Raw genomic sequence first — 47,936 nt, 5'->3', positions numbered from 1 at the left:
TAACTTACCCTCGGCAACTCCTTCCAGTTCGTCGTGTATCTCGGACTCAGGTGGGCCTGACGCATAACCCAGCGCTTTCCCGTGCCTTCCGATCCGAGTCGCATTGTCATTGAGCCCCATTTGGCATTGATCCGGTCCATGGTGTCCATCACCGCCTTGTTCCGTGCGCGTTCTTCTTGGGGCGGGTCAAACAGGTGCAGTCGACGGCCCTGTTCGCGTTCGATGCCAAAAACCATCACCCCAGCTTTGCGGTATTCGTAGCCCGGCTTGAAAATCTGCTCCAAGGCTCTCAGGGACGCCCGGATAATGTCCGGCGTGTAGCATGAGGACACGGCCAAGGAGACGGTGGCTGCGTTGCTGTACTGGGGCTTGTCCAAACGAAAGCGATCCGTCAGCACAAAAACCTGGACCTGTCCAGCTACGCATTCCTGAGCGCGAAGGCGCTCCCCTACTCTAGCCGCATACCCGGAAAGAATTTGCTCAAGCTGCTCCTTGTCCGTGACGGCTTTGGCGAAGGTCCGTGAGCAGACGATGCTCTTGGGTGTAGCCACTGTCTGTTCAAGTGGGATGCATGGGATGCCCTGAAGTTCCAGCAGAGTGTGCATTCCGCAGACGGTCATCCGTTTTCTCACCCAGTCCTTGTCCAGCTTGCTGAATTGCAAGGCATTACGAATGCCAAACTCTCGTAGCTTCTTGCTGTATCGCCGCCCGATGCCCCAGATGTCTTCAATGTCGATGCCGGCCAGAATGCGGTCCTGATCAGGATAATCCACAAGGCTGAAAGCCCCGCCATGCTCCGGCTGCTTTTTGGCCACCCGGTTGGCAACCTTGGCCAGAGTCTTGGTCGGGCCGATGCCGATGGACACCGGGATGCCAGTCCATTGCAGAACAGTAGCCCTGATCTTGCGAGCCAGTTCCAGGGGGTGGTCGTGCATCAGGTCCAGGTGCAGGAATGCTTCGTCAATGGAATAGATTTCCATGTCCGGCGTGAACCGGGAAACCGTATCCATGACCCGCCGGGACATGTCCCCGTACAGGGCGAAGTTGGAGGAAAACACGTAAACGCCGTGCTTCCTGAACAAGGGTTGGAACTTGAAGGCCGGCGCGCCCATGGGGATGCCCAAGGCTTTTGCTTCGTTGGACCTGGCAATGACGCATCCATCATTATTAGACAGGACCACGATGGGCTTGCCCCGCAGCTTGGGGTTGAACGCCCGCTCGCAGGAAGCGTAGAAATTATTGCAGTCCATCAGGGCGAAGATCTTCGAAGGTGGCATGTTCAGCCTTGAGTGGCATTCTGTTGCAGAACCGGAGCGATGCATTCCGGATCGTTGTTTTTCGGGCTGTTTATCCTGGGGCTAATCGGCATCATCAAGGTGTGCATGGCGTTGAAGGGTTGAAGTAGAGCGTCGATCTGAACCCGAGGATTATCAAGCCATGCTTGATAATCCTCGGGTCTGATGATCACCGGCATTCGGTCATGGATGACCGCCACAGTCTCGTTGGCATTGGTGGTCAGGATGGCGCAGGAGTCGAAAACCTCACCCGTCGCCGGGTTCTTCCAGGACTCCCAGATTCCGGCCATGGAGAATAGTTCCAGGTTCTCGAAGCCAATCAAGTATGGCTGCTTTTTGGTTCCTGACTTCTTCCACTCCAGGAACCCGTTGGCCGGGATTAGGCAACGTCTGTGCTGTATGGCGGAACGAAAAGACGGCTTGTCCCAAACCGTCTCGGACCGGGCATTGATGCACTTCGTAGCTTTGGCCAGATCGCGGGTCCAGGATGGAATCAAGCCCCACTTAAAGCGGGCGAGTCTGCGGCCAGAAGCATCTTGGTGCACCCCCATAACTTCCTGCCCCGGCGCAATGTTGTAGCTTGGCAGGATTGGCTCTCCGAGCGTGGAAAGGCCGTAGTGTTCATGGATGATCAAGGTGACCCACAGGCCAAATCGTCCGCACATATTGCAAGCTGTCTCTTCCAGTGCTTTAGGGCATCTAACTAACCATAATCAAAATATTTTTTTACTTCGCTGAGACTGCGTTTCCCAAACTTTGGCAATCAAAATCCAAGTATGCTCCCAGGACCGCGAACAAAAATCTACAAAGGCATCAAAAGTTTCGGAGTTGAATGCAAACGATTTTCCGGGCGTGATTTGTCCGACAAAATGATGAAAAGGGTGGCTATTTTTAACTTTGCTCATCCAAAAACCCTTTTGCCTGTCAAAACAGCTGAATCAGGGCCTTCTATTGTTGCGTCTGAAGTCTAACCGCCCTTGATAGTCTCATTTATTGTCTGCGTGAAGCGGATGATGGCGATGCCCCACACTGGACTGTGTGGCTTCAAATGGCGTGATTCACCATACCGCAGGGCAGAGCTAAATGATCAACCCTTGACCCGCTCTTGAATAACCAAATGGATATTGTCTCCGCCTGTTTGAAAGGCGGTGATGTTTTCAAGAGTGGTTTCAGCGATGTTGCGCAGGGCCTCTTCGGTGAAGAAACCCTGATGTCCGGTGATCAGGACGTTGGGAAAGGTCAAGAGCCGAGCAAACACATCATCCTGGATCACCTCGTCAGATAGATCCTCGAAAAAGAGGTCTGCTTCCTCTTCATAGACATCCAGGCCCACGCTGCCGATTTTGCCGCTTTTCAGGCCGTTAATAAGCGCCCGGGTATCAACGATGGCTCCCCTGCTGGTATTGATGATCATCACCCCTTTGCGCATTTTGGAAATGGCCTCACCGTTGATCAGATGACGTGTTTGAGGAGTCAGCGGGCAGTGCAGGCTGATAATGTGGGAGCGTTCAAACAACTCATCAAGCTGGACGTATTTCATGCCGAGTGCTTGGCATTCTTCCCTGGGATGGGGAGAATATCCAAGCAGATCACATCCGAAGCCGGACATCAGCCTAGTAAAGATCGACCCAATCTGTCCGGTGCCGATGACGCCCACTGTTTTCCCGTGAATATCAAATCCCAAAAGCCCATCCAGGGCGAAGTTTCTTTCGCGGACGCGGTTATAGGCCTTGTGAATATGCCGGTTCAAAGACAGCACAAGGGCCAATGTATGTTCTGCCACGGCATGAGGTGAATAGGCAGGCACCCTGGCAACTGTAATATTGAATTCCTTCGCCGCCTTCAGGTCGACATGGTTGAATCCGGCGGAACGAAGCGCCAGGAGCTTTACTCCACCTTCAGCCATGCACTGCAGGACGGTTCTGTCCACCGAATCATTGACAAACACGCAGACCGCGTCGAACCCACGGACCAGAGAACAGGTTTCCGAGGTCAGCCGTGTCTCAAAATAGCGCAGTTCATGGCCAGCCTGCTTGTTTGCATCGTCCAGAAATACCTGGTCATACTTTTTGGTGCTGAATACGGCGACGCGCATCACGTACCTCCCGTTTTAGATTCACCGAACGCGGGTGCTTGTATTTTATTCCCAGAGAATGACTTGACACCTTGTTTGTTGAATTTGCTGATGAAGAGGAACTAACCGGCCGGAAGATTTCCGTATCTTGTGCATTCCCAATGGCATCTTTTTGTATCTCGCGCGATCCGGAAAATGCCACGAAAATCATGGCATATCCCGCATAATCCCCAGAAGAAAATCGCTTGTTTCATTGGTGAAATGATCAAGATGCTCCTGGGTCAGCAGCTTGTTCTGGCAAAGGTTGATCAGTGTCATATGCATGGACGACCGTCGCCAGTCGTCGAAACATTTGCTGATTGCCTGATCTGCATTTTTGATTTGCTTGAAGGCCTTGAGATACCGCTCATGCTCCGTCAGTCCCTGTTCCCGCAGAATGCCCATGGTCTCGGCATTGATCCTTCGGCATAATGTCTGAAGAAGGTCATCACGTATCGCAAAGAGATACTTCCAGTCCTGTTCCGGGATTTTCCTTGTCATCTGCATTCAAGCCTTCCCTTTGAATATTCATTAAAACTACCTGTACTGCAAGACATTCAGGCTGCCCTGGATGTTTCTGTCCGGTGACCACTGCGACGACAACCTGGAATAGACCGCAACGCAGACCTCAATGTCCATCATGTAGTTATCGATGGCCGACAACTGGGTCAATATTGACGATCCCCGGAAAACGGACAGAACCAGTTTGGGCAACGCGACGGCGCGGCATTTCTCGTAAAGCATCTTCCGCTGGGCTTCATCGAAACTGTCATACATCTCCAACCGGTCGGATGTCGCGGAATTGTTGAGCGATTTAATCAAATCCACAACTTCCTGATCCTTGACCACATGCACGGCGATCATCAACAGGGCGTCTTCAAGCATGTCTTCTACCGTGGGAATCCAGACAATCTTCCTGTTCCTGGCGCACTGGAAAAGGTTCTGTTCCACCAGCAACCAGGCCGGCCTGCTGTTTTCTGAAAGAAAAAGGTAGTGACTCGGCCCGATGCCGTCGTGATTGGGATGCCCGGAACCGATCAGGATTTGTGCGGTCATTGCGCCCATGAAGAGTTCTCCTGTTTCGACGTCTGATTGTGGACCTGCTACTCGCTTCCCTGTTCCGCCAACGGATATAAGGCATACATTCGCGCGACTTCCTTCATGATATCCTCTTTCACGTCCTTCGGCCTGATCAATTCCGCATGACCGCCGAAGCCCAGTACCCAGGAGACCACCTCGGGTCTGCTCTGGGCGGTGAATTCCAGCACCACTGACCCGTTCTTGCGTTGGGTGCACTTCTGATCCTCGCTCCAGGTGCGTTCCAGAACATAGTTTGCCACCTCGGGGCTGAACCTGACTGTCACGCGGAAAGGGGTTTCGCGCTGGAATCCGAAGTATCCGTCGTTGGCCTGATCCGCATGGTGATCATGTACCCTGATGGTCGGAACGACATCCTTGATCCGATGCACGCACAGGGTCATGGGGTTGACGATTTCCGGCCTGCCCTCGTGTGGTACCTTGAACCCGCTGACATACAAGGCTTCGCGATAGGAAACCATGCGCAAAGGCGCGAAGCTGTGGCATTTCTCCGGTGAAGCTGGTGAGGCCTGGTAAACGACGGTGCAGACAACCTTCTCCCGAATGCACAGGAAGAGCTTTTCAATGGTTTCCTGATGCGGCGTATAATCGATGGAGCCCTTGACCATGGAACGGGCCATGGAGATCAAGGCTTCAGATCGTTCCTGCATGTCCGGCAGCAGAACCGTGGACCGGGCAATGGTGCCCTCGATCTCGTCGCGCAACCCCTTGGGCAAGAGGTGCATGACCATGTCCCGGCACAGCACCAGATGCTGGATCTGTTCCGGCGAAAAGGACACGCAGGGTTTTGTTCGAGGGGCTTTGGCCCGGTACCAGCGCTGCCCGTCGGAGGCGAGCCTGCTTTCAATTTTGACCTCCCTGCTGCGCTCGATGCTTTCCATCATCCGCAGAACGGTCTGCTTGGAGCAATTGAGCATCGTGGCCAACCCGGTCAAGGAATATTCCCTCCCAGTGAACAGCAAGGCCCCGAAGAGGCCAAGAAGCTTCTGGGCCGGCTTTGCGAACTGATCGTGTTTCGGCGGCATGATCCCCCCTTTGTGGTGGCGTGAACATGACCGCTAATCACCCTCAAGTGCAAGCATTTTTTGAGGGTCCAAATCTCTTTTTTTGACCCTCATGCAACATCTTGTCGTTCTGGAATAAAATAATTTTGGTTCCGTTCCTGATTATGGAACAGGGGCAGTGTAAATTTTATCTTCCTCGGAAGTATGGATTCCGTTGATGAACAGAGCCAAAGGGAGAGGGAGATGGAAACGATCAAGAAAAAATTGTCGTCGTTTGAGCTGGGAGATGTTGTTGCATTTCAAGGATTGGCAATGGTTCCGCTCTTCGGCGAATCAACCGACCCTGACTACCTGCTTCTGGAAGAGGCCCTGAAGTCCGGCTGCGCCCATGTGGACGAGGTTTCGGAGTCGGGCAACGTCAACCAACTGCTGTTCGTCAACCACTGCGAACGTCCTGTGCTACTCCTGGATGGTGAGGAGATCCGAGGGGCAAAACAAAACCGCGTGATGAACCTGACCATCCTCGCATCTGCCAAAAGTGAAATGAAAATTCCCGTATCCTGCGTTGAAGCCGGAAGATGGCGACATGACGGGATGGACTTCGCTCCGACCAGACAAATGCATTTTGCCGAAGGCCGCGCGGCCAGAATGTCTCAGGTGTCCGAGAACATCAGGACCAGCCGGTCCAGGCAGGCGGATCAGCGAGATGTGTGGGACAACATCTCCCGAAAGATGGAGCGCATGTCCTTGCATTCCCCTTCCGCGGCCATGGCTGATGCCTATGCGCAATCCGAGGATCTTCTAGAAGGCTATGTGTCAGCGTTGCCTGCAGTTGAAAACCAGGTGGGCGCGGTTTTCGGGATGCATGGCAAGGCAGTCGGTTTGGAATCTTTCGACAGTGCCCAGACCTACGCAAGACTTCATGTAAAGATCGTACGCAGCTTTGCCATTGACGCCCTGGAACGTGGGGCCAAGGACCAAGAGCAGTTTGCCAACGACCAAGCTGCAGCCTTTATCAAGGAGATCATTGAATCGTCCATGGAGGCATTCGATGCCCTGGGGCTTGGTCAGGATGTCCGGATTACAGCCAAGACCGTTAGAGGCGGTATTCTTGTGGCAAATGATCGTGTCCTGCACCTTTGCGCCTTCAGAGCGACTGACGGTGCACGAGGTAATGGCCGCGGCTCCAGGCTGGTCAGGAGTTCCCAAAGAGGTCAAAGGCATTGAGCAAAGGAGGGTTTATGCAACAGCGGCTGGAGAAGAATATTGATGCGGCGCAATGCGTGCCGTCCGTCTGGACGGCTTTTGCCGAAAACCTGGCCCAGGTGCTCGCGGGATTGCAGGAGGACCAGTACCTGATTCTTGAAGCCAAGCGATCCAACCGGTACATCCAGTTCGCCGGCCAAGGCGCGTACGGGCTGCGGATGGAAACTACGAGCAATCACTACCTTTTGAAGTCCGATCAGCTTACGGAACAGCAGATTGCCCTGCTCACGGAAAATGGCTGGAACAGCCCGACAAGGACCCCGGAGGCATTGCCGGAAGATGATCCCGGAGGCTCGCCGAATTTTTTCATCGATCACCCGCTGCCCGTGGCGTACAATACAGTAGCGGACCTGACGGTCAGGACATTTGATGCGATTCTTGCGGGTGACCCATCCCGGCTGGCTTGAATATGATGCCCTTGATGCAGACAGCAATTCCTTCTCCTTCCCCTCTCTGGGTATAAAACGCAGGATACGTTTAGCGGGCAAGGACCCAAACCAGGTGCGCCAACGATTGCTGGCCTCGGTCCAGGAGTTCACGAATCTCAACGATCTGGCCTTTGATCAGGACGGGGATATCGCCATACGTGTCGGCACCGCCATCGTCTTTATCCGCTACCAGACCGACCCGCCTTTGGTGCGGATGCATTCGCCGTTGGTTCTCGGCGTCGAAGCCAGTCCAGCCCTGTTAGCCCGCCTCAACGAGTTGAACAAACGCGGGTACCTGCACTTCTTTTTGGACCAAGGCAGAGTCGTCGCGGCAGCGGATGTATATGCAGCCCCGTTCGTAGTCGAACATGTCGGCTTGGACATTGAAGACATTCTTCAACATCGTTGATGATGTCGACGACCTTCTTGTCTGCGAGTTTGGAGGGGAAACCGCTTTCAAGGAAAAAACTGGTGAGCGTGCTCACGCATTGAGGTGTTTCGCAATTGGCAAGACTGGCTATCTATTCAGCACTTTTGATTGCAAGGCATGAAGTGGCCCGGCTTGTCTCGTTTTTCGGCATCGCCTGCCTGACTGTTTCAGGATGCGTATCATTGAACCCAAGGCTGGCACTCGGCCTCATTCAACGGGATACCAACCTGCTCCCGTTCAGGACCGGCATCCAGCGGATCAAATCTTTGCATGTGGTTTCCGGCACGGAGTCACGCCATTGACTTTGATTCGTCTTTTTCCGCCTCCAGCCTTGGAATGGCTTCCAACTCGCCATGATACGTCGCTTCCAAATCCCAAAGATCGACGGCCTGCTGGGCGTTGAGCCAGAACCGGGGAGAATTGCCGAAAAGCCTGGAAAGGCGCAGGGCCATCAACGGCGTGATCGCACGACGACAGCGAATCAGTTCGTTGACTGTTTGGCGAGTGACCCCGAGGGATGCAGCCAAGGCGGTAGTGTTCAGTCCGTAATCGGGCATAAAGTCTTCCCGGAGCATCTCGCCGGGATGAGTTGGGGCAATGGTGCGGGGAGTGGTATTCCGAAAGGGCATGAAAAGGCTCCTTGTTCAATGATAGTCCACGATCTCAACGTCATAGGCATCTCCGTCCTGAAAACGAAAGCAGATGCGCCACTGGTCATTGATGGCAATGGCATGCTGACCAGCCCTGTCTTCCTTGAGGGCATGAAGGCGGTTGCCCGGTGGTGTTTTGAGATCGTTCAGGCTCGTGGCAAGGTTGATATATTCCAAGCGCCTGACGGCCCTCCGGATCAGGTCCGGAGGTATTTTTTTCGACTTGCCGTCCACATAAAGCGCCTGCGTTTCCTTGTCACCAAATGTGATGATCATGTTTGATTTGTAAACTGTCACGTGACAAAGGTCAACTTCTGACCCGCAAATGTTTGAGAGATGCTTGCAACAATCACAATAAACATGCGATCAAACCCTATTGCCGCACCCAGGTAACTTTTCAAAAGGTCGGGCACAGCCTGCCGACTACCTGCAACGGGGTTCCCTTTTCGCGGGAATGACTTCAATGAGACGTAGAAGCTGTACTTAATGAGTCGACAATAACCACCTTGATTCTATAACGAAACAAAGGTAGCAAGATTTTAAAAAATTATCTCATGATAGTTTATCATTTTCCAGGAGAACGAACATGGCTGGCACGCTGAACAAGGTTATCCTGATCGGCAGGTTGGGAGTTACCCCGGAACTCAAGTACACGGCTCAGGGTACTCCCGTTACTTCTTTTTCCCTTGCCACTGACGAATCCTATACCGACAAGACCGGCAACAAGGTCGAGCAGACGGAGTGGCATCGCATCGTGGTCTGGCAGCGCCAAGCCGAGAATGTGTGCAAGTTTCTGCAGAAAGGCTCACAGGCACTGATCGAAGGCCGGCTCCAGACCAGAAAATGGCAGGACCAGCAGGGACAGGATCGTTACACTACCGAGATTGTTGCCCAGAACGTCACGTTCATGGACTCCAAGCAGGATTCGGAGCGACTGCGTGAGGGGCAAGGTGGTGATGACCAGCAGGTTTATCCGAAGCAGCGTCAGCAAGGAAGTGAAATGCCACCGGACGATGGCCCTCCGTTTTAACTTGCCATGGCCTTCCGCTTCTTCCGCCGTTTTCGTGTTGCCCCCGGCATTACGCTAAACCTGAGCAAGTCCGGTCCCTCGCTGTCCTTTGGTCCGCGAGGGGCAAAGATGACCCTTGGTTCAAGGGGCGTTCGTCGGACTCTGGGGCTGCCGGGAACCGGCTTCTATTATACCGAACATTCGTCCTGGAATTCCTCTTCCGGGCGAGCACTGAGCAATGGATCGCGAGGTGGGCAGGGATATGCTTCCACCGAGGACCGACTGACTCTGGGATTTTTCAAGCGCCTGATCACGCCCAAAGACGAACGGGCGTTCGTGGACGGACTCAAAGCTTTTGTCCAGGGACGTGAAAACTGTGCTCTGGAGCAGTTCACATCCTCTCTGAATCTGGCGGATTCCGCATTCATGGCCGGGTTCCTGGCCTTGAAGAAATTGCGATTCCAGGAGGCCGTGGAAGCCTTGCAACAGGCGAATCGACGCCATGGATCGCTGGGAAGCTTGTTTGCCAAGTACGGAGTGCATGTCGAACTGGTCTTGCCTATCAGCAGGGAATTGCAAGCCCACATCGGCCCGCGGCGGCGCGGGCTGCTCCTGGGCATGGCCGAAGCCTACCAGGCCATGGATGAGCATCTTTTGGCTGCCGAGGCGCTCATGGAACTGCGGGACATGCTGCCTGAAGATGTCGTGGTCAAGGCATCCCTGGCCGAACTGCTCCTGGACGCCCGCCCCGATGATCCCAAGACACATCATGAAATCGTGCGCATGGCCGGGAACGTGAGCAATGATTCTCCGGCTCATGGTGCCTTAATGCTCTACAAGGCCAAGGCGCTGCGTGCCCAGGGTCTGCATACCGCCGCCAGGGACACGCTGACAGCGGCCCTGCGCCGGACCAAGGAACGGAGCAAGGATTTGCTCTTGGCTCTGCGCTTTGAGCGGGCATTGGTTTACGCGGAGATGAACCAGCACCAGCGGTCGCGTACGGAATTGGAGAAGGTCTATGCTCAAAATCCGGAATATGAGGATGTGGGCCAAAGGTTGGGAGTGTCGGCAGGTTGATCTTTTCTTTTTTTTCGACTCAGGAGAAACAGCAACACGGCATCAGGTTCACGAACAACAATACCTGATTCCTCCGTCAACATTCTTACATTCACAATGGGTGACCTATGAAAGAGGAACATCTCAAACATATAGCCATATTACGAGCCGTGATCGGTTATCTTGGAGAGCAGACGACTCCGCCCTGGTGGGCCAGCGCTTTTTTTTCATCGTATGCCAAAAGTTTTTTGACGCCGATTTTTCCACGGACATTGTTTCAAGCCCAGTATCACGGTGTTTGCAGAGCGGCCATGCTGGTGCATGATGAACATATCGGCGTGGGATCGGTCCATCACTTGTTTCGATTGCCGGAGGATATGGAGCAGGCTGTTCATCAACTTGGTCAGACTTCCATGTTCACGGAGGAATGCAACGCTCTGCTGTCCAACAAGGAAACGGCACTGGACTATCTGACCCGGAACGCCTCCGGAATTGACTCGCAAAACGTGGCGTCAACATTTCAAGGGCCGATACGGATAGCCGATGTAGCCGCCATGCGCACTTCGGATACATGGCCCGGCCTCAGTGCCTGCTATGCTCAGGCTTTTGCCACGGATGCTCCGACCTATCCCTATTGGTATCAGCCAACATGACCAAAGCCGTGTACACCACACGACTCCAGGCCGGCTTGGGCATGGTTCAGGAAACCAGAACCCTTCTTGATCTTTGGGAGCCGGGCATGGATGCTTCGGCCCTGTTGCGGATTGCTTTGGAGAACGGGCAACTTCCTGGTATTTCGGCCCGCCGTCTGCGTAACCTGGTCATGGAAGGTTTCGCCCCCCGCCTGCTGGTCAACGACACCCGTCCGGCCCAGCTTGCCAGAAACCTGATGCCCCTCTTCTCCCAATCCGAATTTGAACAACTGCTGTTTGTTTTCGCCTGCCGGGCCAATCCAATCCTGGCCGATTTCACACGCACCATGTATTGGCCCGCCTATTCCTCCGGGCATGGAACGCTGTCCAACGAGCAGGCCAGGGAATTCGTCACCGAGGCCAATCGCAGCGGCAAAACAGCCAAGCCATGGTCAGACTCCACCATCATGCGGATGGCCGGATATCTCACGGGATGTCTTGCTGATTTCGGTCTGTTGGAGCCTGGGCGACGGAGTGAACGCCGCTTTGTCCCTTTTCACGGCCAACCAAGATCCCTGACCGCCCTGGTTTATGAAATGCATTTCGCGGGACTGGGCGATAATCAAATTTTAAGCCATCCGGACTGGGGGCTTTTTGGACTGGAAAGGGCGGACATGCTTGACCAGTTCAAGCGTTTCGCCTTGAAGGGCTGGATTATTCTGCAAAGCGCCGGGGGCGTTACCCGGATCGGTTGGCCCTGTAAAAACCTGGAGGAGTTGCAACGTGTCCTTGCTTGACGCCCATTTCGACGAACTCATGGCCCGCATCCGTCATGGCCGCGATTTAAGCCATGCCAGCTTTGAGCCTGTTTACTATTTAATCTTCCCACCAGCCAAAATTCTGGAAGTGAAGCGTGTCCAGCCTGCCTGGATCGCTCGGTTGCGCAATGCCGGATGGCAGGTCCACACATTTTCCCTGGGGCGGGAAATTTTAAAGATCTTGTCGGAAGCCCCCCAGCGCGCTCTCTGGCTGAAGGCGGACGCCAAAAACCCCCTGGCCTGGGATAAAACCAACCAATCCCTGGCCAACCTGATCATCGATACATTGCCCGAGCGCCTCGGTACGTTTCTGGATGGCATTCAGGAGACCAAAAGCAGCATCGTCCTGATCACGGATCTGGAGGCCCTGCATCCCTACATGCGCATCGGCGCCATTGAGGGAAAGCTTGCCGGGAGATTCAAGACCACCACGGTCATTTTCTATCCCGGGGAACGTGCCGGAACAAAATTGCAGTTTTTTGGCTTTTATCACCCCGACGGAAATTATCGTTCCGTACATGTCGGGGGGTGAACGTGCAAACCAACCGTCAATATTCAAAGGCGTCGATGCCGTAGGGGCGAGAAACTTTTCGCCCCTTTTCAGGGTCAAACCATAACACCATCAGTCGCCACAACCGGAGCAATTCATGCGTATACGAGACCTGTTCGACCCGTCGCGGGATATTCATCGGGCCATTGAGAAGGTGATTTCCTATGGGGCGTCTCAGGAAATTCGCCTCAAGTCCGAGATTAGTGAATACATCGTCACTGAAAGCATTGAGGAGCAGATGGAAAAGCTGCTTCGCCTGATGCAGACCGCCATGGAACAAGGTGGAGAGAACGAAATCGGGGTCTGGGTTTCCGGTTTTTACGGATCGGGAAAAAGTTCCTTCACCAAATATCTTGGTCTGGCCTTGGACGAAAACGTATCCGTGGAAGGAGTGCCGTTCCTGAAGCACTTGCAGAATCGTCTGCATAAGCCCCAGACCAAGGCCCTGCTGTCCACCGTGGCCACCCGCTTTCCGGCAGCGGTGGTCCTGCTGGATCTGGCGTCGTCCATGCTGGCTGGAGCGACCATGGAGGAGGTGTCCACGGTCCTTTACTACAAGGTGCTGCAATGGGCTGGGTATTCGCGCAATTTGAAAGTGGCCGCCCTGGAACGACGAATGCAGAAGGATGGCCGGTACACGGAATTTCTGGACCGCATCCAGGGCGAGCTGGGCGTGCCCTGGAAATCCGTACAAAACGATCCCTTGGTGGTGGACAGTTTGCTTCCGGAAATCGCCCACGCCATGTACCCCGTGCTGTTCAAGACACCCACGGCCTTTTCCACGGAGACTTCGGAGGTAGTGGTCTTTGAAAACGACCGGGTCAAGGAAATGATCGACATTGTCCGGGAAACGTCGGGCAAGCAGTGCGTGATCTTTATCATCGACGAGGTGGGCCAGTATGTTGGACCGCGCCACAATCTGATCCTGAACCTGGACGGACTGGCCAAGAACTTGAAGGCCATCGGCGAAGGCAAGGTCTGGATTGTGGGAACGGCCCAGCAGACCCTGACTGAAGACGACCCCCGCGTGGCCTTGAACTCTCCGGAACTCTACAAGCTCGGAGCGCGTTTTCCGATTCAGATCGATCTGGAATCCAGCGACATCAAGGAAATCTGTACCCGTCGCCTGCTGGGCAAATCTCCCAAAGGCCAGAGCATTCTTGAAGATGCCTTCGAAAAACAGGGTCAGTCTCTGCGCCATAGCACCAAACTGCAGGACGCCAAATATTATGCAGCGGATTTTGACAGGGCCACTTTTGTCAATCTCTATCCTTTTCTTCCGGCCCATTTCGACATTTTGCTGCACCTCTTGGGAGCGCTGGCCAAATCCACCGGCGGGGTTGGACTTCGCTCGGCCATCAAGGTGATCCAGGACATTCTGGTGGAAGGCCCGGCCCGTGGCGATATGCCCGTGGCCGATGCTCCCGTGGGCTGGCTGGCCACAACGGTCACCCTCTACGACGCCCTGCACCGGGACATCCACCGCGCTTTTCCCTCGTTGCACAAGGCCATGGAAAAGGTGCAAATCCGCTTTCCCGGTCCCTCCCTGCATCAGGACGTGGCCAAGACCGTGGCCGTTCTCCAGGTGCTGGGCAACATGCCCGTGACCAGGGGCAATGTGGCCGCGCTGATGCATCCGGGGCTGGACAGCTCGTCCCGGCGGGATCAGGTAGAGTTGGCCATTGCCGATTTGATCACCGATTCCATCGTGCCCTTTGGCGAGAAGGACGGCAATCTGTGCTTTTTCAGTGAAAAATTGAATGACATCGACCAGGAGCGCGCCCAGATCCCTCTGCGTTCCATTGAAGTGCGCCGGATCGAGAACGAGGCCCTGCGCGAGGTTTTTCAACCCCAGCCCAAGGTCACCCTGCACGGTTCCCTGACCGTGACCAGCGGACTGAAGGCCGTGCATGGACCCAACATTTCCAGCCTGTCCGGGGAGAAAGAGATCATCCAGACCCATGTGGAGTTCGTCGACCCTCTTGAACGCGATGCGGTTCGTGACCGCATGCTGGATGAATCCCGGCAACGCAGTTTCGAAAACGTGATCTTTTTGCTGGGTTACGCGGACCCGGCCATACGGGAGCAGGCCGGGGAAATCTATCGGTGCAACGAGATTGTGCTGCGCCATCGCAGCGATCCGGACCAGGAGGTCAAGGATTACTGCACGGCCCAGCTCGACCGCGCCGCCAGACTGGTCCTGGACCTGCAGCAGACCCTGCGGCGCAACCTTCTCCAGGGATCGTTCATCTTCCGGGGCAGTACCACCGCATTGAACAGCCTGGGGCAGGATGTGCTGGAAGCGGCCAAAAAACACCTCAATGACGTGGCGGCCCAGGTCTTTCATCGCTATGGCGACGCCCCTGTACGGGCCGATACCAATCTTGCTGAAAAGTTTTTGCGCCTGGGCAACCTCATGGCCGTAACCGCGGCCTTGGACCCGCTGCACCTGGTCCAGATCAGCGGCGGTTCGCCACAAATCAACACCGGGCACAAGGCTGTGATCAGTATCCGTGATTATGTGGAACGCACCGGAAGCGTCGAGGGGAAACGACTCTCGGACCATTTCTCCGGAGATCCCTACGGCTGGTCTCCGGACACTCTGCGGTATCTGGTGGCGGGAATGCTTCTGGCCGGAATGATCAAGTTGAAAATTTCCAGCAGGGACGTATTGGTCAACGGACAACAGGCCGTTGACGCTTTGCGCACCAATGCCTCCTTCAAAAACGTGGGCATCTCCCTGCGCGACGCCCCTGTGCCGATGGAGGTTCTGGCCAGGGCCGCGGAACGGCTCACGGACCTGGTGGGTGAAACCGTGATGGCCTATCCCGAGGACGAGGTCAGCAAGGCCGCAGTCAAGCACTTCCCCCGCTTTCAGCATCAGTTTGGCCCCCTGGCCGAAAAACTGGAAAATCTCGGCCAGCCCGGCGCTGAAATCGTCCGCACCCTGAACCAGGAACTGGCAGACGTCCTGCTGACGGACGCCTCAGACCTGCCGCATCGCCTGGGCAGCGAGGAATCGCCGCTTTACGACGGACTGAAATGGGCAGCCCAGGTGGATCTGGCGCTGAAGAACGGCCTGGAATCCGTTGTCCGCGATCTGCAGAACTACCGCCGTGAAATTGCCGATCTACCCGATTCCGGAGCGCCCGGAGATCTGCGCAAGAATCTGTCCGAGGACCTGGAACTGCTGGGTCAGCGCCTGGAAAGCACGGATTTTCACCACCATCTGACGGACTACAACACGTTGCTGACAAACATCCGTGCCAGAATTGAGGAAACCATAAAGCGCGTCGCGCAAGACCAAGACAAAAGTATCAAGATGGCCGGTCAAAGTCTGAGCTACTTGCCGGATTGGAAAGAGCTGACCCAGGAAGAAAAGACCAACACGCTGGCTCAGCTCGATGCCCTCATCCTTGAACCTGGCCAGGGAATTGCCGGTCTCAAGGAACTTCTCTCCCAAGAATACGTGATTTCCACCACGATGAGTCGTCTCACGGAGTATGTTGCCAAACGTGGCCATGAGCACCGGATAGAACGGATGAAGCAAAAAAAGGAAGACAACTTTCGCGAAGGGCGCACGAAACTGACCCGAAATTTTGCCATTCCATCCATGGTCAGTGATCCTGCCCAGATCGAATCCTTGATTCATAAATTGCAAAACCTGAAAGAGGAACTGACCTCCTACAGTGAGATTGAAGTAACCATATCTCTCGAATGAGGCAGTAGGCAGATAGCCACAGAACTCAGCAACTACCTACAGCCTTCTATAAAAGGAATCATCATGGCTTTCGATCAACCTACCCGTAACCGCTTGGCCAAATTCGTCGGTGAGGCGCGTGCGTTGTTGTCCGCGGAATTCACCCAGCAGTTGCAGCAGACGCATGGTCTTGACCCGAACACAGGACGTGTAGCCGGGATGGATCGGCTGGCCCATCTGGACGACACCAGTCGGGAGACGGCCAGGCTGTTGCGGGAGACCATGGACCATTACCTGGCCGGTTCCACGCAAACCGCCAAAGCCGTGCAGGTTGTTCTGGACCGGATCATGCGTGAACAGGCCTTCACCGTACTCAACCGCCTCTGCGCCCTGCGCATGGCCGAAGCCCGCAATCTGATCATCGAATCCATTGCCAAGGGCGCTCAGTCCAAAGGTTTCCAGCCTTATGCCAAGCTGGCCGGGACAGCCCTGGGCCAGACCGGGGACGCCTACAAGTGCTATTTGTTCAGCCTGTTCGACGAATTCGCCCTGGACCTGCCCGTGCTCTTCGACCGCTTCAGCTCCCAGGGACGGCTGTTCCCCCGTGAGACAGCCCTGGAAAATCTGCTGAGCCTGATCAACGCCCCGGAACTGGAACAGCTCTGGGCCGAGGATGAAACCATCGGCTGGATCTATCAGTATTTCAACTCCGTGGAAGAGCGCAAAGAAATGCGTGCCCAGTCCGCGGCCCCGCGCAACAGCCGGGAACTCGCCGTTCGCAACCAGTTCTTCACTCCGCGCTATGTGGTAGAATTTCTCACGGACAACACCCTGGGCCGGATCTGGTACGAAATGACCAAGGGCGAGACGGACTTGACAACGACATGCCGCTACCTGGTCCGTCGGCCACGCGAAGTATTCCTGGAGCAACCAGGCCACTTTATTTCCGAGGTTCGCCACCCTGGAATCGAGGCCGCCTTGAGCGGCGACTTTTCTCAACTGCCTGAGCCTGATGAAATCACCTGGAACCAACTCCAAAAGCTTGCCCTGGGCATTGAAGGCTACAAACTCGCCCCGGCGCTGGGGTTGGGCGATTGCCTTGAGTTTGCAAGCCAGCGCATCAACGAATTTAAGCAAACCGATCAATGGCGTGGCGATGCCGCTGAACTCTGGATCTGCTTGTTCTACGAACAACGCGCTTCCAGGCACGCCATGGAAGATCCGCATGGCGAACATTTGGCGGCCATCAAATCCCTCTACGCCGCACTTCGGCAGCAGCTCACCATGGACACCAGCGAGCTGTCCCAGCAAGAACTGCTGAACCTCCCGGTATTCATCCCCCACCGCCCCCTGAAAGACCCCCGCGACATCCTCATGCTCGACCCGGCTTGCGGCTCCATGCACTTCGGGCTGTACGCCTTCGACCTCTACGAGCGCATCTACGAAGAAGCCTGGAAACTCAGGGACACTCTGCCATCCCAGTCCACAGGCCAAACCCTTCAAAAGGATTACCCCTCCCTGGATGATCTGCTCCTTGCCCTGCCCAAACTGATCATCGAACACAACATCCACGGCATCGACATCGACCCCCGCGCCGTGCAGATCGCCGGCCTGTCCTTGTGGCTGCGCGCCCAAAAATCCTGGAAAGCCCGGAACATCCAACCCCAAGCCCGCCCTCGGATCACCAAATCCCACATCGTCTGCGCCGAACCCATGCCCGGTGACGAGACCCTGCGCCATGAATTCATCGAAGGACTCAGACCACGTGTTCTGGGCCAGCTTGTGAACGAGGTCTTCGAGAAAATGAAACTGGCCGGAGAAGCCGGTTCCTTGCTGAAGATCGAGGAAGAGATCAAGGACGCCGTGGCCGCGGCCAAGCAGCAATTCAAGGCCACCACGCCCAAAGAGCAAAAAGTCATGCTCCCCGGCATCAAGCTGCCCCAGAAACCAACCCAACTCCGCTTCGACCTCTCGGACGTCAGTGACAAGGACTTCTGGCGAAACACGGAACAGCGCATTCTTGATGCGTTGAAAAAGTACGCGGAGCAGGCTGAGAACGGAAATACCGTGCGCAGGCGGTTATTCGCCGAGGACGCAGCGCGGGGGTTTGCGTTTATTGATCTGTGTCGGAAGCGGTATGATGTTGTGTTGATGAATCCGCCGTTTGGTGAATCAGCTGCCAATTCTCATTACTACATCGATCATGCATTTCCAGAGTCAAAAAATGACATATTCGGTGGATTTATTACAAGATGTCTTTCAGTCCTTACGAAATTTGGAAGATTGGGAGCAATAACTAACCGTGTCGGATTTTTTAATTCTCAATTTGAGAAGTGGAGAAACATAGCTCTGATTGGAGAAGGCAAGTTGGATACTGCGGCTGATCTTGGATATGGAGTCCTTGATGCGATGGTAGAAACTGCAGCCTACATTGTTACGATTGGGAAAAAAAATAATTCTGCGACAATATGTGGACTTCTAAAGGCTGAAGATAAAGGAAAAACTCTTCTTTCGTCAATAGAGTCAATTTTGTCAGACCGACCATCTAATTTATATTATTTGGTTAATTTAGATGTTTTTCGCCTCTTGGCTGGACACCCAATTTGTTATTGGGTTCCTGAACATACCTTACGGAAGCTCGCTGCACACCCCAGATTTGAAAACGAAAAAAGAACAGCGAAACAAGGCCTCGCAACAGCTGATGATTTCCGGTTTATCTCTGCTGCATGGGAGGTTTTTCCATGTTCGCTCGGCAGTCACTTTTTTTTCTTTGCCAAAGGCGGGGAATACCGTCCATTCTGGGACGACATTCACCTTGTGATTAACTGGGAAAATGATGGAGAAGAAGCCAAAGCATTTGCTGGGACCCTCTACAATAATTCTCACTGGAGCAGAATACTTAAAAATGTAGATTTCTACTTCAAACCGGGGCTGACATATCCAGAACGGACCACAAGCGATTTTGCTCCACGTATATTTCCTAGTGGCTGTATTTTCAGCGCAACTGGCCAAGCCATATTCTTTGAGTCACTCATTGAAGCCGAAGCGTTTCTTGGCGTTTATATATCCCGATCATTTCGCCTTCTTTTTGAGCTATTCATAGGTTCAGGTGATGCTGTTGTCTCCGGTAGTGCAGCTAGACATTACAAATCAGGAGTTATCAATGCAGCACCTGTTCCAGAATTAAAATATGAAATTAAAAATGTTATTTCTGATTCCGTCAGGCAATGTACAAATATTGTTATTCAAAATTTTCAGTTTAATGAAACTACGAGGCACTACTTTATATCTATTTTAATCAATGAAGATAATCGTGCGTCTATAAAAAAACTTGCAGTAAATCATCGTATAAATATTAATCTAAATGCTCTTAAAATATTAGAGAATACTTGGAAAATTGACAAAACTGTTTCGACTGCATATCAATTATACGATGACGATTTTGTTGTACTACGAGATGAATATGGTATGCATCCATGCGAATACTCGAAAAATAAATTACAATTATCAAAAGATGAATGCCTGAATTTGTGGAACTTAAGTGATGAATCTTTGGTTGACTTGGTAGCGAAGAGAAAGGGGAGCACACGCCAAATTACAAAGAAATCATTCTATGCCGACAGAAAGATTGAACTGATATGCCATTATTATGAAGTACACCCCCAGTCGATCATTTCATTTTTAAATCAATGGTCTGTAATTTCCAAAGATGACCTATTGTCTGAAGTAGAGAGAAATCTTAGTTATTGGATTGGGTGCATCTTCTGCCGCTGGGACATCCGCTTAGCCCTCGACTCCACTCTCGCCCCCCCTCTCCCCGACCCCTTCGATCCCCTCCCAATCTGCCCCCCAGGCATGCTCATCGGCCCGGACAGCTTGCCCGCAACTCCGGGCAACATCGTCAGCGAGGAATGGCTTCGCAGGCGGCGGTGTGTTGATGGGCGGTGGGTTGTTGAGAGGGCGGAAACTGATGACTGGCCGCTGACCACTGACAGATATCCCTTGAACATCCCTTGGAACGGCATCATCGTGGATGACGAGAACCATCCGGATGACATCATCCGCCGGGTGCGGGAGGTGTTGGATGTGATCTGGAAGGACAAGGCTGGGGATATTGAGCAGGAGGCTTGCCATATTCTCGAAATTGACGGGTTGCGGGAGTATTTTCGGAAGCCGTCCGGATTTTTCGCCGATCATCTCAAACGCTACTCCAAGAGCCGCCGCCAGGCTCCCATCTATTGGCCTTTATCCACCCCTTCCGGGTCGTATACACTCTGGATCTACTACCACCGCCTTACGGACCAGACCCTGTACATCTGCGTGAACGACTTCGTGGAACCCCGCTTGAAGCAGATCGCCGAGCGGTTGGACGTGTTGCGCGGTACGGAGCGCAAAGGTTCTGCGGAAAAGGAATACGAGGAACAGGTTCGACTGGAGCAGGAGCTGCGGGAGTTCCGTGATGAGCTGCTGCGCATTGCCGCGTTCTGGAAACCCAACCTCAACGACGGGGTGCAGATCACAGCGGCCCCGCTCTGGCAGCTCTTCCGTCTGAAACCCTGGCAGAAGAAACTCAAGGAAACCTGGGACAAGCTGGAAGCCGGGGACTACGACTGGGCGCACCTGGCCTACAGCATCTGGCCGGACCGGGTCCGCGAAGTCTGCAAAACAGACCGCTCCATCGCCATCGCCCACGGACTGGAGGAATTGTGCGAGGTGGAAGTGGCCAAGAAGGGCAAGAAACGGGGGAGAAAGAAGGCGATTGATGATTCAACGGAGCAGGTATGATTATTCCACGAGTTGTCCTGGATACAAACATCCTGGTTGCGGCATCGCGAAGCCGCAAGGGGGCGTCTTATGCAATTCTGCAAGCTTTGCGGGCAGGTCGCATCAAGGCCTTGGGCTCCGTGCCGTTGATGGTTGAATACGAAGCGGTTTTGAAACGCCCGGATCATCTCCAAATTGGCGGCAGGACGGAAGAAATGGTGGATGCATTCCTGGATGCTTTGTGTTTGCTCATGGACTATGTACACTTGCATTACCTGTGGCGGCCACAAACCTTTGATCCGGCGGATGAGATGGTCCTGGAGACCGCCTTGAACGGGAGAGCTGCAGCATTGATTACCCTGAACATTAAGGATTTTGACGCAGCCAAAAAATTTCGATTGCCTGTTTTACATCCTGGTGTTTTCATCCAGAAATTGAACAAAGGAGGGATCTGATGCCCCAATTCGCATTGCAGTTGCCAGAGTCCTTGCTTGCTTTTGCTCATAAGGTCGCGGAGGAGGAGCAGGTTCCCATGAATCAATTTTTCATCATGGCCATTGCGGAAAAAGTCTCCGCGCTCAAAACCGAGGCCTATTTTAGAGAACGGTTGGCACGAGGGGATCTTGAGGCATTTGATGCCTGGATGAAGGCCAGTCCGGACGTCCCCCCCATGGAGGGTGATGAATTTCCAGAAGAAAACGTCGAGCGGTAGGGACTGAAGGCGAGAAGCGTCATGAGTTGTTATTGCGTATCCATGGCAATGACATTTCTCCAAACTGCAAGGAGCGCATTCTCCATCTGTTAACTGCAAAGGTATGCCATGAGAATTGAATCAATTCGCTTGCAAAACTTCAAGGTCTTTCAGGATGTTGATCTGCGGGATATCCCTCCATTTTGCGTCGTTGTCGGGGCCAATGGGACGGGCAAGTCCACGCTTTTCGAGGTGTTTGGCTTTTTGAAAGACTGCCTGACGTTCAATGTCGGTTCCGCCATTCAAAGCCGGGGCGGGTATCATGAGTTGGTGAGTCGGGGCCATGAGCAGGAAAACATCGTTATCGAGCTGCAATTTCGTATGGAAATCAGTAGAGTGCAGCGCCTGGTGACGTATTATCTTGAGATCACCAATGCGAACAAAAGACCGGAAGTTGCGCGTGAGATTTTGCGATACAAAAGAGGCAGCGCCGGGTCGCCGTATCATTTTCTGGATTTCAGCTTTGGCCGGGGCAAGGCCGTGGTCAATGAGGATGACTTCAACAAGATCGACGAAGAACTGACCAAAGAACCCCAGGAACTGGACAAGGCCGACATTCTAGCCATCAAGGGGCTGGGACAATTTCAGAAGTTCAAGGCAGCCAATGCCTTCCGGCAACTGATTGAAAACTGGCACGTCTCCGACTTCCACATCAACCTGGCTCGCGGCAGCAAGGATGCTGCAGGGTATGCCGAACACCTTTCCGTGACCGGGGACAATTTACAATTGGTGGCGAACCGCCTGTTTGAAGAACATCCGACGATCTTCGGCAAAATTATCGAGCAGATGAAGACCCGTGTGCCGGGAATCGCTTCGGTTGAGCCGGAACCGACCAAGGACGGAAGGTTGTTGCTCAAATTCCAGGACGGATCGTTCAAGGACCCGTTCATTGATAAGTACGTCTCCGACGGAACCATCAAGATGTTTGCCTATCTTGTGCTGCTCTACGACCCCTCTCCCCATCCCCTCCTGTGCGTCGAAGAGCCGGAAAACCAGCTTTACCCCCGCCTGCTCTGGGAACTTGCCGAGGAATTTCGCACCTATTCCCTGCGGGGCGGCCAGGTTTTCGTGTCCACGCATTCCCCTGATTTCTTGAATGCGACGCAAATCGAAGAAGTTTTTTGGTTGATCAAAAACACCGGTTTTTCCCAGGTACGTCGGGCCAAAGACGATGAGCAAATCATCGCCATGATGCAGGATGGCGCTCAAATGGGCTATCTCTGGAAACAGGGCTTCTTTCCGGGAGTGGACCCGCAATGATGACTCTGGTGTTTTTGTTGGAAGAGCCATCCGCCGAAGCCATGCTGAAAGGGTTGCTGCCAAATGTTCTGCCGTCGGGTTTGGCTGTTGAATACAAGATTTACGAAGGGAAATACGATCTGGATGCAAACTTGCCTCGTGTTCTCCGCACATGGAAACGTCCAGACTCCTTCTTTGTCGTGCTCAGGGATCAGGATGCCAGTGATTGCCGAAAGCTGAAAAAGAATTTGCTGGAACTTTGCGGAAGGACCGGCAGTCCCAACGTCTTGATCCGCATTGCTTGCCGCGAACTGGAAAGTTTCTATCTCGGGGATCTGAACGCGGTGGAGAAAGGCCTTGACATTCGAGGCCTTGGCGCGATGCAGCAAAAGCGGAAATTTCGCAATCCAGACCAAATAGTCAAGCCCTCTCTTGAATTGTTCAAGCTCACCAAGGGTAGGTATCAAAAGGTTTCCGGCTCAGTTGCGATAGGCAAGCATTTGCAGCCGCAACATAATCATTCCAAGAGCTTCAACGTACTCATTGCCGGGTTGAACCGCATTTCCGGCGATGCACGCGAAACTGCAGGGAAATCATGAAAGCCATTAAATCCTTCATTCAGCAGGACGTGCTCCTGCCCCGTGTGACCCGCTCCGAAGTTCTGGTGGTCTACGATCCGGAGGAGCGGTATCGGGAATTGTGCCTGGAACTGGCCGGCGAGAAATTGCTGGTGATCGATGCCGGTCTGGGCAGCATCCAGGCCAGGGAAACGGCGTTGCAGGCGCTGATGGACATGGACGAAGCCGGAGCGACGACCAAAGGCCTGCTTATCCATGTTCCGGCCAAGCCGCCAATGTCCGACGAAGATAAACAGCGGGATCCGTTCAGCGTGTACTCCGCCGCGGGTGAGATATTCCCGCAAAGCGACGGGGATTCCTTCCAAAGCTTGTGCATGCGGGCCAAGGCTGATCATGTGGCTGATATCCGGCGCATTTTTGCCAATGACCCCAACCCGGAGTTCGAGGTCATCGACGCCGTGGGCCTGGGCATGAACTGGCCCAATCTGCGAGCCATTCTAGAGGTGGAATCCGCCAGGGACATCCTGTTTGCCCTGCTTGCGCCGGACAAAAAGCAGATTGGCAGTCTGAAGAACCGGGACTCCTGGAACCCGGAGATTGCCGGTCTGCTTCAAAGCAGTCTGGGCATGGACCTCAAGACGCGCAGCAAAAGCTGGGAGACCATTGCCGAGGAGATGTGGCGCTTTCTGTTGTTCAGTGAATTCGTCTTCGACCTCCCGGCCCCCTTGCCGAGCAGTCTGGAAAACGTTCCTCACGCCGCTGATGAGGCCAGACCTCTGGTGCTGGATCTGTGCGAACGGCTGCGCAATGACCTGCGCACCCGGGAGACGTACATCCAACGCGCCAATGCCGTGGAACGGGACCTGAACCTGGCTGATACATGTGCTGATTTGACGGACCTGGGTGCTTTGGACACCTTTGCCTTTGAAGAAAAGACCATTTTTATCCAGTGCATGGAGGCCATGCAACGCGACAACCTGGACAGGGCCCGGTCCATTCTTAAAGTCCGATCTCACAGCATCTGGGCCGGTCAGGGCGAAAGCCGAAGCAAATGGTTTTTCCTGGAAAATGCCGTCAATCTCCTGGAAGCCTGCGCAGACGCCCAGGCCAGTCTCTCTGACCATGTCCGGACCCAGGAAGCCCTGCTGGATGCCTATACCTGCAGCTTGCGCGAGGTGGACCGCCACCATCGCCAAATGGAAGAGTCCGCCGCGGAACTTTTCGAGATGGTGGATCAGCTCAAGCCGGCCCTGCGACATGCCCAAAAAGCCTATGCCCGAGTGGCCGGCGCTCTGCAGGGGCATTTTCTGCGACATCTGGAACAGAACGGGTGGCCGCCGCGGAACGCCCTGGCCAATGCCGACGTGTTCGACCGCTTTGTCGCCCCCAGACTGCGGCAAAGCGGCCAGAAAACAGCCATGCTGCTGATCGACGCCCTGCGGTATGAATTGGGTGTAGCCCTGGAGATGCAGCTTGCCGGAGAAGGTCAGGTGAAACTGCATACATCCTGCGCGCAACTTCCGACCATCACCCTGGTGGGCATGGCCAGCTTGTTGCCCGAGGCGGGTCGCGATCTCCGGTTGATCCAAAAGGATCAGACCACCATGCTGCCTGCTCTGGGCGAGACGATCCTCTCCTCTGTGGCCCAGCGCATGGATATCCTCCGCAAACGGTACGGGCAGCGCTTCGCGGAAACCACCCTGAACGAATTCGGATCTGGTCGGTACACCGTGGAGCCCGGCGTGGAACTGCTGGTCCTGCGCAGTGCATCCATTGACAGCGCCCTGGAAAATTCCGTGTCCATGGGGTTGCGCATGCTCCAGGACGTGCTCAAAACCATCAGGGTTTGTGTCCACAAGCTGAAAACACTGGGTTTTCAGGAGGTGATCATTGCCACGGATCATGGCTTTTTCCTGAACACCAATGCCCAGGCCGGGGATGTCTGCGCCAAACCCCAGGGCAAATGGCTGAACATCCACGAGCGGTGCCTGCTCGGAGATGGCGCAAGCGACAGTGCCAACTTCGTTCTTCCGGCGGAGCACCTGGGCATCCGGGGGGATTTCACCCAGATTGCCGGGCCTAAAAGCATGGCCACCTACGCCAAATCCGTCACCTATTTTCATGGCGGGGCATCGTTGCAGGAGGCGGTGGTGCCATTGCTCACCATTCGCCTGAAGGACGACCAGGAAAAAACATGGACACGTCCGGAAGTCACCCTGACCTACAAACGCGGCGCCAAACGGATCACCACCCGCCTGCCCGTGATCGACGTGCACATTGGCCGCGGAGATCTCTTGTCCAGCGGGAAAACTACGGAATTCCTGTTGGAGGCCCACGACAAAAAAGGCAACGTGGTCGGCGAAGCCCGCCCGGGCGGCCACGTCCACCCCAGCACGCGCACGATCACCCTGAGCAGTAGTCAGGCCGTTTCCGTCGTCATGCGCATGGACATGGACTTCGAAGGCAAATTCACCATCAAAGCCCTGGATCCCACGACCTTGGCGGTTTTCGGCAAGCTGGAACTGGAGACGGATTATACGGTGTGATGGGGTAATCCTACCTACTGCTCCTACTCCATAAAGGGAGATACCATCATGCTCGAACAGCACAATTCACATCCACAATCATCAACTGACCTCTTAGCACGGAAAAAACTTTTGGACCATGAATTGTCACGCTGTCTCGATGTGCTGATCGCAAAAGGTAACCCGAAAAAGGTGATCCTGTTTGGAACCATGGCTAAGGGCGGGGTGAATGAATGGTCCGATATAGACCTGGTCGTGGTTGAAGAAACAAAACTTCCTTTTTATCAGCGCCTGCGAAAAATCAGAGGAATGCTTCGTCCTCAAGTAGGAATGGACATTGTTGTCTATACGCCTGAAGAGTTTGAAAAAATGAGTTCAGAGCGCGCCTTCGTCAAAGATGAGGTTATTCAAAATGGAAAAGTGCTTTACGAACGAAGCGCGTAGCCGCTGGCAGTATTTTGCACATCAAGATCTGCAGATGGCGGAACTTGCATTGAATGAAGGCATCTTCAATCAGGTCTGTTTTCACAGTCAGCAGTGTGTTGAAAGTGCCTCAAAGGTCTGCTTGCGGGGTTGAACCTAAAAGTTCCCCGTACCCACTCCATTGTCGATTTATTGAGGGCTTTGCCTTCTGACTGCAGCAACAAACTCATCGGCAATTTGCGGGAGACCCTCGAACTGATGGACATCTATTATATTCCCACTCGCTATCCGGAAGCCTTGCCGGGCAGTCTGGCGGAAGGGTTGCCGGAGCGTGAAGATGCAATCACGGCCATCACCACGGCACGTGAATGCTGGCAAAAACTGGGCTGAAAGAGGACAAAAGCCAATGGATGCGCTGGATACCAAGCTAAACGAAATCTTTTCCGGAAAAGTGGTGCGCAAGGATCTGTTGCACCACATCAAGAAAGGCACGAACGTGCCGACATTCGTGCTGGAATTTTTGTTGGCCCGATATTGTGCCAGCGACGAGCAGGAGGAGATTCAGGCTGGGATCGAGGCAGTCCTTGCCACGTTGCAAGACAACTACGTCCGGCCCGACGAGGCCAATGCGGCCCAGTCCAAGGTGGCGACCAAGGGCAAGCACCGTTTCATCGACAAGGTCCATGTTCGATACGTGGAAAAGGAAAAACGGCATTGGGCGAGCATGGAGAACTTCAACTCCCAGCGCATCGCCATCCCGGAACGTTTCTACAAGGACAACGATCGGCTGCTGGAAGGCGGCATCTGGAGCGAGGCCACCATTGCCTACAACGAGGTGGATGACGATGACTATGCGTTCTATATTGAAGACTTGCGACCCATCCAGCTCAGTCGCTTCGATTTTGAGCATTATTGCGAAGGACGCAAAGCCTTTACCACGGAAGAATGGCTCAGCGCCATCCTGCGCTCTGTGGGCCTTGAACCGAACCGGTTGTCCCACCGCCTCAAGCTGCACTATGTAGCCCGTCTGGCGTCCCTGGTAGAAGCCAATTTCTGCTTCATCGAACTCGGTCCTCGGGGTACGGGCAAGTCGTACTTTTTCAGCGAATTTTCCCCATATTCCACCCTTATCAGCGGTGGTCAGGCCACCAAGTCCACCCTTTTCTACAACAATGCCCGCAAGCGCATCGGCCTGGTAGGTTACTGGGATACCGTGGCCTTTGACGAGGTGGCCGGCATCAAGATCAAGGATCAGGACACGATCCAGATCATGAAAGACTTCATGGCCAACGGACGCTTTTCCCGGGGCGTTGAAGTCATTGCCGACGCCAGCCTGGCATTCGTGGGCAATATCGACCACTCCATCGAACAGGTGGTGAATTCCACGGACTACGACCTGTTCATGCCCCTGCCCAAAGAATTCGACCTGGCCGTAATGGACCGCTTCGCCCTGTATCTGCCGGGCTGGGAAATGCCCAAGAACGCATCAGATTATCTGACCCTTAATTACGGGTTCATCACCGACTATCTGGCCGAAGCATTTCACCACCAATTTGCCCGGACCAACCGCTATGAAAGCGTGTCCAAGCGCATCCGGTTGGGCACATCCGTGGAAGGTCGGGACGAGAAAGGAATCAAAAAAACGGTCTGCGCGTTTGTAAAGATTCTGCATCCGGACGGACAGCCCACGGACGCCGAGTTCGAATCCTACGTGGCTTACGCCGTGGAGGCCCGGCGCAGGATCAAGGAGCAGATGAACAAGCGTAAGCCGGATGATGAATTTGCCATGATCGACCTGTCCTACTTCAACGCGGATGGCCAAGAAATCGTCGTCCGCTGCCCGGAGTCCCAGGATGCCCCGGCCACTCAGCGCCCGGTACGCAAAACCCTGAGTGGATTAGGCAGGTCGGAAGGCGCTGTGGCGCATCGTCCCGCCCCGACAAAAAAAGGCTCTGAACAATCAAAGAGCCAGCCGCCACTGGATCTGCAGCCCACCCCTACCGAAATCCTCCCGCTCACTCCCACCCAGACTGATTCGAAACCTCGGGAACAGCATTTCACCATTCTCTATGGGGACACCGGCCACAGCTATGAATCCATCCTGGCTCCGTATTTGGCCGATGCAAAGGAGGTTGTCGTCGAAGACCCTTACATTCGGATGACCCACCAGGTTCAGAACTTCGTGCGTTTTTGCGAGGCAGTGCTCAAGAACTCGACTGTCAGAAAAATTCAACTCATCACTGGTTTTGACGATAATCAACAAGTGGCGGAAACCAAGGATAAACTCGACGACCTGCAACAAAGCCTGCTGGACATGGACGTCGCGCTGGAAGTGCGGTTCAGGGAAGGCATCCATGACCGGGAAATCCGTCTGGACAACGGCTGGGTCATCAAGATTGGCAGAGGCCTGGACTTTTACCAGAGACCAGGCACGTGGTTCGATATCGGCGCCAGTGACCTTTCATTGCGCAAATGCCTGGAGACGAAAGTGGATATTTACAGGAATGAGAAATGATTCAAAGCATGTCTAACGCTTGGAGACAAGTTTATGCCTCAATCAGTTCATGCAAGTCCTGTCAGTTTGGCCGTTAACCATGAATTACAAGAAAAAACTGCTCGCGATTCCAAGAATGCGATTCTTGCCAAACAACTTGCAAAACAGAAAAGAATTGAGAGTCCTCAGGTCGTAATTCCGCAAAACTTTACGGGCAACGTTACGCGCGACGAAACAGATCGGAGAGAATATAAACTACGTGAGTTGGCTGCTTTCCATGAAATAAGCGAGCATCCCTTTCAAGCCATGGTGGAAGTTATCACCGAAACTGAGGACGAAAGGGACAATGTCCATGTAAAAAAGCAACTCTGGTATGCCAATGAAAAATTGAACTGCAATATAGTACTGGGAACTGACGGCAACAGCATCAATATTCTCTCCTGGACTCACCCCGGCCTTCAAGCGGCCATTTCTCGGCCGTTAAATTCAGAACATGATCTAGACGATGACGGATTGACACTTTTAAGTGTGAAACCTTTGGTCAGGGCGCGTTATGACCAGGTGATCCCAGAGGTTATCGGCATCTATGAACCTCTTGGCCGAACCAGGATGGAAGAACGCCCTGAACCAAAGACTGGGCTTAAAGCAGTCAAACTGAACATGACCCCAGATCAAATAAGTGCGTTCATCAGTAAAATGGATGGGCTGTTGTTCGTCACTGGCGCACCGGGAAGCGGAAAAACGACAGTCGCATTCCAGCGAGCTCGTTTTCTGATCAACGAATATTTGGATCCACAGCGACAAAAGAAACCAAACAGAATACCTTATACTCCCGAACATACACGGATATTCCTGGGAAACCAGAACCTCGTCGAATACTCCCGGTCTTTGCTTACGGAAGGACTTGATCTTCCAGCACAACTTGTCGAGTTGGTGCCAAAGTTCATCAATGCATATCTAGGAGATATTTGGCAGTACAAGCATGATGCCCGAGCTCGACCGAGAAGGCTGCCACCCCTCGAGACACGAGCCAGGATGGCTTTTTTCGGACTCGGCACGCCTGCTGATCTGAAGGGCATTTGGAATGTTTATGAATTGCAGATCATAGAACGCTTGAAGCAGGCGATGGATGCGGCGTGGGTTGTAAAATTGCAAAAAGATTCAACCAAAAAAACATCCAGCGAGACTTTGGCTACGGCGCTCTCCATTTGTGCGAATATTTCCCCTGGCAATAACCCCATTGGGTCAAGGCTGAGACTGGATGACATATATCAGCGTGTGAGCGGTCAATATGAGGAGCATAGAAATACACTTAAAGGCACTGCTCGAGAGAACTTTGACAATCTTTTCAAGCAATGGATCTATCATGTGTATGACCCGTTTGATGCTTTGAAAATCTATTGGTCAGATCATTTCTTAACTGGCAAGGAGAGGATGAAAGCAGGCACTGCCTCTCGCATTGAAACCAATGAGATTTTGCAGAGCTTGCAACAAGACTGGGAGAAACGGTACTACGGACCAGAAGAAGAGCCTTGGCTGGCCTGGCTTCTGCGTTTTGCCATGCCTGAAAGAATGCATCATGAACGGAAATTCAAAGAAATACCAAGTGCCTTTGGCATTATGGGAACTGAAGATAATCGTTGGACGCATGTCGTTATTGATGAGGCCCAAGACTTATGTGTTGCTGAAGCATCAATCATCGGCTCATTGGTTCATCCCATGGGCGCGCTTACAGTTTCAGCAGATTTCAAACAAATAGTCTCCCCTGTTTGGGGGATGACTGACATGAATGGTTTTTCCATTGGCAATAAATTTTTTAACTCGAAAAACCGTCGACAGTACCCATTTGCCAGAAACATGCGGCAAAGCCAGCAAATAGGATTATTTTTAGAATCGTTCTATCAAGCGGCCTTCGGAGAAAGGGCAAGATTTGAGGCTGGTAATAGAATACAGGACATAAAACCACAGTTATTAATTTGTCCGCAACATGAATTCTCATTAAGAATCAAACAAGTGTTCAATTTGGTCAACAGGTCTCCTGTTCTTTCAAGCATTGCACTTCTTCAGATAAATGAGGATCAAGAAAGCATGGAGCGGCTGCGGGATTCGCTAAAAAATATTAATGTTCCTTTAGCTAACATTTGGGAGTCCAAAGTCGATAAAAACCATCTTGTGACAACGAGCGTTGAGCGGATCAAGGGATTGGAATTTGACGCATGTATTGTTCTCGGATTGGATGACGTCGAACGTGCTTCATTAAACTTCACCACGAACAGAGCATATGTAGCATTATCAAGACCGACAAGACGGTTGGCAATTATCTGTGAACACTTTCCCAGACTTCTTCAGAATGTAAATACAACTTTATTTGAGACAATACGTTCAAACTAATCGAACTCCAGGAGAATTCAATGAATGAATTAAGTAGGGAGCCTCTTTTCCCCGAATTTAAAAAATATGCCGATGAAAAGAAGCTTATTGAGTCTTCCAAAGGAAGCAGCCAAATAAAAATATATCGAATTCTCGGCCACGGAAAAACAAGAGCTAAAGGACTCGACCTTCCTCCCGCACCCATTGAAAGAATGCAGGAGATATCTACTTTTGATTCCCAAGATGAAAACGCCTTGCCTGACAGCGTTGCCAATGAAATTGCCGATATAAAAAATAAACTGAAGGAAGAGCTTGCTCATTTTCGCAGTCAAGAGGGAATACGCAGGTTTTCGGTCCAGGCATTGAAATCGCTTGATGTTCCAACCGGCCAAAAAAATAATCATTTCTTTGCGGGCCGCTTTGTTTTAATTCCATCAAATGGAGGGATGGACTGGGCTTGGTCTCTGACGAAACATTATCCAATTGTTTCCAAAATCCCTCCAGATCTAGGATATCTGAAGGAGGCTCATGCAAGAGCAGAGAGGTTTATCGAGGAAATTATTTTACCAGTAGAAGTCTTTAACAATCGAATAGACCTCAGTTGGGCCATGGCGAGACACTTTTCGGAAAGTTCAGAACAAGTTTTAATCAGGGATGTCGCAAGAATGTTCAAGGTAGCTGGCCAGGATGACAAATTTTGGAATAATCCAAAAAAATCTTTTTTTACTGACCGACCTGATGCAACATTCATCGCAAATCTCATGCACAGCATCTCCAGAAATACTTTGAGTAAAAAATATAATTTCATTCCTGCGACCCTTCATCAGTCAAAACAGGCATTTTATTTTCCTGAAGATAATGAAGGTACACTAACAAGGCCAATGATATACATGATTAAAAAGTAGAAGGAGATCCAATATGGATATTTCAAAAAAAGACGCAAAGTATTTAAAAAATCAACTTTTAAACGCACCCGTCGCACCAGGTATCTCATCCTATTTAATCAATGCTGGTACTGAAAAAGTACTTGATATTCTGGAAGATCAGTATTTTAAAGAGGACTTGGCAGAAGGACTTTCATGCTTCAAATATATTGAAGGTGATTATGGACTAGGAAAAACACAGTTTATCTTGAGTTTGTGCAACAGAGCACAAAACAATGACATCGTAACTTCGGTTGTTACCATAGGAAACGAGTGTCCATTTAGTTCTCAATTAGCGATTTTTCAACAAATAATGTCCTCTTTTCTTGCACCACGGAAACTTGGGGAGAACCAGCCCCTAAAAGGAATCGAGGTGTTGCTGCAAAGATGGGTTCAACAAAAACTTCGTGAAGTTGGTCTCGAAAAAAACCAAGAAGTGCCAAGCCCGATAATATCGCAGATCAAACGCACATTCATCTCTCCTGCAATAGGTGTTAGAGATCCTCAAATGTTCATAGGCCTCCAAGCCTTGGGCAAAAGACTTTTAGATTTGGAATGCGGAGCAAATAAAACCATTCTGGATGACGAACTTATAAGTTGGGTACGTGGAACCAAAATTTCTTCAAGAGGTCTGAAAGAGCTCGGCCTTACCGAACCAGCAAAAGAAGAGAATGCCTTTGCGAGGCTGAAGACAGTGATTCATTTTTTACGGACAGAAATGGCTTACAGAGGATTTTTAATTGCTTTTGATGAAGGGACAAGGACAGCTTCCTTTCGTAGAGGAAGCGTCAAGCAGAAGCAAGCCATTGAAAACATGTTGAGCATGATAAATGATACAGCTGAAGGTGAATTTGCAGGCATCATGTTTCTTTATGCAGCAACGCCGGATTTTAGAAGTGAAGTCATATCAAGTTACCGCGCCTTGAAAGACAGGATAGGTTCCACGCCATTCAGTATTGGAATGCCCATCACTCCGCTTATAAATCTGGATGTTTTATATACCAGTGATGTCACCACAAAAATCGGTGCAAATCTTATGGAGCTTTTTGAAAAGTCAGACAATTTTGAATTTGATAAAAATTTACAGCATGAAAACATGATTCAGATCATAAATGCTCAAAAAGAGGTAATGCATTACATTGAAAAGGTACCACCAAGAGCATTTGTTTCCTGTTATTGCAAATTTTTAGTTAATCAAATCCAAAATCAGCGGTCAATTGCCTACCCAGAAGCGGTAAAGTTTGTTCAAAATATTGATGCGTCACATAACGAGGAGAACGCATGAAGATTGTCAAAGGGATTAATGTTGAACATCCTGAGTTTGGACATGGCAAGGTGATAAATGTGCTCGGAGAAATCATTACCGTAAATTTTTTCGGAGAAAAAATTGATGTAGAACATAAAGATTTAAATATTCTTATTTCGCTATCGTCACCTATCACAATATCATCGCAGGGTAATAACGGAAAAAACACTTTTCGAAAAGCATTTGAGGCAGTGAACCTTGGAGTTGTTCCGCCAGATGAAAATGAACTCATTAACTTTTCAATCGATGGGAGCAATCAAACATCGTTGATTGAATCATGGCTAGAAAACATATCAAAAAATGGCCTATGCAAAGTAATTTTTGGAGATTACGGCACTGGCAAATCTCACTTTTTGCACGTTATAAAATCTGTTGCTCTCCGTTCAGGTTGGGTTACCGCCTTTACGGAATTTGACCCTAAAGCGGCTGATCCAGCTAAACCAGTTTTGGTATATAGATCTTTGATGTCCAATCTATGCTTTCCCAAAAAAGATGACGGAACAAAAAGCGAAGGTTTTTTAGGATTGATCAAAGAAATTCGTTCTAATTGGGATATTGTTCAACACTTGCCACAAATTAAAGCCTCCCCTTGGTTCAAAAACGCACTACCGACAATTTTGCACTATCCACATAATGAAGATCCTGATTATCTCCGATTAGCTTATTGGCTTGCTGGTCAAAAAGTAAACATTGGCGACGTCCGAAAAATGGTCAAGAATTCAGGAAAAAAGCCTCATTTATTGCCATTGATGCCACTCATTAAGGAAACCAGTGACATATACTGTCATCACTTAATTGTTATCAATGAGATCTGCAAAGCACTGGGGTATAAAGGTCTCGCTCTCATTCTTGATGAAGCTGAACATGTTCGTGGTTTCACCCCTATGAGGCGAACTCGTGCAAACAACTTCTTTGATATATTAAGCAGAAGTGCGCACATGCCGAACACACAACTGCCTGAACCTGTACCGAATGACTTCGGGCATGAGTTTCCAGAATATTGGGATCAAGGCCCTCATTTTGCACTTTTTGTAGGTCTCACACCAGGCGACGCACTGACAGTTCCTGATAATTCTTTACGCGATCAATGCATTTTCTTACACAATGAAGAAGATAAGCACATATTATCACCTCCATCTGCAACAGATTATTATCAATGGATAAATAATTTTTTAATCCGTTATCATCAATTTTACAGTTTAAATGCCCACCTTCTTGAAGATATTACAATTGTAAAAAGCATCGCTGCCTTGTTGCGTGATCGTTTTGATTCAGCACCGATAGATAAAAAAATATTGAGAATTTGGATTAAAATTGCGGCTCTCGTTCCGGCTATGATTATGGCAAGAGCCGTTTGTTCTCCCCATGATCTTTTGGAAAAAATAGGTAATGTCAGCAATGAGGTCATCGGAAATGTCCTGCCCTGGGAACAAAACTGAACTGGTCAGACTCACTCGCATGATGCCGGATTCTTGGCCTGTTTTTTTTAACCAACGCATTCCAAGAACGATCCAGGCAGAATCAATGCCACAAATAGTCCAGGGCAAATCTGTCTTATTAACTGGCCCAACTGCATCAGGAAAAACCGAAGCTGCCGTCGCCCCTTTGTATCAACGACATATATCTTTCGGGCGAACTGAACTTGGTGTCATATATATTGCTCCAACGAAGGCCCTGGTTAACGATCTTTATCATCGATTACAGGAATATTTTTGCCAACAGACAATTGGTCTTGTTGCTCGATATACCGGAGATCGTCATGATTTTGGCAAACCGGATGGTGTCTTCATCTTGTTGTGTACCCCGGAAGCTCTTGACTCGCTAAGCTTGATGAGACCAGAAAAAATTGCTTGCGTACGCGCTTTTGTCATTGATGAAATTCATTTGCTACATGGAACAGCGCGAGGTCAACAATTAAGACATGTCATAAAAAGGATACAAGGTTTTTCCATTAAACCTTCAGATCCAAGAGATGTGATGCAGATTATTGGCATGAGCGCCACCGTGGATGATATTAGCAATATGGGAAAAAAATGGATCAATGATGATTTCACATTTATTTCCGTAGGAGATCCAAGAAATATCAATGCAACATTTCTTAACTCTAACAACACGACAAGCAAGCCACTTTTATTGAAAGAATGGATAGACACAACGGATATCAATAAACTTCTTATTTTTGGCAATACAAGAAACTCCACGCATCAATTTTCTGCTTCAATTCATAAACTTCTGTTTGATAAGTATCCTGTATATATGCATATCGGCATTCTTTCAGCACTTGAGCGAGAACGTGTTGAAGAATCTATGAGGACAAACAAGTTTGGCATTTGTGTTGCTACCTCCACCCTGGAAATTGGGATTGATATTGGAGATATCGATGCTGTGGGACTTATAAATCCACCATCGAATATTGGTTCGTTCTTACAGCGAATTGGCCGCGGGAACAGACGTACGGGTTCTTGTCGTGTGATATGTTTGTGCGAAGATGAACAAGAAGAATTTGTTTACAGAGCACTGTTACATTGTGCATCAAAAGGAATACTTGACGATGTGCATGAATATGTGAGGCCTTCTGTCTGTTTTCAGCAGGTTTTGAGCCATTGCTGGCATGGAATTCGACACGGACATCCTGTCACCAGGAAATCAATCGCAAAGCGTACTGGCGGCGACGACCTTGAGTCCATTATCGAAGACATGCTTGAAACTGGAGCATTGCGTGACATCGGCGGCGCATTGATACCTAATGATGATCTTATAGACATCGGTGATAAAAGACAAATCCATTCAACTATTGTTGGCACAAAAGGCCGGATGGTCACTGACGCGACATCTGGCGATACTGTCGCCAATTTTGAAGGTTATGGTTATACCAAAGGAAGTGTATTTGTCGCTGGAAATATCAAAAAACTTGTTGAGTCGCCAAATGGTGATATTTTTGTAGAGAAACCTTCATCCGGAGTAAAAGATTATTCCTTAGCTCGGCTACCATCATCACGTGGAAAACAGGGATTTTCGAGAAGGTTAGTGTGGGCTGTCGCAGAACTTCATAATGAAACACCCAATATATGGAAAATCAAAAAAACCAAGCTATATACCTGGGGTGGTACCGGATATAACAATCTGCTCAAGTTTTATTTAAGATTAATGCTGCCAGGGTTAACCTTAAACTCAGATGATTACGGACTTTCAGAATGGCCGATTGATGTAATCATTCAACCCAAAGAAATAAAAAAATTCACTGAAGAAATATCACGATCAGGATCAATCTCACTTGATATCGCAGCTCAGTTTCGTCAACCAACGAATTTTTTCACCAAACTCGGAAAAGATCTCCAGAGAGCCGAAACGTTGAACTCAGTTCCGATGCATGGTTTTTTAACTTGGCTTGATGAATGCGAGAACTGCATTGTTGCAGACAATATAAATTGAGATCCAAGCGCTTGTTTTCTTGCCTTTGAAATTTCATCATTTTCAAGAACCCATTTTTTTAAATTCAGGATGTGCTTAAACCTTTTGGAGTCGGCATTTGATTCTTTTCTCTCAATTCACAAACGACCTCGATTACTCTGATGATCCTGATGGAGGAAACCATTGCGCCAACGGGTTGAGGGTTACAGTTGGGAACACTTCAGACAAGGAGCAAATTTATGTTACGGACAATCCCCGGAGACATTATCGGTCAGCTCCGTGAGGCGCTGGCCGGTATCAAGAACTCAGACACCTACAAGGATATCGTCGAGCCCAAGGAGCGTGTACTGGCAAGATTCCAGCCCACGTTTTCCAAAGAGAACGTTTCGACGATCACTCCTGAAGAGTATCAAAGTTTTCTCCTGTTCGACAACAACCGCCACTGGAGCGGCCTTCACCGCCAGGGAACCCGCATGTGCGCTGACATGGGCAAGCTTCGCGAGGCGCTTGCGTGGCTTGTGGATGAATCATCGCCCGTCGAAGAACGACTGAACAGGGCAACGAGTATGGTTTCCGGCATGGGAAAAAACGTGGCCACCGCAATACTCCTCGTCGTTTTTCCGGAACGCTATGGCGTATGGAACAACAGATCAGAAGCACACTTGAAACACTTGGGCATCTGGCCTGGCTTTGAGCGCGGGGAATCCTTCGGAAGCAGGTATATCAAGGTAAATCAAGTTTTGCTGCAGCTTCGCGACGCGCTTCAAACCGATCTTTGGACCCTGGATGCCTTGTGGTGGCATATGGATCAGCAAGCGGAAGGAGCGTTGCCCCCTGAAGTGGCTAACGATCTGCCTGTCTCTTCAGGAATATGCTCTGCACCGAGTTTTGGATTGGAGCGACACCTTCACGAGTTCTTACGCGACAACTGGGAACATATCGAACTGGGCCGGGATTGGATGATATACCAGGAACCTGGAGACGATGAAGCCGGATATGAGTACCCCTGTGATGTCGGCCGAATCGACATCCTCGCCAAACATCGCAACCAAGCCCGTTTCTTGGTTATCGAACTCAAGCGCAACCAAACCAGTGATCAGACCGTTGGCCAGCTCATGCGCTACATGGGATGGGTCAAAAAACATCTCGCGATAAATGGCGAGGAGGTGTGCGGGATGATAATCTGCAGAGAGGCAGATAAAGCGTTGAAATATGCATTGACCATAACAAATAACATTCAGTTGCGGCTTTACCAGGTGGAATTTCATCTCATGACGCCAGATAATAAAAACAACACTATGTAATTGTCACGATTTTTGATCGAAACAAAAGTTTCAATGAAAAACTCTAACAAGGTGCTCATATCCTGGGTTGCTGTGAACAATGATCCGTTTGAACAAAATATTTCGACGGGTGATTTTCGGCTTGTGGAAGGAAAGTCTGTTCCAGGTCCAACCATGACCGTTTTGTTTGATGAAGAGTCTCCTTATCTCAATCAGATCCATGATATTGTCCTCTTGCACATGCAGTCTGATGAACATGCGAATTCCCGAGGACAGCGCGCCATCACCGAGACAGTTGACGCAATTCGGGAGAAAAATCCAAAAATACGTATTCAAATTGAACAATGCAGAGGAGACGACGCGAGGCAGTTCGCAAGGGCAAAACGGGTTCGTTGGCCAAACAGAAGAAAGCTGCTCTCCATGTAAAGGTCTCGGCGAGGCAACGACTGGAGGCATTCGAAAGGCTTAGGGATGATTTTATTCAAGCGATCCCAAAGGCAGACTCTTTACTGAAATGCCCCGCTTGCGGCACAACCGCGGCCCCTGTGAACGATTTCAAGCCACGCGCAAATGATTGCTTCCATTGTGATTGCCAGGAATGCAAGACAATATGGGCTACCCGCATGTGCAGAAACGGACATCGATATGCCGTAATGCTCCCAGGCAAACATATCGATGCCGATGACAGTAAGTGGCTGGGAAGATCGCACCTATGGAAGTGATATTCTCACGCTTCCGGGACGCACGGCCAATGAATCCTGGGGTTTTGTCTGTCCGGAATGCGGTGAAACGTCTTGAGTTACGCTCCATGATATCATCGAGAGAAATAAGTACAACGATTTTTTACTGAAAAAATATGTTACGATTTATTTTTTTTCTATCATTTCTTGCCGCCCTTTTCTTCTGGAAATATCCAGAATACATTCCGAATCACCAGAGGACATTCCATAAACCTCCTGGACTCTTTTCCGAAAAGATGAATGCGTCTGATATTATAAAGCTCACCAATGAGTACAGAATATCCTTGGGGCTCACCCCACTTCGAGAAAATTTTCAGTTGACGCATGCTGCTGAATACAGAGCAAACGATATGATCAACAACAGGTATTACGCTCACGTCAACCCCACTACTGGGGAAGGACCTGGAGAGGCGATCAAGCAGGCTAATTACCAATTCATTACATATGCTGAAAATATTGCCATGGGAAACTGGCAATCCAATCGACACATTGTTGACGGCTGGATAAACAGCCCTGGTCATAGAGCGAACATCGTTAACCCAAATATCAAAGAAATCGGGGTCGCCATCATCAAAGATAAGGCAGCCTCACTTGGCCGCCCTTCCGTGTACTATGGCGTCCAGCTATTTGCCAGTCCAATGCCTGATTGCTCCCGCCCGAGTGAAGCCGACAAAGCCCTACTCCAAGAAATGCAAAGAAAAAATGATGATATTTGGAGAAGAGTCAATAATCAAAAAAGTGAAATTGAACGACTGCAAGCTCAAATAAATCGCGAACAGAACAACAACACAAGAAACAGAATGATTAATGATTACAATAGGCAAGTTAATACATACAATAACCTTGTATCACAAGCAAACGGCATGCAAGAAAGCCTAAAACTCGTTATTCATTCCTACAATAAAAAAATCAATGAATACAACTTATGCATGCAAACTGACAATTTTGTTTCAAGATAAATGTCTATAATATAATAACTTAGTGCTTGAACAGCCTATTGCAAAACCCGATATCCCCTCCCCACCATACACCGCCGAATAATCTCCATCTGGCTTTTCGCTCCCTCCGCCGCCCCCGTCATTCCACCTGACGTCCCGCCAACAGCAGCTCTCATTCCGGCGAATTTCCCTGCACGTCCAAAATATGACCTAACAACAAGTCCGAGCAAAGCGCTGGCTCCGGCACCGATAGCGCCGCCGACTATGGTTGATGTCGCCGGCAGACGCATTCACCCTCCACGACTCCATTCGCCAGCTCAATCCCCGCTTCCCTACCAAGGAACTCCTCCTGCCCCTGGACGACCCGCGGCGGGAGGAATTAGTTTTTATCCGGAAACGGCCCTTCCTTTTGGCTGCGTCAGTCTTCACAATTATTCGTCAACGTATTGATATACGCCTCCTCATAATTGCTTACTTCCTTGCCAAAACAAAAAACTGCTCGTTTTCGAATTGAAAACCGGTAGTTTCAACATCCGGAAACAAAAGAGTTTCCTGATGGAAACGAATTAGCTCGCTTGACGCAAGTTCTTGAAGCGGACGGGCTTTTCAAGGACACCCGGCGCACCGGTTATCTTCGGCAATGGGAGGCGTTGCTGGCGGCAGAAAGGATGGAGCATTACGGGGCATGTGGCCGGGAAGTAGTGACACCCTGGAACGCCACGAATTGAAAAGACGAGTTGACGAAGAGTGTCAGACATTCTAATTCTTGAATCAACATGTCGTGGCAGTGCATTCTCGTTGTCATTGCCCATTCGAACAATCAAATCTCTCCTTGGGTGCGCCATGAACTATTCACCAGAAATCGGAAAAACCTTAGAAAACACCTTCCAAGCCCTCCCACCGGAAGAAAGGGCCGCTGTAATCAGTCACGGGGTAGCCGTCCGGTTTTCCGAGCTCAACAAACGGCTTTTTCTCGCAGAAAGCAAGGTTCATTTTTTTCAAGACAAGTACAAGACGACACTGTCTGAAATCGAGGGCAAAGGTCTGCCTGACGATGCTGATTATGAGATGCACGAAGATTATGTGATGTGGAGCCATTGGACTGACGTCATTGGCAAGGTCAAAAAACAGGTCTGTGCATTACAAAAAATCGCTGAACTTGGAGTCTACAGGTAGATGCAGGCTTCCATCCGGCTGCTCGAAATTGAGGAAAAGTTCGAGCAGATTGTTCAGCGCATTGTCCCTATTGAATTAGATGACGAAACCTTGAGATTGATTCTGTACTTCAAGGACGGTAGTAATCTTCGCGTCGCTGAACAATGGAATGGTGATCGCCTGCTACGGTATAGCTACTATTGGCTGACAGCGGAGAACAAGCTCAATATCGGTTGGGACAATGCCCCGCATCACAAGCAATTTGAAACGTATCCACATCATCGACATGTTGAGAAGCAAAATATCTTACAGCCTTCTAACGAAAAATGCCTGGAAGATGTGATGCAAGTTATTGGCAGTTCAATTTTGAATACTTGAAACCTGTCGTCATAATGAGTGATCGTAATTCAGCAAAGCTGGAGGCAAGGAACATTCAGCCTCACATCTTGTTATCCCATGTCAATCGCGGACAAAACCGGAAGGGGTGGATTGTTCAGCCTGCGTACCTACTGCAACACCCGATACCCCCTCCCCGCCATACACCGCCGAATAATCTCCATCTGACTTTTCGCTCCTTCCGCGGCCCCGGTCATGCCACCTGACGTCCCGCCAACAGCCGCCCCCATTCCGGCGAACTCCCCTGCACGTCCAAAATATGATCCGACAACAAGTCCAAGCAGAGCACCGGCTCCGGCACCGATAGCGCCGCCGACTACTGTAGATGTCGCCGGTGAAACCTGTCTCGCATAGTTCTGGCAATCCCGCAGGTCCGCTTCATACTGAGCCGAGTTGACTCCCTGCATGTCCACGATGGGGCGGTAGGTTGCGCAGCCGGTCAGCATCAAGAAAGAGATCATAATAATCGTGGCATTTCGCATAACATCCTCCAGGGTTATGAAGATCTGTTTGTGGTATTGCCTCATCCGATTACGGCTTCCAGACGTACAGTTGAAAATGCCACGGTCTTTATTGACGGCATATGAAAACCATAGACCCATGCTGTTCCAGAAAATGGAACAACGGCAATATTTTTTTGTCCAATGGTTGCAGGATGATGAATAGTATTCCAAAAACGGAATTGTATGGCGAAATCTTTGTTGGACTTTTCTTGAGGAAAGATACATCAAACAGTTATTTGATCATTCCGGACATCTATAAACCCTTGCCTGGAGGCGTTGATGCAAATTGTCCTTGGCCATGGCTTTGACACAGGCTCGTATCCTGACGCGCTGGAAGACAGTGAGGCAGTGGTCGAAAAAGTTGTCGTCGGTCCGACGGGGTTGCTTTCGATCCTGGAAATCAGGCTCGGGCTGAAAGGTCCTTCGGTTCACCCCGCAGTGCGCATCGGCCAGTATCTGGCTCGACTCCGGGTGGCGGACAACGGGCAGCGGTTCTACTCCAGATCCTTTGAAACGGATGCCTGGGCCACGGCCAATGAACTGCTGGGTTGGCGGGATGCTCTCGTCTTTGGCGGGTGGAACGGGAGGCCCATTCACGGAATGTCCGGTCGCCTCGCGGATCTGGCGGATGTTGAAAGCCTGGGCCAGCCGGAGCTTGCTCCTGGACTTGGCGAACGATTGAAGAGCATTGAGGCGGCCCTTTTCGGAGCCACGGCAGTACAGCTCGGCATCAGCAGTCTGACACTGGCCGAACCGGAGCAAGAATGGCCCGAGCCATGGCTAAACCTTTTTCAGTCCCTCAGCCTGGCCGGGGTAGCCCGTACCGTACTGGAGCCAAATTTTCCGGATGCTCCCGGCGATCTGGGGTCTTTGCAGCGGGCCTTTCATGCCAATTCCGGCACGGGAGGAACAGTTGCCGGCGACGGCAGTCTGCTGCTCATTGCGGGACAAACCGAGGCGGAAGCCGCCGAGGCACTGGCGGAGTGGCTGGCGGCGGACAGTGAGGCCAACAAGGACGTGCTGATTATCAAGGGCATGGGGAGCAGGCTGCTGGATGAGGCCTTGCATGCCAGGGGGCTGCCCCGCCTGGGCAGCGACTCGGGGTCCCGGTGGCGGGCCGCGTTGCAGGTGCTGCTCCTGGCACTCAAGAACGCCTGGCTGCCGGTAAATCCGCAACTGCTTCTGGAAATCCTGACATCGCCCAGTTCGCCTGTTCCAAGGTGGGCCGGGCGGCATTTCATCCAAGCTCTGCAAAGTCACCCCGGAATCGGCGGCGAACTGTGGATCAAGGCCAGGGAAACGGCCTTGGAAGAGATGCAAGCTCGCCTGGAGCAGGAAAAATTGGCCCCGGCCAAGGCCGCGAAGAAAATGCGGGAGTTTCAGGCCAATCTGGATTTTTGGCTTGGCGGGCGGCGTCATGATCCGCAAACCGGCATGCCTGCCAAGGAAGCGCGAAGGATCTGCGCCGAAGTGGCCCGTTTGGCGGCCTCCAGGGGCGGACACTCGGGAGATCCGCTGCTGGTCGCGGCCATGAGCCAGGCCATGAATCTGGATGAGGCCATCAAGGCCTCCAACCTGGAACAGATCACCCGGCCCCAACTGAAGCGCATGGTTGACGAAGTGCTTCAATTCTCAGGGACGACTCCCGGCATGGAAGCCGAGGCAGCCTCGTGGCGCAGCGTGAAGTATCCGGGCCAGGTCTGGTCGCCGGCAAAGACCATCGTCTGGTGGCGGTTCCTGGATCAGGCGCAGTCCCGCGCCCCGCATATCTGGACCCGGGCCGAGCAGAAGGCCTTGGCGGACGCCGGGGTGCTTCTCGAGGATATGAACCAGCAACGGTTCCGGCAAGCCAGATCCTGGAGACGCCCGGTGATTTTGGCCGAACAGCAACTGATCCTGGTCATGCACCGGACTGAGGCCGCGGACAAGACGGCCATGCACCCTCTGTGGGATGAGATCAAGCAGGCTGTCGCTCCTGAAGAGGCGGACGAACGAATCATTACCGTGGAGGCCGGGCTCTTGCGCACTCGTGAAAGCTTGAACTTCCTTGAGCCGGGCTCCAGATTGATCCGCAGGAGAAAGCTTGCTCCTCTGCCGCTGCCGCAGCCCAGACCCGACTGGGACATCCCCGCGAACACGATCAGCTTTCGGGCACGCGAATCCGCATCCAGTCTGGAGATGCTGCTGGGCTGCCCTTTGGCGTGGGTGCTGAACTATCCCGCCAAAATCAGAATGGGGGCGCTGCTTTCCCTGCCCAAGGAGGCGCAGTTGACAGGCATCCTGGCCCATGCGGTGGTTGAACGCCTCTTCAAGTCCACAGGCCGGTGCGACCCGGCATTGTCGCTCAAACAAGCCGAACTGATTTATGAACAGCTTTTGCCGGAAATTGCCGCCGGGCTCCTCCAGGACGGGCAGGCCGTGGAGCGCCAGCGCAACTGCGAACAAATCTCCCATGCGGCAGCTGCCCTGGCCAGCCTGCTTGATCAGTGCTGCCTGACGGTGGAAGGTTCGGAAGTTTTCGTTACCAAGGCCAGCAGTGAGCTGAACACGGAGTTCGGCGGTTTTCTGGATCTGGTCCTGAAGAACGACAATGGGGAGAAGGTCATTCTTGACCTGAAGTGGAGCAAGACCAGCAAGTATAAACGCGAGGAACTCCAATCCGGTCTGGCGCTGCAACTTGCCGCCTATGCCTGGCTGCTCGGAGAGACCGGCAAGCCGCTTCCCGCGGGATACTACATGCTGTCCCAGGCGGAATTGCTGACTTCGGACACCACCTGCTTTCCGGGTCAGACAGCGGTTGAAGGACCACCCTTGTCCGATGTCTGGACATCCCTTGTTTCGCAGATCCGTGCCGCCATGACCACACTGGAAAATGGTCAGGCCCTGGCTCCTGGAGCCGAGCCTGACGCCGATCCGAAGCTCAAGTCCTGCACATTTTGCCGCTACACAAGCCTGTGCGGCGCACGCCGGGAGGTGGAAGCATGAACAGCGCCATCGAGATCGTCAGCGCCAGCGCGGGGTCTGGAAAGACATACCATCTGACCCATGAACTGCAAAAAGCCATTGAAAACGATGTCCGGCCCGAGGCGGTTCTGGCCACCACATTCACCAAGAAGGCCGCTTCCGAACTCACTCAGCGGGTCCGCCGGCTGCTGCTTGGCAGCAACTGGGAAGCGGCTCAAGGCGTTCTGGACGGCTATGTGGGCACGGTCAATTCCGTTTGCGGCAGGCTACTGCGGGATTTCGCCTTTGAAGCAGGATTGAGTCCGGATCAGGAACTGATCCCGGAGGACGACGAAATGTCCGTATTCAAGGCCGCTGCTGACCCTGTCCTGGAACGGCATGCCGTCATTCTGACGCCCCTGGCCGAAAGGCTGAGCCTGGAGGATTGGACCAAGGTCGTGCGCAGCGTGATCACCCAGGCCAGGGCCAATGTACTGTCTGAGACCGATCTGGCGAGTTGCGCGGACAGGTCCTGGCAGGGGCTCAAGAACGTCTTGCCCGAGCCGCTTGGCGACAATCAGGAGACACAACTCGATGATGAGTTGCATCGCTGCGTGGCTACGTGCGTGACGCAACTCGAGAGCGGATGCGATGCCACGAAAACGACCAAAGGCGTATTGGACTTCCTGAAGGCAGTCCAAGCCAGGATCAATGCCAAAGGCCGGCTGACCTGGTGGGACTGGGCCAAACTCTCCAAGCTCAAGCCGGCCAAGGCCGGCGAAAGCACTGTCGCGCCCGTCATTCAGGCCGCCTCCATGCACGAATGCCACCCCAGGCTGCACCGGGATCTGGAACAATACATCAGGGCAATCTTCGCCTGTGCCGGCGAGGCCATGCAGGCCTTTGCCGATTACAAGCGCAGCGAAGGGCTGATCGACTATGTGGATCAGGAATCCCTGACTTATCAACTTCTGGATGATCAGGAAGTGCGCAAGCGACTGGCTGAATTCCTGGACATCGTTTTCGTGGATGAATTCCAGGACACCAGCCCCATCGAGCTTGCCGTGTTCCTGAAGCTGGCGCAGTGCGTGGACCGGTCCGTTTGGGTCGGGGACCAGAAACAGGCCGTCTACGGTTTTCGAGGCACGGACCCCCTGCTCATGGACGCTGCCGTGAAAAAGCTCCTGGATGCCGGACGTCCGCTCATACTCGAGGAAAACTGGCGCTCCCGTCCGGCTCTTGTGGAGTTCACGAATCATGTTTTTTTCCCGGCCTTCGAAGCCAAGGGTTTTTCAGCGGACCGGGTCCGCCTGAACCCGGTGCGTGCGGCGAATCCTGAACAGGCGCCGGCCCTGGAAGTCTGGAATCTGGACAGCAAGAAGCTGGATCATGACTATGCTTGTATCGCATCAGGCGTGGCGGCGCTATTGGCCGAGCCGGAGCAATACATTGTCGAGGACCCGTCGACCAAGACCTTGCGACCCTTGCGCGGTGGGGACATTGCCGTGCTCTGCCGCAAGAACGACGTCTGTCTGGAAGTGGCGAACGCACTGGAGCGGCTGGGTGTCCGCGCTGCCACCAAGCGCTGGGGGCTTCTGGATACGCCGGAAGCAATTTATGCCATGGCAGCACTGCGTTATCTGGTAGACCCCAGAGACACCCTGGCCGTTGCCGAGTTGCTGCACTTCAGCGGTGAGCAGGACTGGCTGAACCGCTGGCTGACAGAGGAGAACTTCTGGAAAGAGTGTTCCCCGGTCTCGGACCTGAATGATCTGCGGCAAATGCTCCCGAAGTTGACTCCCTGGGAAACGCTGGACTTGGCCATTTCGGCATCCAGGGCGGAAACCATTGCTTGCCGTTGGGGAAGGGTCGAGGTCCGGCTGGCCAATCTGGACGCTCTGCGTGGACTGGCCAAGGGGTATGAAGACATCTGCATGGCCAGGCGCACCCCGGCCACTGCCGCGGGCCTGGTGACCTACCTCGTTCTTGAGGTGAAAAAGAGTCCTCTGGATCTTCAAGGCCAAGGCGTGGACGAACATGCGGTGAACGTGATCACCTATCACAAATCCAAAGGATTGGAGTGGCCATTTGTGGTTTTGGCTGAACTGAACTGGTCGCGGGAAGTCAATCCGTTCAATGTCAGCGTGACGCCCAACGAGCAAGGCTTTGACCCGCTCGCTCCCCTGGATGGGCGTTGGATCAGGTACTGGCCCTGGCCCTACGGCAAGCAAAGCAAGAATGTCGGCCTGGATCAGCGGGTGGAAGGATGCGCGGAATCGATCCAGGCTCAGAACGAATTCTGGGCCGAGGAGGCCAGACTGATGTACGTGGGCATGACCAGGGCCAGGGACTATCTGGCATTGGCGATCCGGGACGGCAAGAGCAATACGGCCTGGCTGGATATCCTCAAGGACAGTGAGGGCAATCTCATCCTGGATTGCTCTGACGAACAGAAGAGGTCCATTCGTTGCCCCAACCAGGAGTTTCCGGCTACCTTCAAGAGTATTGCGCCTCTGACCGGACCTGCGCAAGACCGGCAGGACGCATGCTTTGGAGCCGAGCCGTTTCCCAAGCCCCTTCCCCAGCATCCCCCGGCCAGGTTCAGCCCAAGCGCCGCTGCTCCGGCGGACGAGGATCAGGCTCTGGTTCATGCACCGGAACGATTCGGCCTCCGCATCCCGGTTGCAGGCGAACCGGACGTCAACGCCATGGGCGAGGCAATTCATGGTTTTCTGGCTCAGGACAATCCCGCCCAAGACGCGGAAACCCGCAGAGCCAAGGCCAGTGAGATTTGCAAACGCTGGAACGTGGTCGGGATAGCGCCGGAAGATATTGTCGCTGCCAGCGAAAGGCTCATTGCCCACCTGACAAGCAGATTCGGACAGGGCGAAGCGCTCAGGGAGCACCCCATGCATCTGAAAGTGCAATCGGGTTCCGGCAACCAGACTGCCTCCGGGTGGATCGACTTGGTCTGGCAAACCCCGGACGGGTACGTGATCGTGGACCACAAGACCTACCTGGGCAAGCTGGACACGGTGCGGCAACACTGCGCCGCCTTCGTGCCGCAACTGAACCTCTACGCGGATTGTCTGGAAAAGGCCCTTGGCAAAAAGCCACTGGCTTTGCTGGTGCATCTGCCCATGAT

General features: G+C 52.0%; 40 protein-coding genes and 1 pseudogene. 31 read left to right on the top strand and 10 right to left on the bottom strand.

What is annotated here, in order from left to right; all coding sequences use genetic code 11:
- The 6 genes from ACYQ15_RS21935 to ACYQ15_RS21910 all read right to left on the bottom strand — a co-directional run.
- Window positions 1-1,277: Y-family DNA polymerase (locus ACYQ15_RS21935; RefSeq protein WP_459935529.1), on the bottom strand; the 1,277-nt coding region annotated here is incomplete at its 3' end.
- Window positions 1,278-1,279: 2 nt separating this feature from the next.
- A complete protein-coding gene (locus ACYQ15_RS21930; protein WP_459935528.1) occupies window positions 1,280-1,960 on the bottom strand; it encodes an SOS response-associated peptidase in 681 nt (226 codons plus the stop codon).
- A gap of 422 nt (window positions 1,961-2,382) precedes the next feature.
- A complete protein-coding gene (locus ACYQ15_RS21925) occupies window positions 2,383-3,390 on the bottom strand; it encodes a 2-hydroxyacid dehydrogenase (protein ID WP_459935527.1) in 1,008 nt (335 codons plus the stop codon).
- A gap of 186 nt (window positions 3,391-3,576) precedes the next feature.
- Window positions 3,577-3,915, bottom strand: coding sequence for a hypothetical protein (locus tag ACYQ15_RS21920; RefSeq protein ID WP_459935526.1), 339 nt, complete (start codon window positions 3,913-3,915; stop codon window positions 3,577-3,579).
- 30 nt (window positions 3,916-3,945) lie between these two features.
- Entirely contained in the window at window positions 3,946-4,473 is a 528-nt protein-coding gene (locus ACYQ15_RS21915; RefSeq protein ID WP_459935525.1) for a hypothetical protein, read from the bottom strand.
- A gap of 38 nt (window positions 4,474-4,511) precedes the next feature.
- Window positions 4,512-5,531, bottom strand: coding sequence for a helix-turn-helix transcriptional regulator (locus ACYQ15_RS21910; RefSeq protein WP_459935524.1), 1,020 nt, complete (start codon window positions 5,529-5,531; stop codon window positions 4,512-4,514).
- A 222-nt stretch (window positions 5,532-5,753) separates the two neighbouring features.
- Here ACYQ15_RS21910 and ACYQ15_RS21905 point away from each other — a divergent pair, with 222 nt between their 5' ends.
- From ACYQ15_RS21905 to ACYQ15_RS21895, 3 genes are read left to right on the top strand one after another with little or no spacing between them, the layout of a single operon-like run.
- Entirely contained in the window at window positions 5,754-6,737 is a 984-nt protein-coding gene (locus tag ACYQ15_RS21905; protein ID WP_459935523.1) for an ARPP-1 family domain-containing protein, read from the top strand.
- Window positions 6,738-6,751: 14 nt separating this feature from the next.
- The gene (locus ACYQ15_RS21900; RefSeq protein ID WP_459939669.1) at window positions 6,752-7,183 is read left to right on the top strand and encodes a TY-Chap domain-containing protein; all 432 of its coding nucleotides are present in this window, start codon (window positions 6,752-6,754) and stop codon (window positions 7,181-7,183) included.
- A complete protein-coding gene (locus ACYQ15_RS21895) occupies window positions 7,146-7,613 on the top strand; it encodes a T3SS (YopN, CesT) and YbjN peptide-binding chaperone 1 (RefSeq protein ID WP_459939668.1) in 468 nt (155 codons plus the stop codon). The genes ACYQ15_RS21900 and ACYQ15_RS21895 overlap by 38 nt, the downstream gene beginning before the upstream one ends.
- Window positions 7,614-7,924: 311 nt before the next feature.
- On the opposite strand, the gene ACYQ15_RS21890 is transcribed toward ACYQ15_RS21895, so the two are convergent.
- Together ACYQ15_RS21890 and ACYQ15_RS21885 are read right to left on the bottom strand one after the other, a co-directional pair.
- Complete coding sequence (locus ACYQ15_RS21890) at window positions 7,925-8,263, bottom strand: HigA family addiction module antitoxin (RefSeq protein ID WP_459935494.1); 339 nt, start codon at window positions 8,261-8,263, stop codon at window positions 7,925-7,927.
- 15 nt (window positions 8,264-8,278) lie between these two features.
- The gene (locus ACYQ15_RS21885) at window positions 8,279-8,560 is read right to left on the bottom strand and encodes a type II toxin-antitoxin system RelE/ParE family toxin (protein ID WP_459935495.1); all 282 of its coding nucleotides are present in this window, start codon (window positions 8,558-8,560) and stop codon (window positions 8,279-8,281) included.
- 310 nt (window positions 8,561-8,870) lie between these two features.
- On the opposite strand from ACYQ15_RS21885, the gene ACYQ15_RS21880 reads away from it, so the two are divergent.
- The 6 genes from ACYQ15_RS21880 to brxC all read left to right on the top strand — a co-directional run bounded on the left by ACYQ15_RS21880 (window position 8,871) and on the right by brxC (window position 16,070).
- Window positions 8,871-9,314 (top strand): single-stranded DNA-binding protein, encoded by a 444-nt coding sequence (locus ACYQ15_RS21880; RefSeq protein ID WP_459935496.1) that lies wholly within the window; start codon window positions 8,871-8,873, stop codon window positions 9,312-9,314.
- Window positions 9,315-9,320: 6 nt separating this feature from the next.
- Window positions 9,321-10,370 carry a DUF4236 domain-containing protein gene (locus ACYQ15_RS21875; protein WP_459935497.1) on the top strand — a complete coding sequence of 350 codons (1,050 nt, stop codon included), beginning with the start codon at window positions 9,321-9,323 and terminating at the stop codon, window positions 10,368-10,370.
- A gap of 107 nt (window positions 10,371-10,477) precedes the next feature.
- Window positions 10,478-11,002 carry a BrxE family protein gene (locus ACYQ15_RS21870; RefSeq protein WP_459935498.1) on the top strand — a complete coding sequence of 175 codons (525 nt, stop codon included), beginning with the start codon at window positions 10,478-10,480 and terminating at the stop codon, window positions 11,000-11,002.
- Window positions 10,999-11,778 carry a BrxA family protein gene (locus tag ACYQ15_RS21865; protein ID WP_459935499.1) on the top strand — a complete coding sequence of 260 codons (780 nt, stop codon included), beginning with the start codon at window positions 10,999-11,001 and terminating at the stop codon, window positions 11,776-11,778. Before ACYQ15_RS21870 ends, ACYQ15_RS21865 begins: the two co-directional genes overlap by 4 nt.
- Entirely contained in the window at window positions 11,765-12,331 is a 567-nt protein-coding gene (locus ACYQ15_RS21860) for a BREX protein BrxB domain-containing protein (RefSeq protein WP_459935500.1), read from the top strand. Before ACYQ15_RS21865 ends, ACYQ15_RS21860 begins: the two co-directional genes overlap by 14 nt.
- 115 nt (window positions 12,332-12,446) lie before the next feature.
- Window positions 12,447-16,070, top strand: coding sequence for a BREX system P-loop protein BrxC (gene brxC, locus ACYQ15_RS21855; protein WP_459935501.1), 3,624 nt, complete (start codon window positions 12,447-12,449; stop codon window positions 16,068-16,070).
- Window positions 16,071-16,106: 36 nt separating this feature from the next.
- On the opposite strand, the gene ACYQ15_RS21850 is transcribed toward brxC, so the two are convergent.
- A complete protein-coding gene (locus ACYQ15_RS21850; protein WP_459935502.1) occupies window positions 16,107-16,988 on the bottom strand; it encodes a hypothetical protein in 882 nt (293 codons plus the stop codon).
- A 39-nt stretch (window positions 16,989-17,027) separates the two neighbouring features.
- On the opposite strand from ACYQ15_RS21850, the gene pglX reads away from it, so the two are divergent.
- From pglX to ACYQ15_RS21750, 20 genes and pseudogenes are all read left to right on the top strand, one after another.
- Window positions 17,028-20,834: a BREX-1 system adenine-specific DNA-methyltransferase PglX gene (pglX, locus tag ACYQ15_RS21845; protein WP_459935503.1), complete on the top strand. Its 3,807-nt coding sequence runs from the start codon at window positions 17,028-17,030 to the stop codon at window positions 20,832-20,834.
- Entirely contained in the window at window positions 20,831-21,268 is a 438-nt protein-coding gene (locus ACYQ15_RS21840) for a putative toxin-antitoxin system toxin component, PIN family (RefSeq protein ID WP_459935504.1), read from the top strand. Before pglX ends, ACYQ15_RS21840 begins: the two co-directional genes overlap by 4 nt.
- On the top strand, window positions 21,268-21,525 hold the full coding sequence (locus ACYQ15_RS21835; protein WP_459935505.1) for a toxin-antitoxin system HicB family antitoxin: 258 nt from the start codon (window positions 21,268-21,270) through the stop codon (window positions 21,523-21,525). The genes ACYQ15_RS21840 and ACYQ15_RS21835 overlap by 1 nt, the downstream gene beginning before the upstream one ends.
- Before the next feature lie 108 nt (window positions 21,526-21,633).
- On the top strand, window positions 21,634-22,824 hold the full coding sequence (locus tag ACYQ15_RS21830) for an AAA family ATPase (RefSeq protein ID WP_459935506.1): 1,191 nt from the start codon (window positions 21,634-21,636) through the stop codon (window positions 22,822-22,824).
- A complete protein-coding gene (locus ACYQ15_RS21825) occupies window positions 22,821-23,402 on the top strand; it encodes a DUF4276 family protein (protein ID WP_459935507.1) in 582 nt (193 codons plus the stop codon). Before ACYQ15_RS21830 ends, ACYQ15_RS21825 begins: the two co-directional genes overlap by 4 nt.
- On the top strand, window positions 23,399-25,927 hold the full coding sequence (locus ACYQ15_RS21820; RefSeq protein ID WP_459935508.1) for a PglZ domain-containing protein: 2,529 nt from the start codon (window positions 23,399-23,401) through the stop codon (window positions 25,925-25,927). The genes ACYQ15_RS21825 and ACYQ15_RS21820 overlap by 4 nt, the downstream gene beginning before the upstream one ends.
- 48 nt (window positions 25,928-25,975) lie before the next feature.
- The gene (locus tag ACYQ15_RS21815; protein WP_459935509.1) at window positions 25,976-26,350 is read left to right on the top strand and encodes a nucleotidyltransferase domain-containing protein; all 375 of its coding nucleotides are present in this window, start codon (window positions 25,976-25,978) and stop codon (window positions 26,348-26,350) included.
- A pseudogene (locus ACYQ15_RS21810) lies at window positions 26,304-26,719 on the top strand (HEPN domain-containing protein). Before ACYQ15_RS21815 ends, ACYQ15_RS21810 begins: the two are co-directional and overlap by 47 nt.
- A gap of 16 nt (window positions 26,720-26,735) precedes the next feature.
- Window positions 26,736-28,844 (top strand): BREX system Lon protease-like protein BrxL, encoded by a 2,109-nt coding sequence (gene brxL / locus ACYQ15_RS21805; protein WP_459935510.1) that lies wholly within the window; start codon window positions 26,736-26,738, stop codon window positions 28,842-28,844.
- 33 nt (window positions 28,845-28,877) lie between these two features.
- The gene (locus tag ACYQ15_RS21800; protein ID WP_459935511.1) at window positions 28,878-31,214 is read left to right on the top strand and encodes a helicase domain-containing protein; all 2,337 of its coding nucleotides are present in this window, start codon (window positions 28,878-28,880) and stop codon (window positions 31,212-31,214) included.
- A gap of 20 nt (window positions 31,215-31,234) precedes the next feature.
- Complete coding sequence (locus ACYQ15_RS21795; RefSeq protein ID WP_459935512.1) at window positions 31,235-32,098, top strand: hypothetical protein; 864 nt, start codon at window positions 31,235-31,237, stop codon at window positions 32,096-32,098.
- Between the two features lie 13 nt (window positions 32,099-32,111).
- Entirely contained in the window at window positions 32,112-33,401 is a 1,290-nt protein-coding gene (locus ACYQ15_RS21790) for a BREX system ATP-binding domain-containing protein (protein WP_459935513.1), read from the top strand.
- A complete protein-coding gene (locus ACYQ15_RS21785) occupies window positions 33,398-34,861 on the top strand; it encodes a BREX system ATP-binding domain-containing protein (RefSeq protein ID WP_459935514.1) in 1,464 nt (487 codons plus the stop codon). The genes ACYQ15_RS21790 and ACYQ15_RS21785 overlap by 4 nt, the downstream gene beginning before the upstream one ends.
- Entirely contained in the window at window positions 34,836-36,854 is a 2,019-nt protein-coding gene (locus tag ACYQ15_RS21780; protein WP_459935515.1) for a DEAD/DEAH box helicase, read from the top strand. Before ACYQ15_RS21785 ends, ACYQ15_RS21780 begins: the two co-directional genes overlap by 26 nt.
- Window positions 36,855-37,042: 188 nt before the next feature.
- Window positions 37,043-38,137: an endonuclease NucS domain-containing protein gene (locus tag ACYQ15_RS21775; RefSeq protein ID WP_459935516.1), complete on the top strand. Its 1,095-nt coding sequence runs from the start codon at window positions 37,043-37,045 to the stop codon at window positions 38,135-38,137.
- Window positions 38,138-38,170: 33 nt separating this feature from the next.
- A complete protein-coding gene (locus ACYQ15_RS21770) occupies window positions 38,171-38,542 on the top strand; it encodes a hypothetical protein (protein WP_459935517.1) in 372 nt (123 codons plus the stop codon).
- A gap of 430 nt (window positions 38,543-38,972) precedes the next feature.
- Entirely contained in the window at window positions 38,973-39,815 is an 843-nt protein-coding gene (locus ACYQ15_RS21765; RefSeq protein ID WP_459935518.1) for a CAP domain-containing protein, read from the top strand.
- 554 nt (window positions 39,816-40,369) lie between these two features.
- Window positions 40,370-40,522, top strand: a complete 153-nt coding sequence (locus ACYQ15_RS21760; protein ID WP_459935519.1) for a hypothetical protein — start codon at window positions 40,370-40,372, stop codon at window positions 40,520-40,522.
- A gap of 115 nt (window positions 40,523-40,637) precedes the next feature.
- On the top strand, window positions 40,638-40,970 hold the full coding sequence (locus ACYQ15_RS21755) for a hypothetical protein (RefSeq protein ID WP_459935520.1): 333 nt from the start codon (window positions 40,638-40,640) through the stop codon (window positions 40,968-40,970).
- Entirely contained in the window at window positions 40,971-41,327 is a 357-nt protein-coding gene (locus ACYQ15_RS21750) for a toxin-antitoxin system TumE family protein (protein ID WP_459935521.1), read from the top strand.
- Window positions 41,328-41,455: 128 nt separating this feature from the next.
- Here ACYQ15_RS21750 and ACYQ15_RS21745 read toward each other — a convergent pair whose 3' ends face one another.
- A complete protein-coding gene (locus tag ACYQ15_RS21745) occupies window positions 41,456-41,827 on the bottom strand; it encodes a hypothetical protein (protein ID WP_459939667.1) in 372 nt (123 codons plus the stop codon).
- 300 nt (window positions 41,828-42,127) lie between these two features.
- Here ACYQ15_RS21745 and ACYQ15_RS21740 point away from each other — a divergent pair, with 300 nt between their 5' ends.
- Window positions 42,128-44,833, top strand: a complete 2,706-nt coding sequence (locus tag ACYQ15_RS21740) for a PD-(D/E)XK nuclease family protein (protein WP_459935576.1) — start codon at window positions 42,128-42,130, stop codon at window positions 44,831-44,833.
- Window positions 44,830-47,936, top strand: a 3,107-nt coding sequence (locus ACYQ15_RS21735; RefSeq protein ID WP_459939666.1) for a UvrD-helicase domain-containing protein, incomplete at its 3' end; no start/stop codon positions are given. The genes ACYQ15_RS21740 and ACYQ15_RS21735, both read left to right, overlap by 4 nt.

The organism is Desulfonatronum parangueonense (assembly GCF_054656975.1).
This window is presented reverse-complemented; position numbering and strand designations above follow the sequence as displayed.

Excerpts from the sequence above, each read along its gene's own strand:
- ACYQ15_RS21930 (WP_459935528.1), bottom strand. The coding sequence starts at position 1,960 with ATGTGCGGACGATTTGGCCTGTGGGTCACCTTGATCATCCATGAACAC.
- ACYQ15_RS21925 (WP_459935527.1), bottom strand. The coding sequence starts at position 3,390 with ATGCGCGTCGCCGTATTCAGCACCAAAAAGTATGACCAGGTATTTCTG.
- ACYQ15_RS21920 (WP_459935526.1), bottom strand. The coding sequence starts at position 3,915 with ATGCAGATGACAAGGAAAATCCCGGAACAGGACTGGAAGTATCTCTTT.
- ACYQ15_RS21915 (WP_459935525.1), bottom strand. The coding sequence starts at position 4,473 with ATGGGCGCAATGACCGCACAAATCCTGATCGGTTCCGGGCATCCCAAT.
- ACYQ15_RS21910 (WP_459935524.1), bottom strand. The coding sequence starts at position 5,531 with ATGCCGCCGAAACACGATCAGTTCGCAAAGCCGGCCCAGAAGCTTCTT.
- ACYQ15_RS21905 (WP_459935523.1), top strand. The coding sequence starts at position 5,754 with ATGGAAACGATCAAGAAAAAATTGTCGTCGTTTGAGCTGGGAGATGTT.
- ACYQ15_RS21900 (WP_459939669.1), top strand. The coding sequence starts at position 6,752 with ATGCAACAGCGGCTGGAGAAGAATATTGATGCGGCGCAATGCGTGCCG.
- ACYQ15_RS21895 (WP_459939668.1), top strand. The coding sequence starts at position 7,146 with ATGCGATTCTTGCGGGTGACCCATCCCGGCTGGCTTGAATATGATGCC.
- ACYQ15_RS21890 (WP_459935494.1), bottom strand. The coding sequence starts at position 8,263 with ATGCCCTTTCGGAATACCACTCCCCGCACCATTGCCCCAACTCATCCC.
- ACYQ15_RS21885 (WP_459935495.1), bottom strand. The coding sequence starts at position 8,560 with ATGATCATCACATTTGGTGACAAGGAAACGCAGGCGCTTTATGTGGAC.
- ACYQ15_RS21880 (WP_459935496.1), top strand. The coding sequence starts at position 8,871 with ATGGCTGGCACGCTGAACAAGGTTATCCTGATCGGCAGGTTGGGAGTT.
- ACYQ15_RS21875 (WP_459935497.1), top strand. The coding sequence starts at position 9,321 with ATGGCCTTCCGCTTCTTCCGCCGTTTTCGTGTTGCCCCCGGCATTACG.
- ACYQ15_RS21870 (WP_459935498.1), top strand. The coding sequence starts at position 10,478 with ATGAAAGAGGAACATCTCAAACATATAGCCATATTACGAGCCGTGATC.
- ACYQ15_RS21865 (WP_459935499.1), top strand. The coding sequence starts at position 10,999 with ATGACCAAAGCCGTGTACACCACACGACTCCAGGCCGGCTTGGGCATG.
- brxC (WP_459935501.1), top strand. The coding sequence starts at position 12,447 with ATGCGTATACGAGACCTGTTCGACCCGTCGCGGGATATTCATCGGGCC.
- ACYQ15_RS21840 (WP_459935504.1), top strand. The coding sequence starts at position 20,831 with ATGATTATTCCACGAGTTGTCCTGGATACAAACATCCTGGTTGCGGCA.
- ACYQ15_RS21835 (WP_459935505.1), top strand. The coding sequence starts at position 21,268 with ATGCCCCAATTCGCATTGCAGTTGCCAGAGTCCTTGCTTGCTTTTGCT.
- ACYQ15_RS21830 (WP_459935506.1), top strand. The coding sequence starts at position 21,634 with ATGAGAATTGAATCAATTCGCTTGCAAAACTTCAAGGTCTTTCAGGAT.
- ACYQ15_RS21825 (WP_459935507.1), top strand. The coding sequence starts at position 22,821 with ATGATGACTCTGGTGTTTTTGTTGGAAGAGCCATCCGCCGAAGCCATG.
- ACYQ15_RS21820 (WP_459935508.1), top strand. The coding sequence starts at position 23,399 with ATGAAAGCCATTAAATCCTTCATTCAGCAGGACGTGCTCCTGCCCCGT.
- ACYQ15_RS21815 (WP_459935509.1), top strand. The coding sequence starts at position 25,976 with ATGCTCGAACAGCACAATTCACATCCACAATCATCAACTGACCTCTTA.
- brxL (WP_459935510.1), top strand. The coding sequence starts at position 26,736 with ATGGATGCGCTGGATACCAAGCTAAACGAAATCTTTTCCGGAAAAGTG.
- ACYQ15_RS21800 (WP_459935511.1), top strand. The coding sequence starts at position 28,878 with ATGCCTCAATCAGTTCATGCAAGTCCTGTCAGTTTGGCCGTTAACCAT.
- ACYQ15_RS21795 (WP_459935512.1), top strand. The coding sequence starts at position 31,235 with ATGAATGAATTAAGTAGGGAGCCTCTTTTCCCCGAATTTAAAAAATAT.
- ACYQ15_RS21790 (WP_459935513.1), top strand. The coding sequence starts at position 32,112 with ATGGATATTTCAAAAAAAGACGCAAAGTATTTAAAAAATCAACTTTTA.
- ACYQ15_RS21785 (WP_459935514.1), top strand. The coding sequence starts at position 33,398 with ATGAAGATTGTCAAAGGGATTAATGTTGAACATCCTGAGTTTGGACAT.
- ACYQ15_RS21780 (WP_459935515.1), top strand. The coding sequence starts at position 34,836 with ATGTCCTGCCCTGGGAACAAAACTGAACTGGTCAGACTCACTCGCATG.
- ACYQ15_RS21770 (WP_459935517.1), top strand. The coding sequence starts at position 38,171 with ATGAAAAACTCTAACAAGGTGCTCATATCCTGGGTTGCTGTGAACAAT.
- ACYQ15_RS21765 (WP_459935518.1), top strand. The coding sequence starts at position 38,973 with ATGTTACGATTTATTTTTTTTCTATCATTTCTTGCCGCCCTTTTCTTC.
- ACYQ15_RS21755 (WP_459935520.1), top strand. The coding sequence starts at position 40,638 with ATGAACTATTCACCAGAAATCGGAAAAACCTTAGAAAACACCTTCCAA.
- ACYQ15_RS21750 (WP_459935521.1), top strand. The coding sequence starts at position 40,971 with ATGCAGGCTTCCATCCGGCTGCTCGAAATTGAGGAAAAGTTCGAGCAG.
- ACYQ15_RS21745 (WP_459939667.1), bottom strand. The coding sequence starts at position 41,827 with ATGCGAAATGCCACGATTATTATGATCTCTTTCTTGATGCTGACCGGC.
- ACYQ15_RS21740 (WP_459935576.1), top strand. The coding sequence starts at position 42,128 with ATGCAAATTGTCCTTGGCCATGGCTTTGACACAGGCTCGTATCCTGAC.